We start from the raw sequence: 57,671 nt of genomic DNA, 5'->3' as shown, positions 1-57,671 counted from the left end.
CCTCAACCGCAACGAAGAGCTGGTGCTCGGCCCGTTCCAAGGGCAGATCGCTTGCGTGCGCATTCCGTTTGGTCGCGGTGTCTGCGGCGCGGCGGCAGCAACCTTGCAGACGCAGCGAGTCGAAGACGTTCACGCGTTTCCCGGCCATATCGCTTGCGACAGCGCGTCGAACAGTGAACTGGTCGTGCCGTTGGTCAAGGACGGTCGCCTGATTGGCGTGCTCGACCTCGACAGCCCGAAGCTGGCGCGTTTTGGCGCTGACGATCAGGCCGGCATCGAGCAACTGGCGGCGATTTTCCTGCGCCTGACCGACTGCTGATCATGCGCTGACGCCAGCCTTGCGGAGCAGGCTGGCGGGATCCACCGCATCGATCTGCTGCGGATCAAGGAAGCGCGTGGCGTACTGCAAATACACGCCTTCGTTGATAAACAGACCGAACAGCTCAGGATCAATGTGCGACTCGTGGCTCATTGTCGCCATGATATTCAGCGCCTCGCTCAAGGATTTGGCCTTTTTGTAAGGCCTATCTGCCGCCGTCAGTGCCTCGAAAATATCGGCAATCGCCATCATCCGTGCCGGCAGGCTCATTTCTTCGCGTTTCAGACGTTTCGGGTAACCGGTGCCGTCCATTTTTTCATGATGGCCGCCGGCGATTTCGGCGACGCTGTCCAGGTGCCCGGGGAAGGGCAGGTGGCTGAGCATCAGGATCGTCTGCACCATGTGATGGTTGATGATGTAGCGTTCTTCGCGGGTCAGCGTGCCGCGGGTGATGCTCAGGTTGTACAACTCGCCGCGGTTGTATTTGTAGCGTGGCACGTCGAGTTTGAACCCCCACGGATTGTCTTCCGGAATCAGCTCACTGTCGGCGCGTTCGAGCAAGTGTTCGGGCTTGTCCGCCAGCAGTTTTTCCCGCACTGGCAGAGTCGGCGCCGAGGTTCGCGACTGGCGACGGTTTTCTTCCCATGACACCCCCAAACGATCGTCGAGTGTGCGCATCCATGTGCGTTGGCCCAGCTCATTCAGTCGTTGCAGATCCGCTTCGGCCATCGCCTCACTGCCCAGATTACAGCGGGCGACGAAGGCGAAATCTTCATCGAGTGCCAACAACGTGGTGTCGCGCAAAACGCTGAGCTGTTCTTCGTTACCACCCATGGCCAGTGCTTGCCAGTAGCTGATCCAGGCATCGCGTTTGAGCACCTCAAAGCGCGTGCGAATCTCATGGATACGGTCGTTGATGGTCTCCAGTTTGGTGGCCTTGTCGACCACGTATTCGGGCGTGGTGACCTTGCCGCAATCGTGCAGCCACGCGGCAATGTGCAGCGCCTCCCATTCATCTTCGCTGGGTTGATAGGCCTTGAAGGCTGGGGCGTGACTGGCTGCCGCCGCATGAGCGAGCATCAGAGTCAGTTCCGGCACGCGCTGGCAATGGCCGCCGGTGTAGGGACTTTTTGCATCGATGGCGCCGGCCAGCAATTGAATGAAGGCGTCCAGCAGTTGTTTCTGTTTGGCCTGCAACCGTTGGCTTTCGATGCTCACCGCGGCGGCGCCGGACACGGCCTGGAGAAAGGCGATGCGATCCGGTCGCAGTTTTTCCAGGTCGGCGGACGTGCCGCTGTCGTTCACTAGCAAGATCAGCAGGCCGATGGTTTCGTTGTGGCGGTTGCGCAGGCGAATGCCGATCAGATGCACGCGCGGCGAAGCCATCGCGAGCAAGACTTTTTGCAGGTCGCCGGCCTGTTCGAAACCCAGGTTGCTCACCACGTTGTCGGCGTGTGCCAGCTCTTGAAACCATGCCGGACCTTGATGTGCTTGCAGGTCGTGGCCCTGAATATCGAAATCTTCGAGGGTTTGCGCGGTGCCGTCGATGACCATCCCGTAAGGTTCCATCCGGTTGCCGTCGCTTTCGCGCAGGTAGATCAGGCCGGCCTGAGCCTGAGCGATCTGCACGGTTTCGAACAGCACACGCTGTAACAGCGGCGCGAATCGGGTTTCGGCACAAAGGCTGTCTGTGATGCGGAAGAAACTCGCCAGCGTGTCTTTCATCCGTGCCATCGACACACTCAATTGATCAACTTCCAGCACTGGCGAGCGCCGGGTCAGGGGGAAATTGAAATCGAAACTGCGAATTGCGTCGGCCTCTTTCACCAGCGCGTGCAGGGGTTTGACCAGAATTCGTGAGATCAACCAGCCCAGCGGCAGGCACAGCAATAACGTCGCGAGGGTAATCAGCGCGCCTTGCCAGCGCATGCGGTACGCGTCGACCAGCAACTCGTCCTCTGGCACCAGCAAGGCCAATTGCAGACCGCGCGGCCCACCTTCCTGCATGCTGCTGCGGGCGACGATCCATTGGCGACCTTCGGATTCCAGGCGATTGCCTTTGTGCGCGCCGGACAGCAACGCATGCAATTGCGGACTGAGATCAGTCACCTTGGCCAGCCGTGCGGTGCGATCGTCGACGATCAGACGGCTGCTGTCGGGGTAGGCCACGGCATTGCCGTCGGCATCGAACAAGGCGATTTCGGTGGCCGGGGTGACCACGTGTTTGGTCAGGGTTGCGGACAGCGCTTCCAGCGTCAGGTCGGCGCCAATCACGGCGTTTTCGCCACTGCGCCGGGCGAGGGTGGTGCCGACATTGTGGGTGGAGAAAAATACGTAGGGTTCGGTGGTGATTTGCTCGGCCTGCTGTCGGGCGCTGGTAAACCAGGCGCGGGTACGCGGGTCATAAAGGTCTTCGGGGTTGTCCTGTCGGCTGATCGGCGTGAGCGATTGATCAAAGAACAGCGATTGCGACCGTGGCGGGCCATCGGCACCGTGCTCAATGCTCCAGACCTGAAACGCGGCGGCCTCCGGTGCTTTGAGCAGGGTTTTCAAAGCACCATTGCGCAACGGTCGCACCATGAAGAAATCACCGTTTGCATAACCCAGATACAGCGAGGCCAGATCCGGATTGTCCGTCAGTGACTGGCTGAATGGCCTGAGCAAAGGCAGTCGCTGTTCCAGCGCCAAAGCTTGCGTGGCCGGGTTTTCTGCCAGCAGGCTGAGCAGATGGCGAATCGGCTGATAGGTGGCGTGCAGGTCGACGCGTACATCCTGTTCGATGCGGTTGAACAGTTTTTCGCTGCTCGACAAGATGATCTGCGTGGTCTGTCGGTAATTGAACAGTCCCAGGATCACCCCGGTAAGCAGCAATAGAAACGTAAACATGACGCTGATGTGCACATGCAGAGGGAACCGGCGTTGTTCCGGGCGCAGTGGGCTGGGCATTTCTGGCTCTCCAAAAGGTTTAACTCACTGCTCAGCGCCCAAGCATAGTTAAGGCACAGTCATTTTGCCTTGGTCGGCCAATGCCAATTGTTGCTGCAACGCCTGCTCCAGTTCGAGCATCACCTGATTGCTCGCCGCACAGCGCCGCGCAATCTCGTCTGCCGACATTGACTGGTTGCAGGCTTGTTCCAGTGCGTCGCAGCATTCGATCACTCGCGAAGCCTGTGCAATGCGTGCCGCGCCTTTGATCTTGTGGGCGACCAGCGCCAATGCCTGGCAGTCGTTCTGCGGCGACAGCGCGAGTAATTCTTCACGGTCGAGGCGGCTGCTTTTGAGCAACTCGGCCAACAATCGTCGGCCCTGTGCAGGGTTGCCGCCGGTCAGCAAGTTCAGGCTTTGCAGGTTGAATGCCGGCGCTTGAGGGGCTGGGGTGATGCCGTCCACCCAGTGGCTCAGTTGGCTCAGGCTCAAGGGTTTGAACAGGCAGTCGTCCATCCCGGCCTGCTTACAGCGCAGGATTTCCTCGGGTTGAGCATTGGCGGTGAAACCCAGCACCGTGCACGGCGGGCTGTGGTTCTGCTGCTCATGCAGGCGTATCGCGCGGGTCAGGTCATAGCCGTTCATCAACGGCATGTTGCAGTCGGCGATCACCAGATCGAATTGACCTGCTTTCCACATGTCCAGTCCGCTGCTGCCGTTTTCGGCGAGGCTGCACTGGTGCCCCAGAAACTCCAGTTGCTGACACATCAGCAGACGATTGGCCGGGTGATCATCCACCACCAATACGTTGAGTGGGGCGAGTGATGCCTTGATCGGCGGCTCGGCTTTGCGGGTGATCACTTCGGCGGGAAATGTTTCCAATGGCAGGGAAATACACACCTGAGTGCCGATCCCGGGATGGCTGCTCAACTGCAGTTTTCCACCCATCATTTCGCACAGGCTGCGACTGATCACCAGACCCAGACCCGCGCCACTGCGGGCTTGCTGAGCGCTGTTCTCCGCTTGGGCAAAAGGCTCGAACAGACGCTGCTGATCTTCGGCGCTGATGCCCACGCCACTGTCTTGAACGGTCAGTTGCATCAATGAACGCGCCGGATCGTCGGTTTTCATCAGATCGAGAGTGATCCTGATTTGGCCATGCTCGGTGAACTTGATCGCGTTGCTGATCAGGTTGGACAGCACTTGCTTGAAGCGCAGCGGATCCAGTTGCACGTCGACCGCCAGTTGCGGCGGGTTGAACGTCATGTGCAGTGACAGGTTTTTTTGCCGCGCCAGACCATCGAAGATGCGCGTAACAGACGCCACCGTTTCGACCAGGTTGACCCGCTCCGGGCTCAGGCTCAGGCGCCCGGATTCGATTCGCGCGATATCCAGAATATCGCCGATCAGACCCAGCAGATCCTTGGCCGAATGGTAGGCGGTGTCGATCGATGAGCGATCGGGGTGCTGCTGATCCATGCGTTTGAGCGTCAGTTCGAGCATGCCGATGACCGCATTCATTGGCGTGCGGATCTCGTGGCTCATCGTCGCCAGAAAGGTACTTTTCGCACGATTCGCATCGTCGGCCTGCTCTTTGGCCGTGCGCAGTTCCTCGAACAGCTGGCGGCGTTCGCTGATGTCGATCCAGCCGCCGATGATGCCTTGCACGTCTGCGCTGGAGTCACGATAGGGCAGGATCCAGTGATAGATCGTCAGCCGCCGATTGCCGATGTGCAAGGGACGGTCGAGCACCAGCGGCTTGCCTTGGGCGATGACTCGCTGATAGTCCGCCTGGAATGCCTGGGCTTCGAAGGCGTTGCTCAGCGTGCCCTGCATGACGCTTTTGCCGATCACGTCTTCTCGTTTGGCGTTGAAGGCTTCGAGGTAGCTGTCATTGCAGCTTTGCAACAGTCCTTGCCGGTCACGCACGTAGATCGGGTGCGGCGTGCCATTGACCAGTGAACGCATGAATTCGAACTGGTCGTTGAGCGCCCGTTCCGCTGCTTTGCGCTGGTTGATCTGGCGGCGCATATAGGCGTTCCACGCCAGCAACAACAGCAGAACCACGCCGGCAGCCCCGATGACTTGATAGAACAGGCGTTGATAATTGCGCCAGGTGTTCTGCGAGGCCGAGGTGTAGCCGCGCCAGCGACCATTGATCACACCCAGTTCTTCGGGGGCGATGCTCAGCAGGGCTTTGTTGATGATCGAACTCAGCTCGGTATTGTCGCGCGCCGTGGCCAGAGAAAAGGCGGCCTGACCGGTGCCGATGGTGGTGGTGATCTGCAGCGCCCGCTCGAAAATCCGCGAAGAGATGAAGTAGTTGGCGATCACCAGAGAATTCACCGCGCCTTCAACATGACCTTCGGCCAGCAGCGAAACCGCGCTGAAGGTGTCCGGTGTCTCGATCAACTGGATGCGTGGAAATTCGCGGCGCAGGTACTCGACCATTGGATTGCCTTGCGCAATCGCGATCGGTTTGTCTTTGAGCTGGCCGAGATTGGTCGGGCTGCCCGCACTCTTGCGGGTCAGCAGGACGTAAGAGTTTTCCAGATAAGGACGACTGAAAGTCAGGGCCTCTTCGCGCTCGGCGGTCGGCAGCAGCGCTGCAATAAGGTCGGCCTGGTGGTTGTCGATCTGTTTGACCATTTCGGCATCGTTGCGGCTGCGGCGGATGTCGAAACGCAGGCCGGTACGCAGACGGATCAGCTCCAGCAGGTCGGCGCTGATGCCGCGAAAATTGCCATCGCCGTCGAAGAACGTCAGCGGCGCGTAAGCCTCGTTGACCAGTACGCTGACCACGGGATGCTGCTTGAGCCAGGCCTCTTCGCGGCGGGTCAGTTGCAGTTTCTGGTCAGTCAGCAACATGTCGCTGCCGGCGCTCCAGCGTTTGGCGATGTTCTCGCGCACACTGCGCGGTACCGCTTTGAGTACCGTGTTGATGACGTCCAGCAACTGCGGATTGTTGCGGCGCACGGCGAAGCTGAACCCTTGGGCTTCCTGTTTGCCGAAGTTGGCCATGCGCACGTTGTTGAGGTAACCCTTGTTGATCATGTAGTGCGTGGACAGGGTGTCGCCGAGAAAGACATCGGCCTGGTCGAATGCCACCGCGTTAATTGCGTTCTGGTACGACGGATAGCAGGTGATCAGCGCTTTGGGGTACAGCGCCTTGACCTCGGCCAGCGGCAAATAGTGATAAACCATGCTCAAACGCAGGCCGGCCAAGCCTTCGCTCAGGGAGCGGGTTTCGCCTTCGCGCGTCACCAGCACCGGCTGGTCGACCGCGTAGGGCTCGGACAGAGCCAGATTGGCGTTGCCGGCTTCGTAGCCGTTCGCCGTTCCGAGCAGATCGACCTGGCCATCCAGCAACGCGCGAATAGCGGCATCCCGCGAGGGGAATCGTTGAATGCGGATCGGCAGTCCGGTGGCTTCGCTGAGGAAACCGGCGTAGTCGGCAGTCAGACCTTCATAATCGCGGCCACTGACGGTCATGTCGAACGGCGGGTAATCCGGTGCCGAGGTGCCCAGCACCAGTTCGCTGCGGGTGTGCAACCACTGTCGTTGCGACGCCTCGAAGGTGACCGATAACGATTCGCCGGTCGTGCGACTGAATAAGGCATACACCGGTGATTCGCCAACCATGGCGAACACGTTTGAGCTCAGCAACAGGCTTGCACTCAACGCTATTAAATAGTCCTTTAAACGACTGGGCATGCGGGCTCTCACACGAGTGCGTTACGTTTGGCCATTTCGATTAGTTCAACAAGGGATTTGGCTTTGAGTTTTTGCATTAAGCGTTTTTTGTAAGTGCTCACGGTTTTATTGCTGAGAAACATGCCTTTGGCAATTTCCTTGTTAGTCCGTCCTTGGGCAAATAGTTGTAACACCATGAGTTCGCGGTCGTTGACCGATTTGAATAATTCAAGTTCAGCATAACGAATGTCATCGCTACGTACAGGATTCAATGCCTGACTCGGGAAATAGTTGTAACCGGAAAGTACTGCCTTGATTGCACTGACCAGTTCACTCAAGTCTTCCTGCTTGCACACGTAACCTGAAGCGCCGGACTGCATGCAGCGAATGCCGAACAAGGTCGGGCACTGGGCGGTGAGCACCAGGGTTTTCAGGCAGGAACCCATGGCGTTGAAGCGGGCCAGCACTTCGAGCCCATCGAGCTTGGGGATGCTGATGTCAAGGATGATCAGGTCAGGCATGCACTCGCGCACCATTTGCATGGCATCGACCCCATTATCGGTTTCGCCGACGACCTTATAGCCTTCATGTTCCAGCAGCATGCGAACGGCAAGACGGATGACCGGGTGATCGTCGACAATAAAAACGGAGTTCATAATCAAATCCCATACAAGCACGAATAAAGCGCGCACCTTAGCTCAGATGTATGAACGCTCGTATGAGCGGACATGGCTCTAGGTGCGTTATAGGATAATTCCTACAATTACTTGGGAATGGGACTACGGGTGATTAGGTTTGACGTAAGGAAGGGCTGTTTCAAATGTCGCGGGTTTGCGCAGAGTGTTTTGCAAGTGCGGGTCGCAACTGGGGTTTTATAGTGTGTTTAATATTTGTTTGAATTACGCCGCAAAAGAGGGTGCATCATAGCTAGCAGAGACCTTCGATAATGGTTACACCCGACCGGCGCCGGTCGGGTGCAAACGGATCAATGACTGGAGCGCCCGGTCATTTCCAGTGCCATGTCACTGGCGTAGCTGTCGGTCATGCCGGCGATGAAATCGATCATGCGCAGAAACGAGCTGTGTAACGACGCCTGTGGATCCGGCGCGTTATTGCCCAACAAGTCGAGGATGCGGCGGCTTTTGAACGACGGCGTGCGGCCATTGTGTTGTTCCAGCGCGGCGCCACAGAATGAGTTGAGGAGGATTTCCAGCGTGGTGTACGCGCCGATTTCATGCAGGGTTTTGCGCTTGTCCTGAAAGATCTTTTTGCGCGCAATGTCCTTGGCATTCAGTACGCAACGCTTGGCCGGACCGTGCATGTGTTCCACCAGATCGCCGTGCAAGGTGCCGGCAAGGAGGGCGTCTTGCTGTTCGACGAAGGCTCGCGCCGCCGCGTTTGTCAGGTGTTCGATGGCTTTGCCGCGCAGGATAGCCAGTTTGCGCCGACGTGAATCCTGCGGGCCGAGCTGGCGATAGGTTTCCGGCAGGTCGTCACCGACCAGACCGAGCAGCAGCGATTCGACCTCGGCGTACTCCAGCAGCTCCATCTCGAGGCCGTCTTCGAGGTCGATCAGCGCGTAGCAGATGTCGTCGGCGGCTTCCATCAGATACACCAATGGATGACGCGCCCAGCGCTGGTCTTCGATTTGCGGCAGACCTAGCTTATGAGCGATCTGCTCGAGCAGCAGCAATTCGCTCTGGTAGCAGCCGAACTTGTGCTTTTTGTAACCGAGGGAATCGGCGTGACGCGCAGTCCACGGGTATTTCAGGTAGGTGCCGAGGGTGGCGTAGGTCAGCCGCGTGCCACCGTCGAACTGGTGGTATTCCAGTTGCGTGAGCACGCGGAAACCCTGGGCGTTGCCTTCGAAATTGAGGAAGTCTCCGCGCTCGGCCTCGCTCATGCCATCGAGCCAGCCACGTCCGGCGGCCTGTTGGAACCAGTGGCGAATCGCATCTTCGCCGGAATGGCCGAACGGCGGATTACCGATGTCATGAGCCAGACACGCCGATTGCACGACCATACCGAGGTCAGCGGGGTCGCACCATTCCGGCAGAGCACTGCGCAGGGTTTCGCCGACGCGCATGCCCAGCGAGCGGCCGACACAACTGACTTCCAGCGAGTGGGTCAGGCGCGTGTGAATGTGATCGTTGCTGGTGACCGGGTGCACTTGCGTCTTGCGTCCCAGGCGACGAAAGGCGCCGGAGAAAATAATGCGGTCATGGTCTTTGTGAAAAGGGCTGCGGCCGAGTTCTTGCGGGCTGTGCAGCGGCTTTCCGAGGCGTTCGCGGTTGAGCAGGGTCTGCCAATCCAAGGCTGATTCTCTCCGTCTGGATAACTGATGCCCTAGCTTCCCGGTTCAGCCCCGTGCCTGCAAGCGGAACTACAGTCCCGCCGCATCAATGTCGATCAGCAGCAGTCGTTCACCATTGTCGAAAAACTGTCCGGCGGTGAGGCAGTACTGGTTGCTGGTGGCATCGCGGTAGGTGTTCGACAGGGTCAGACGGCGTTCTTCCCAGCCTTCGGCGAGCAGATGATAGAAGTACGGGCGCCACGACCAGTTGTGCCCCAGATAGCGGTTGTCGGCGAACCAGCCGTTCTGCCGCCATTCCAGATTGGGCGTCAGTTGCGTGCCGTGGCGGTCGCATTGGTAAAACCGCAGCAGCCACGGAAAGGCATCCAGTTGCGGCAATGCAGTCAAGGGCGCGCGGGCCTGAGCCCAGGTTTGCAGGATCGTCATCAGTTCGCTGAGTTGCTGGCGCATCTGCATCAATCGCCCGCGTTCGTTGAGTTTCTGCCGGACATAGCGTTGGCGAAGTTCAGCGAAGCGTTGCACAAATGCGTCGGCGGGGAAGAAATCTTGCTGGGCACGTGCGAACAGAAAACCCTGCACGTAGCGCGAGCCGCACTCCAAGGCAAAATTCAGCTGCGCTTCGGTCTCGACACCTTCGGCGATGATCCAGCAGCCGGTCTTTTCTGCCATCTGTGCCAGCGCTTTGACCACGTCACTGCTGGGCCCGCCCAACGCGGCGGCCTGGAACAGGCGCATGTCGAGTTTGAGGATGTCTGGCTGCAAGGCCAGCACTCGATCAAGCTGCGAATAGCCCGCGCCAAAGTCATCAATGGCGATTCGCGCTCCGGCCTGACGATAGCGCGCGACCACTTCGGCCAGGCGTTGGCTATTGCCGCCCAATTCGGTGATTTCGAAAACGATGCGCTGCGGATCGACGCCATGCCGGGCCAGTTGCTTGAGGCTGGGCAAGGCTTGGTCGGGGCGCAGACGACTGATCCAGCGTGGCGACATGTTCAGGCTGAGAAACCAGTCTGCCGGCGCTTCATGCAGACGGCTCAAGGCGTTGTCACGGATCTGCCGGTCGAGGCGGCGCAGGGCAATGGCTGGCACGCGCGGGTCGGCGAAAAGCGGCCCGACCGAATTCAGTTGTCCATCAGCCTGACGCAGGCGGCCCAATGCTTCAACGCCGGCAATGCGTCCGGTGGCAGTATCGATAAAAGGCTGAAAGCAGGCGAGCGGTTGCCCGTCGATCACGGGGCCTCCTTAGTCGTTCTTGTTCTGGTTGAACCCTGCCGACCGGGTAGGCATGCAGGATTGAACCTCTGGATAAGAGGTTCATCCCGCCGGTGTTGCAAGAATGTAGCCAGATGCGTCAGTTCAGCGTTTGCCAGAGCTTTGCATGACCAGTCTGATCAATGGCCCAAGGCTGGTGCCGAGACGGATCAGACGGGTCAGACCACCGACGCCGCCGCTTTTCGCGCCTTTGCCGGTGATGAAACCCAGCAGCGTTACCGCAGCCACACCCCACAACGGCGCGTGTTTGATGCCGAAGCCGCCTTGCAGGTTTTGCGTCATGCCGCGCATGCGCTGCAGGGGTTGCAGCACTTGCGCGGTTTCGTGGCGGATTTCCTGACGGTGCATTTCCATGCGCAGACGGATCAGTGCCTTGCGCATTTCCCGTCGTGAACCATTGTGCGGAAGTTGAGGCAGGCTCATGGCAGCAGGCGCTCCCGGTCGTTGGCCAGCTCTTCGAGCGTGCCGTGGAAGGGTGAGGACTCATCGAAGATCGCGGCTTTCAGGCGTAGCCCGCAGAAGATCGAGGCCAGGGTGTAAAAGACGCACAGGCCAATGATCGCGGCGAGACGATAGGTGTCCCAGAAGATGATCATCACCAGCGTCGATAAACCCACCAGCAACAACAGGGCAAAGACCAGCGCCAGGCCTGCGAACAGCAACAGGCTGACGGTACGTGATTTCTGCTCCTGCAATTCGATGCCGAACAATTCGACATGGCTGTGCAGCAGACCGAGAACGGCGGCGCCCAGACGCCGCGTGGAGGAGGCGGTGCCCGCTGTCGGGCCGGATTCACCGATCGACATGATCAGCGCCGAGTGGCCAGCAGGCCAATGAGGAAGCCGACGCCAGCGGCGATCCCCACCGATTGCCAAGGGTTGGCCGACACGTAGTCTTCGGTAGCGGAAACCGCAGCCTGACCGCGTTCGCGCAGGGTGTCTTCGGTCAGCTTCAGGGTCTCGCGGGCTCGCAACAGGCTGTCGTGGATCTGCTCACGCAGTTCATCTGCCTGATCGCCGGCCAGGGTGGCGGTGTGCTCGAGCAACCGTTCGGTGTCGGCGACCAGTGTCTGGAAGTCGTTCATCAGGATTTCTTGAGCAGTCTTTGCCTTGATGCTGGCCATGGGTGGATCTCCGTAGTTGGCTTTCTGATGCGTTCGAGTATGAGCCTTGCGCGAAGGTTCAGTACAAATGACTGGTACAACTTTTGCTATCTCGTGGTGCGTGGCCCGGTCGCTGTGCGCTGTTGCCGGGCGTGTGCGCTGGAAAACCTTAACTCAAATAATCCCGGTACGTGTCAGGACATCGACCGCGTGCGCCAAAGCAGTTCACTGGACATTCCCTTCAGTGACTGTGTGGTCGCAACTTGGTGCATGAAATGCCCGCATGAACCGCTTTGGTGCCTTTTTCGCCTTTAGGTCTGCCTGCTTATGGAAAATCTGCAAAGCGCTGTGGACACCCTGGTGCACAGCTCCAACACCTTGTTCATTCTGATCGGTGCAGTGATGGTGCTGGCGATGCACGCCGGTTTCGCCTTTCTGGAAGTCGGTACGGTTCGCCAGAAAAACCAGGTCAACGCCTTGGCGAAAATCCTCAGCGATTTCGCCGTCTCGACCCTGGCCTATTTCTTTATAGGCTATTGGCTCTCTTACGGCGTGACCTTCATGCAACCGGCGGCGGTACTCAACGCTGATCACGGTTATGGCTTGGTGAAGTTTTTCTTCCTGCTGACCTTCGCGGCGGCGATCCCGGCGATCATTTCCGGTGGCATTGCCGAGCGCGCGCGCTTCGTTCCGCAGTTGTGCGCGACGGCACTGATCGTGGCGTTCATCTATCCGTTTTTCGAAGGGATGATCTGGAACGGTAACTATGGCCTGCAAGCGTGGCTGACGGCGCAGTTCGGCGCGCCGTTCCATGACTTCGCCGGTTCCGTGGTGGTGCATGCGATGGGCGGCTGGCTGGCGCTGGCGGCGGTGTTGTTGCTCGGCCCGCGCAATGGACGTTATCGCGATGGACGCTTGGTGGCGTTTGCACCGTCGAGCATTCCGTTTCTCGCGCTGGGCTCGTGGATTCTGATTGTCGGCTGGTTCGGCTTCAACGTGATGAGCGCGCAGACGCTGCAAGGCGTCAGTGGGCTGGTGGCAGTCAACTCGTTGATGGCGATGGTCGGCGGCACCATGGCGGCGTTGATCGTCGGGCGCAATGACCCGGGCTTCCTGCACAACGGCCCCTTGGCCGGTTTGGTGGCGATCTGCGCCGGTTCCGACTTGATGCACCCGGTGGGCGCATTGGTCACCGGCGCGATTGCCGGTGCGCTGTTTGTCTGGTGCTTTACCGCTGCGCAGGTGAAATGGCGTATCGACGACGTGTTGGGTGTGTGGCCGTTGCATGGTTTGTGTGGCGTATGGGGCGGGATTGCCTGTGGCATCTTCGGCCAGACCGCACTCGGTGGACTCGGCGGTGTCAGCCTGATCAGCCAGTTGCTCGGCAGCGCGCTCGGCGTTGCGGTGGCGCTGATCGGTGGCTTTGTCGTGTACGGCGCGATCAAGGCCTTGCATGGGCTGCGCCTGAGTCAGGAACAAGAGTATTACGGCGCCGATCTGTCGCTGCACAAGATTGGCGCGGTGAGTCAGGACTAGGCTTCTTCATCGTCGGCACCGGGATAGAAACCGTGCAACAGGCGATAGCGGTCGATGCGCACTTGATCGACTTGTTCCTGCACCTGGTGTGCGGGCAGACCGAGCATGATCAACGCGTGTGAGGCAAGCATCAGGCTCGACTCCAACAGCTCCGGCACCACCTCGGTGGCGCCGGCGGCTTTCAGTTCGCTCCATTGGCTGTCGTCGCGGGTGCGCACCAGAATCGGTATGTGCATGTTTAGTCGGCGCGCTTCTTTAAGAATGCCCAGGGCGACATCGCTTTGATCGACGGCGATCACCAATAAGCGGGCGCGCAACAGGCCGACAGCGGTGAGCAGATCACCGCGCGCGGAATCGCCATAATGCACATCGCTCTCGCCAGAGGCCGCTTCCTGAACACGCACCGGGTCATTGTCCAAAGCAATGAACGGTTGTCCGGCGTTGCGCATGAAGCGGCCGATGGATTGGCCGACACGACCGTAGCCACAGATCACCACGTGCTTGTCGAGGTCAGCGTTGAGCGCGCTGATTTCTTCGATCTGCGCTTCCTGATTCGGTTTGCGGTGCAGGGCGGCGGCGATGCGTGGTGCGGCGCGTAACAGCAGCGGCGTCAGCACCATCGAGCAGAACGTCGCCGCCAGCAGCAAGGCGCCGAGCCTTTCCGGCAGCAGACTGCTTTGCTGCATCTGCGCCATCAGCGCGAAGCAGAACTCGCCACCCTGCGCCAAGGCGAGACCGCTGCGCCACGCGGTTTCGCTATCGCTACCGCGCCACTTCACCAGCAGCGCGACGACGATCCCCTTGATCACCATCAAACCGACCGTGAGCCCGAGAATCAGCAAGCCATCGCTGACAAACAGTTGCAGGTCGATCAGCATGCCGATGCTGACGAAAAACACCCCGAGCAAGATGTCGCGGAATGGCCGGATATCGGCTTCGATCTGATGCCGGTAATGACTCTCGCCGAGCAACATGCCGGCGAGAAACGCGCCGAGGGCAGGGGACAAGCCGAGCAAGTGCGTCAGCCACGCCGTCAGCAGCACGATCACCAGCGCCAACAGCACGAACAATTCCGCGGAGCGCGAAGCCGCCACCTCATGAAACAGCCTTGGCAGCAACCAGCGACTGGCGAGCAGCAGACCGACAAACAGCACCACGGTTTTCGCCAGCGTCAGCGGCAGGGCCCAGTACCAGGCCTGTGCGCTGCTGCCGGCGAACACCGGCACCAGCGTCAGCAGCAAAACCGCCACCACGTCCTGAAACAGCAAAACGCCGATCGCGTTCTGGCCGTGGCTGCTGAACACTTCGCCGAGACTGCCGAGTTCCTTGGTGACAATCGCCGTGGACGACAACGACAGCCCGGCGCCGAGCAACAAAGCGGGCGTCACCGGCATGCCCAGCAAAATCAGGATCAGCCCCAGAAGCGCTGTGCTGATCAGCACCTGCTGACTGCCCAGCCGGAATACCACTTGGCGCAACGCAATCATCTTCGACAGAGAAAATTCCAGCCCGAGCGAAAACAGCAGGAACACCACGCCCAATTCAGCCACGTCCGGCAGATGCTCACTCTCGTTGACCCAGTCGAACGCACTTGGCCCGACCAGCAAGCCCACGAATAGGTAACCCAGCACCGGTGGCAATCGCAGACGGCGGAACAGGGCAATCACCACGAGGGACGAGGCGAGGATGATCAACAGGTTGGCAAACACTAGACACTCCGATGTCAGGCTCTGGCTGTTCAAGCGTAGAGGCAAAAAGAGCGGGAGGATCACGTAATTGCGATTTCTGCGGACTGATTTGCATCAGGGTTTTGCGCGCAAGCGCTGTCGGAAAGGCTCAAGCCTTTGGGCGGCGGTGGGTCGACGGGTTTTGCGCTGCGGCCTAGAATAGGCGCACTCTTTTTGTGGTCGAGCCCATCATGCCTCCTGAATGTCAGCTGTTCGGCACCCTTGGATGCCATTTGTGCGAATTGGCCGAAGCCGAGCTGATGCCTTTTGTCGAGCACGGTTTGCTGGTTGAACTGGTGGACATTGCTGACGACGAGTCGTGGTTCGAGGCTTACAGCCTGCGCATTCCAGTGCTGCGCCGCGTCGACACCGGCGCGGAATTGGGCTGGCCGTTCAACGCTGATCAGGTTGTGGCGTTCCTCCAATAGTCGGTTTTCTGCATCCTCCCCGCCGGTCGCGACCGCGCATCCATTCCTTGGCAGTTTGCCAAATATTCGGTTACTGTATGTTCATACAGTAATTGGGTTGGCCTGCTGCATTCTGTGTCTTTTGCAGGGTGTGAGCAGGTGAGCCGGACGTCAGAGGGATGCACCGTGGTCAATGTCGAACAGTTGAAGAACAGCGTGAACCGGATGTCGGTTGACGTGGTGCGCGAGGCCGTCGCCGAATTGCGCCTCGACGGCTTGGTCACGGAAGGCAAGACGCCCTTCAATAAAGTCCATTTCAATACGTGCTTTGCCGAGATCGAGGCGCTGTTTCAGCGTGCCGGTTATCACAAGCAGCTCGACGTTGTCGGTTATCAGGGCTTGCTCTACGCCTTGTATGACCCGGGTCGCTGGGAGGCGGTCGAGGTGTTGCGCTGGCTCAAGGAGTTCACTGAGGCGGCGGCGCTCAAGTCGATTCCGGCGTGAGGATTCTGCGCTAGGTTCGTTTCCCTCAGTGTTGGATAATGCCGGCCTGCACTGAGGGGTAGAATTTTCGTATGTCCACATCTCCATTTTCCGCTGCACACAATCAGGCCAGCACCCTGTATCTGCCACCGGGTTCCTGGTCGACGGTGCTTGATTGTTTGTGCGAGCACTTTCGGGCCATCGGCCGTGAGCAGTGGCTGGATCGTATCGCCCGTGGCCGAGTGCTGGACGGTAATGGTCAACCGATCTCGGTGGATCTGCCGTACAAGGAAGGTCTGCGCATTCACTACTTCCGTGAAGTGCCGGACGAGAAACCGATCCCGGTGGTCGAGTCGATTCTTTACGCCGACGAACACTTGGTGGTGGCGGACAAACCGCATTTCCTGCCAGTGACCCCGGCTGGCGAGTACGTCGAACAGACGCTGCTGCGGCGCTTGATTCGGCGTCTGGACAATCCTCATCTGGTGCCGCTGCACCGCATCGACCGGCACACCGCCGGGCTGGTGATCTTCTCGGCTAATCCGCAAACGCGCTCGGCGTATCAGTCACTGTTCCCGACCCGGCAGATCGACAAGCGCTACGAAGCCATCGCGCCAGCGCTGCCTGAGCTGAATTTCCCGTTGGTGCACAAAAGTCGTCTGGTCGATGGCGAGCCGTTTTTCCGCATGCAGGAAGGGCCGGGCGTCAGCAACACGGAAACGGCGGTCGAAGTTCGCGAGAAGAACGGCGATCTGTGGCGCTATGGCCTGTACCCGGTCACCGGCAAAAAACATCAACTGCGTGTGCACATGAGCGCATTGGGCGCGAGCATCTGCAACGATCCGTTTTACCCGGATGTGTTGAAAGACGTTGAAGATGACTACGCCAATCCGCTGAAACTGTTGGCGCAGGGCCTGCGCTTCATCGACCCGGTCACTGGCGAGGAGCGCGAATTCGAAAGCCGCATCACCTTGCAGTGGTGATGTCGCTTATAGCTGCTGATTCTTGACACTGTACGGTCACGTTATCTAGCATGTGTTTATGCGCCGATTTAAACAGCTACTTGCGGGGCGCCAGGTGACTTCAACAGTTGCCGTCAGAAGCCGGAACAGGGCTTCGAAATACCGCTAAAGCGCTGGTTCGGTGTTGCCTCTCACCTGCCATGCAGACTTTTGAGGCAGAGACACGACCAATGAATGCACTACGCCCTCCTGCACGTCCCGCGCCGATCACCGCGCATATCACTCAACGCAACCCGAAAATCCTGCTTGGCGGCAAACATCAGCCGACGCTGTTGCGTTATCTCGATGGTTGGCCACGCCGCAGCGGCGGCCCTGCCGCATTCCTGATCCAGTTTGTCGAAGACGGCGAGTCGCTGGCGCGGTTTGCCAGTGACAGTTTTGATCTGGCAGTGATTCAGGCGCCAAGCGCGGAAGACGCGCCGGAAATGATCAAGCAACTGACCCGCGTTGCGCGGCAAGGCCTGATCACCCGCCGCTGATTTTTCAGAGATATTCGATCGCCACGATGTAGACGAACTGTTCTCCGGTCGGCGTTTGCACGCGCACCTCTGCGTCCAGCGCCTTGCCGATCAAGGCGCGGGCCAGTGGCGAATCGATGCTGATCAAACCGAGTTTCAGATCCAGTTCATCGGGGCCGACGATGCGGTAACGCGATTGCTTGCCGTCTTCGTCCTCGATCGTGACCCACGCACCGAAGTAAACCTTGTTCGGGTCGCTGGGTTTTTCGCTGACCACCTTGAGTGCTTCCAGACGTTTGGTCAGAAAGCGCACGCGGCTGTCGATCTCGCGCAGCATCTTCTTGCCGTAGGTGTATTATAACCCCATCATAAAACATACTATTCAGTACGTGTTCTGTCTGATTTTCTCATCCAGTGGCCTCAAAAAATCTTTGTCGTATCAGAGGATTATGCCATAGTACCCCATACTTAATACTAGATAGTACAGAGAAAATGGCTTACGCGCTCAAGGTGAAGGTGAGGTATCGACACGACAATACTGGGCGTGTGCTCTTGCTTCCTGCCTTATTGACTGAGAAGGGGTTGCTGCTTTCCCATCTTCGCTACCTTGCGAAGAACACTCGTAATGGGGCGTCGTGGAGGGAGCGGTCGACATTCGCGATCATGATTTTGATCAACTACATCAACGCGAATGAAGGGTTGTTCGACCAAGCGACAGAGCTATTGGAAAGTTTTGATGGTGCATTGCGTTCTGGGACAATCAACCCCAATGACCTGAGTGACCCGTCTGGCCTCTTTTGGCGACCACGAAGGGCGGAGGATGCGGACTATCTTATTTATCTCATTACGGACTACACCGACTGGCTTGCGCGGCAGCCGGAGTACGATACCGGTCGTGCGAATCCATTTCGACGCGCCACTAACGCTGAGCAGCGTTTGAACTGGTGTGCTTACTACCAAAAAAACGATAACGTTTTCCTAAATCATCTTCAGAAGGATGAAGATGCAATCAGGCGTAATAGCTTCGTTCGGGAGGTTGGAAGGCGGGGGCGTGAGCCAATTGTTTTAGAGGAAGTGAAGAAGTTTCCTGAAGCCAGCATCAGCTTATTGCTCGATGAAGGTTTCATCCGTGCCGATCGTAAAGACCATCCCGACCCCAACATGCGAATTGATTACAAGGGACGAGCTCTGACACTGCTGATGCATTACGGTGGTATCCGTAAAAGTGAGGCTTTTCACCTTTACCTAACCGACGTTCACATTGATAAGAAACGACACGAAGCGGTGGTACGAATCTATCACCCTTCCCAAGGCGCGTCCCCTGACAAAGCATATAGGTCGCGCGAAGAATATCTCGCCCAGCGCTTCCTTCGGACTCCGCGTACTCAGTATCCGCTTACCGAGCGCTTACATGCCGGGTGGAAAACCCCCGTACTTAGCTCCACGGAGAAGTTCTTCAAAGTCGAATTTTTTCCACCGCATAAAGCGACGGAGTTTTTGCATGCGTATCAGCATTATCTGATGTATCAGCGTGTGGAGCCCCAGAGCCATGACCACCCATATGCCTTTACCAATAGTACGGGGCAGCCTGAGACCATCAAGAACTTCCAGCGTCTTCATAAGGCTGCGGTCAACCGAATTGGTTTGGATCATAGGAAGTATCTGGGAACCACAGAACACGGCCATCGTCACGCGTATGGTTACAGGTTGGCTGACCACGGCTTCAATGGCGCTGATATCCAGAAAATGATGCGTCATCGTTCGCCTCACTCGCACCTTGTATACATCCAATCCACAAGTGAAGAATTTCGCGCGAAAATGATTGATCAAGTTGAAAAACGTAATGGGGTCTAAATTTTACAGCACGCTGGCTCTGGCTTCGGAGGCTACTCAAGCCCTAGGCATCCAGTCGATCCCAGATTACAAGGCGCGACGTCATGAAGACCCGAAGTTGCCCTCAAAGCCGGACGCCACTTACCCGAGCGAGTGGCGGGGATACCCCGATTTTTTCGGACGTGCAAAGTTAGGCAGGCCAACGAGTGGCCGTTTCTACGACACGCTCGATCAAGCTTCTAAAGCATGCCAAGCTCTCGGCATTGAGTCTGCGGTGGAGTACGCGAGTCGCTACCGGGAGGATCCTCGGCTGCCGGCCAAGCCTTCCGATACCTACAAAGATGAGTGGAAGGGGTTCGCGGATTATTTCGGCCGACCAAGCCCTGCCGGCGCAGGTTTTTACGGCACATTTGTTCAGGCTGCCAGCGCGGCTAGGGCACTAGGAATTCGAGGGGCGTCAGATTACCACGCGCGATTTCGTGAAGATCCCCTACTGCCCTCGAACCCAAACACAACTTACAAAGATGAGTGGAAGGGGTTCCCTGATTTCCTCGGTCGTCCAAAGGGTGTAAGGGGTAGGAGCTCCAGTTTCTACAGTAGCCTTGCGCAAGCTGCCAGCGCAGTTCAGCGCTTAGGAATTACTTCCAATCGGGAGTACGTGCAGCGTTGGCGCGAAGACCCTCAACTACCTTCTAAGCCAGAACGCACCTACAAAGATGAATGGACGAACTATTCCGATTTCTTCGGACTAGCGCCTGCCAACTCTAGGTACTCGCTTGAAGAGGCTTCCCGTGTTGTTCAGGGGATGGGCATCAACACTGTCGCTGTTTATCTCGTCCGTCACCACGAAGACCCCAGCCTACCCTCCAACCCAAGCCAATTTTACAGGGACGAGTGGAAGGGGTTTCCGGCCTTCTTCGGCCGTGACACGCTGATCGCCCCACGCAATTTGTATGGTTTTGAAGAGGCGCGTAGTGCGGCTCAGGCTCTTGGTATTACGACAGTCTTAGATTACAGAGTCCGGTATCGCGAAGACCCATTGCTGCCTTCCCACCCTAGCGCAGCTTACCGAAAAGAATGGAACGGATTCCCACATTTTCTGGGCACTGCGGACAAATACTACCTGACGATTGCGGATGCTAAGCGTGCTGTCAAAAGGCTCGGGGTTAGCAGTCGGAATGAATATTTCAACGAGTACATGCGAGACACTCGTTTGCCGTCTCATCCCGAGAGAGCATATGCGGCAGACTGGAAAGACTGGACTGACTTCCTTCCCGACCTGTCTAGCAGGAATGGTAAATATAAGAATTTAGCAGAGGCTTCGGCCGCCGTCCGAAGGCTTGGCATAAGCACCCAGCGTGAATACAGTGAGCGTCGCCTTTCGGATGAGAAACTTCCGTACAGTCCTGCTACCTTTTACAAGGACGAGTGGAGCGGGTGGGGAGATTTTACTGGTGTAGTGTATCGAGCTAAGCAAGAGGAATACTTCACCACATTTGAATCGGCGCGCAAAGCTGCCCAAAAACTGAATGCTGTTAGTCGTCGTGATTATCGTGAGAAATGCGTCACCGATGCTCGGCTCCCACCATTTCCGGACAAGACATTCCCTTCGGCATGGAAGGGATGGAACGACTATCTGGGAACGGTAAGCTCGTCTGAAAAATACGCCACATATTTCGATGCTCGCGAAGCGTGTCGTAAGCTGTCCTTTGGCAACAACACCAATTATGTGAAGAACTATAAGGCGCTAGATCCTCGGCTTCCTGGTGCACCAGCAACGTTCTACGGGGAGGATTGGCAGGGCTGGGCGGATTATCTCGGTTCGAAACGAACTAAAGATGTTTACTCATTCGATGAGGCAAGTAAACGAGTTGCGGAGCTTGGTATCAAAACCGGGAAGCAATATAGGACTGCCTACCGGGCAGACCCTATGCTCCCTTCACAGCCTGAACGTATCTATAAGGACTCATGGATAGGTTGGAAGGGCTTCCTATCGGGAACTCCTGATAGTTTTTACCCCACTCCGGCACTGGTTATTAACGGCGCAGGGCGGCTGGGTATTAACTCATCGAAAGATTACGCTAAGCGCCGCCACCTAGACCCTCGTCTACCTGCAAACCCTGACATCGTCTACGATGCTTCGGGGCAGCTTCCTGTACGTTCGTCTGTGTGTGTCGACGATGCAAAATATCTGACAGTCACGGAGGCTAGCGAGGCGTCGATACGCCAGGGCTTTTTAACTAAAGAAGACTATCTCAAAGGTCACAAGATCGACCCTAAACTCCCAGCTATGCCCCACCGTACTTACTCCAAAAATTGGAAAGTCTGGGGTTGGCAGCGATACCTCGGCACAGAGATATATAGCATTGCAGACGCAGGTCGAGCAGCTCGCGTTTTGGGTATCACTGGAGTCAGTGATTATACCTTGTTGTATCGGCAGGATCCTGGCTTGCCCGGCGATCCGCTGATTTTCTTTGAGTCCGAATGGCAGGGCTGGAATGAATTTCTTTTACCCGAACGTTGCGACACGCTAGCAGACGTCAAGTTCGCTGTGAAATGCTTAAAGATCAAGAATAGCCAGGAGTACCGGGAACAGTACAAAAGCTATTCCTGCCTACCTGCTCATCCTGAGCGTGTCTTTAGTGCAGAATGGGTCGATTGGTACGACTTATGTGACATCCCCGTGCCTTACTCATACGAAGAGATCCGTCGGCTCGTCCTAGATGAAGGAGTGAAGGGGAGCTCAGACTATAAACGATTTCTTGCAAGTCAGAGTGATCCGCGAATTCCCCGTGACCCGGCAACGGTCTATAAAGATGTATGGGATGGCTGGTTTTCGTTTCTCAATAAACCGGAACCCTTCAAGTCTCAATATATCCGTGCGCCTTATCTGGCCTGGAAAGACCTAATTGATCAGTTCATCAAGGGGGCTCGTGCTGGAGAAACCAAAGAATACAACCTGTGCCGCTTCGTAAGGGATTACATTCAAAAACACGAACTCGGGTTCGCTCCAGAAGTTTTTTTTACCGCTCCCAGGGTGGATCTCAATCTCTTTGAGGAATTTCTATACGGCTTACCTCCTAGCCCAGGGCGCACTTTATTGTCGTCAGTTAAGGAGTTTGCAGACTACGTACTTCGGAAGAAGCTGACTTTTGAAGATGAAGAAACTAGCGAGCGAGTGCTCGCTTCAAATGCTCGTAACCCCTTTGCGGCTCTTGTTTATGAAGGCGACGATCCTATTGGAAATGCTGGCGAGACCAACAAGCCTGCGCTTGCCTACCAGTATGTACAAAACATGTGCAACTGGATTATCCCTGAGACGGCTCAAAATTTTGGGGATCTGGCTCATCTCCATATTTTCGATCCTGACTGGGTCGAAGTTGACCCATCAATCATTGATCTGACAGATCCGGATTGTGTTTTCAAGGAGGAGTTTGGAAAAACGAAGTTGTGGTTTCCTGCCCACTGGATGAACGCATACGCGCTTGCATCGGTGCCTGCCAGGGGAAAGCAGTTGGCGTACAACGATTCAGGAGAAGCTGACGAAAATATTCCTCAGGTAGTTGATGGGAAGATTGTGTGGGTTCGTAACGAATCTTCTCTTGCGGGTATGACTGATAATCAGGGATTCGTCAAAGCTTACCCTGACGGCAACATAGGGATGCACTTCACATCTAACAAAACTTCGATTCGTGGCGCGTCATATAGTGTTCCTTGGATGCCTGAAAAACTTGCAATCTGGATGGTACGCCTCCGTAATTGGCAATCCAAATATAACCCGATCACTCGGGTAATGCCTTGGTTAGATTGCGTAAGAACGGAGCTCAACGAAAAGCAGCGTCGCGCAAAGGGAGCAAATTGCTTTTTGTTCCGTAACTTTGGTGAGGAGGAAAGCACAAATTACGCTTATCGACTGAAAGATCGATTGGCCGCTGCGCTGTTTCACAGCCAGACCGGCGATCTCGTCCTCGCAGAGTGCACGGGTAATGTTTCGAAGATAACTTCATACAGCACTCCGTACAGTCCTCACAGTATGCGCGTTAGTCTGATTACTGCATATGTCATGGAGTTTGGATTATCCATTGACATCGTTATGAAGCTTGCTGGGCACAGCAATATTATCATGAGTCTCTATTATGTGAAGCTTAATGCTGAGGGGCTGAGGGTCAAATTTGCAGAGGGCGAAAAGAGGGCTCTGGCGAATAAGGTCTATGCCGCCATTCATATGATTGAGCAAAACAGGATTGATGAGATCAGGCACGAGCTGATTCACAATAATGAGGACGCTATAAAGCGCTATTCGGGGAATGGTCATCCAGGTAGTTTTCTGTTCAGGGACTATGGGTTTTGTCCATTTGCAGGTACACGTTGTGGGGATGGGGGGCCGTTAATCGGTTCCACTAAGGTTCGAGAGCCTATCGCGGGCGGCTATCTTGGCATGCAGAATTGTCCGCGCTGCCGGCATTTTGTAACGGGGCCAGTGTTCATCGGCGGCTTGCTGTCCTTAGCAAATGAAATTTCTTTGCAGGCGAACTTTCAGTTTGAACACATTGCAGAGCTTGAGGCGAAAAGCGCCGAAGCGTCAGTTAAAATCGACCTCTTGGACGACGAGGAATATGAGGCTAAGAAAGCAGGGAAAGAATTCAACACAGCAGACCGAACCTTCTTGGAAATGAAAGTTCGAAAATTGCAGTCTGATCTGGAAAGTGCTTCGAAGAAGGCCGACCTTTTTCTCTGCGACATCCAGGCTGTTTCCCGGTTGATCAATCAGAGTCAGGCGCTGCTGAATGAGCAAGTGGCGGTAAAAGACGATACCAATCTCCCACAGTTGATTATACAAGGTGGGCACGAGCTCAGTGTCGCAATAGAGGAGTCTTCTAGGTACCACCTGCTGAGTGAGGTATGTGAAAACGCTGAGATTTACGAATCTGCCTCAGCAGACCTTGCCTTGCCTATTCGTTCTCAGATGATTGATAAAATGATCGCGTTCAACAACATGATGCCCACGATGTATGCGCTTGATAAGCAACAGCAGCTGGTGATCGGCAACCAGTTGACGAGCTTCCTGCTCACGCGCGTTAAATCATGGGCGAAGGTCGATAGTTTGGTGACTGGGAAGCTACTGTTAAAAGACCTCGGCGAGCAGGAATATATCGCTGCCACCGACATTCAGGCGATCTTGAAAGGACGTAAGCCGGCAATAGCAAGTAATGTGCCCCTAACGCTCGAAATGGAGGAGGGATGATGGATCCTAAGGCAATGCTGGAGCATCTGAAGACGGTCGCTTCACCTCGCACTCACGGTACGCTAGAAGCCATTTACGAAGTCTGCAATGAGCAGGTTGAGCGTGGAATTTCAGATTTCAGCTTTACGACTATTGCTCGGCTAGGTGAGAAGCGGGGCGTCCCTAAGGCCCAAAGTATTCGCAATGCAACCGGCGTTCACTACCGCACACTCATTGAGTCCTTCGTAGCGGCTGCACCAGCCAAGAAGGTTGGGTACAAGCAAGCCACGGCGGACGCATGGATTGATGAGCTGCCCACTGCACGGCATAGGCTCCTCGTCCAAATACTGCTCTCAGAGCTGGCAGAGGCCCGCCGTCTGGTGAAAGAGATCGTACCGCCAGGCCTAGAAATCTATGTCGATGACCGTAGGGCGCCAGCGGGTGCGTTTAAGCTGGACGATATCGAACGGCGTGCATTGGAGTACATCCTTTCAGAAGATTTCATCAAGAAGTGGAATTTTCGTAAAGGGGATAAAGGAGACGTACTTGACCAAGCTGGGGTGCGCGTATTGAAGCCTGGGACGGTTGACGCCATTGAGAAGGCGCTTCGATATTTGTAGCTTTTTCGCGGTTTCGTCAGATGGGCACTGAAACCCTCGCCCCGGATGAGATCTCATCGTTACTCAGATGCTTCGCGTTAAATGCGCACGTCGCAGATTCTGGAAGAGTGAGAATTAGACGGCCGTGACCGCTCGGATCTTGAGTCTGAATCCTTCCTTCCGTTACGAGTAAGCATGATCAAGGGCCTAGAGAAATCTAGGCCTTTTTCGTTGTCCGCCAAGAACATGGGTTGGCTCGACAGGTGTACTCGGCCTGCGGCGTCCAGCAGAGTTGACTTTACGAATGCCAGTATCTATGGACAGTCGATTTTGCCAATCCAAGCCTCACTGCAGCCTCTGCCTGACTTAAACCAGAAGCTTTGAGCTCCTTGACTGCATCAGCAGCCCTTGCGTTGCCTGGCTTCCCCCTAGAGCGCTTCACCAGCGTCTTACCAGCGAACTGACTTTGAAGCAGCTCCTCTCCACCTTCGTTTCGGAACTCATCCAGCTGTGCAGTTGCTCGTTTAATGGTCACCTCGAACGGTTCGTCTTTTTGCACTGCGATACACAATGCGAGCAGAGCAACCGCATCAAAGTCCAGAGCCTCAGAGAGCTCGCTTAGCTTGTTAAGGGTGATATTGCTCCCACCTTGTTCAAGCTTGGCTATGTTCGCTTTGACGCTCACCTTTGCGAGGTCACCGTAATCTAAACCGCGTGCTGTCCGGACTGCCCTGACCACGCCAGCGATCTCTTTCTTGAGAGACATTATCTGCCCTAAAAAACGAGGATAGAGCCATAAGTCGGCAGTTCCGATAAACATCGTTTGGTGCTATTATCGGAACCGTTGAGGCTTTACTCGCGTTCGAACAGGGCTTCATGCTGGCGATCGAGTCGTTTGGGTACGTCGCGTCGTGAACATATCAGATGAATTGACGGGGATTATTTTTTGAGCTCAGACGTCATTGAGGATCCCGCAGAGCTATTCGGTAGTCCTGGCTTTCTATTGTCTGGATCACTCGACAGCCAAGAAGGGCTGGTACGAGAAGCCCGCACTCGGTTTCCTCAAAAGCCTTTCTGCCTCGTGGAGGAGTGGACAATCTTCCGCGTTGACCTTACCCCTGAAGAAATTGCAAAGGTTCACGCTGGCAATCATCTCCCGCTCTTCCTGTTTGCCCACAAGGTGGTCGAGGACAGCCGGGGCCGCTTCCAGCCAGGTGACTGGGTTCGCTCCAGCATGTGCGTCACATTAAAGGACGGCGTTATGTTCGAGACCAAGAATTCGGTTTACGTCCTGATGGGGGAGGGACATGAGCAAACTGCCAGTCTCAAGACCATTTTTTCCTTCTTCTAATTTCCGTTCTATATGAGCTCTGCAAAGCAAAGGACATTCCATGTTCAGAACACAAGACTCAGATCTTATCGGCGTCCCGGGGATCTTTGGTGAAGGCCTTGCGCATTGGCATAGCGTGTCACGGATTCTCAGAACTCACTGGTACCACCTCACTGTCCGCATGAGCGAGCAGGGGCGAAGCACTGAACTTGCTCACATGATTGAGGGTGAGCACAGGTTGCAGAACATGCTTGTGACCCAGAGCGATGAACAAGAGCTAGTTGACGTCCAGGTTATGACTCCGGCATGGATGAACAAAAGCGTCGGATGGGACATGGAACGTGTAACGAAAGTAACTATCGGCAACGACAGTGATTTTGAGGTTTGCCTGATTGAGGTCGAGGGAGGCGCTGTCTACCACAACTCGCACCGTCCAGACTTTCAAATCGATTCGCTGACAGACCTTCGCCCGATCTTTCTCTCGAGCATGATTCGATCAGGCTGAAAATAACCAAAGATCTTGCACGATACCAACGCGTCTGGTTCCGTGCGGAATTCCTGATAACTCCTTGCGGAATAGCACCGGAGCGCAAAAAATGCTGGACACTCTTGACGTTAATTTCCACGGAAAACGCCACACGGATTTCGATCTTGCGCGGATCATAAAAGCCCAAGATCAGGGTTTTGACATACCGGTCACTGCTTACCTTTGCGGAGTGTCCATTAGGGCGCGCGCAGGCATCGGTGTAGTGTTTGGCCACAAGCGGAAAGACCGGTATGGGCGGTTTGGCGATGGCCATCTGATCCGGACTTCTGATGTGTTGAAAGTCGAGCGCGAAGGGCGCTTCTGGGTGATGACGACCGAGAATTCGCGCTATGTGCTGGCCACGTTTCAGCGGGGCAATGGTCGTTCAAGCTTACGTGAGTTCTTACGCCTCTCCCGAACGCTCCACCCAACACCTCGGCTTCTGCAGTGATTTTTCGTCGGGCTATCGACGATACATCTCCCTGTCCAACCTGATCCTGAGGGCAGGTCATGATCGTCAAGAAGGGAGACGTTATTACTTTGGCCTCAGGGATCTTTGAGTCGTACAACCGTGAGGGGCCATTTATTGCCGTCCATGGTTTCGATCTTGATGCGTTTGTTTCGGAGAGGACTCGTGGGGGCATGACGAGGTTAGAAGTGGATGATCTACTTGAAGGCATTCCCGCAATGCTCATTGAGCGAGGGCTTCTTACAGAGTTGCCATGTCGCAGGATCTATCTCGGAGCGATGGGGGAGATCGATATCAAAGCCGAAAAGTGTGGCCATTAGGGCACGTTTTTGTAGGCCCCTTCGCCCGGGAATCAGGGTATCTCGGTCGTCTAATGCCAGCATTTAGTGGCGTGCCCTGCGGGCTGGCTGTCGTGAACCGAGCCTCGTGCCGAGTCTCGACCCTTCGGGCGTCCATCCTCACGCCTCCGGCCTTAGGCCTGCGCGCTCCGCTTGCCAAAAAAGCAGCTACGCGATCCCAGCGATACGGATGACGTTTCCACCAGAAAAATACGTGGACACCATCGCTGGAGATGCTGCTGCTCTGAAAACGCATGGGCGCGGCACGTAGGTTGTTGTGACGTCTACTTCGCCGGTTTGGAGCTTGGCTTCTACCTAGCTTTCAAGCGCGCCGCGTATCAGCCGCCTCTCTAAAAGGGCTGAGCATTCCTCAGACACTGTGAATGTCATGCCCTCAGGGTCACCGGCTGATCACTCTAAATGTTGTCGAAGATCTGCCATCCGTCCTCGAGAGGGAAGATCGGGCTATGTTGAAATTTTCCAAACGGTGACTGTGCATCGTGTGGAAGGAGCGGAAACGAATTCCGCCCATCCAATAACTCTGGGTAGATCTTGAAGATCTTCAGATGGTGCAAGGGGAGCGTCTGAATGTACGCAAGGAGATTGCCTAGGTTGATGCCCACTTTAGGGTTACCTGGAGCTTGAAGTTCAGCAGTCATTGCTTGCGAGATGTTCCACTCGACCGCGTTGATCTCGATGCTGGGGCGGGCGTCAGGCCAGGACGACGACAGTTCTTTGGCGTGATGGTAGCTTTTATAGCCAAGACCTTTGGCGAGAATTCTTAGTGCTTGGGAGTGACTGATGGGCTTCAAGCCGGGCCAGGTTTTGAAGAGAACGCGAGCGGCTTTCTTCAGACCTGTGTGACGTTCAAGATCAACAGGGAAAACGGGAAGGATCATCGCAAACTCCGGTCGTTAGCGGTGTCGGCTGCCCGCGAATGACGACTGTCGAATGCGTGGAAATGGAGGGTGTATCACCTGTGACAAAGCCTTTGCGTGCCGACCGCGCGATTCAGGTAATCGCTTAGCCGGATGCTACTGATGCCAGGCTTACGGGTCAATAAGAGAGTGAACTGTTGTTGACGTACGCCCTGAGTCGCCACTTGTTCTTGATTGCGCCTGTTGCCCCAGCCCATTTAGCTCGATGCGTTAGCCATGACCAGGCAGCGCATAGCCGTATGTGATCATTGACTCATATAAGCGTTGAGGGGGGCGAATTTCGGGCCTCGAAAAACCTTTCAAAAGCTCGACAATCGGTTTAACAGATTTCCGAGTTGCGTCCCAGCATACCGGGCTTTTAGCTCTTCAAATTTCGCAGTTTTGCGATCCCCGGTGAGCAGGCTAACTCCGTGCAGCGCATTAACAAATTTCTGGGACTCGCCTATTTCGGCCATGAGTGGCAGCCAGGTTGACTGTGCTTGCTTGATCAAGGTCTCGGCCTCAACACTTAACCCTTGGGACTCAATGAGCTTGTTCTCGTGAACTGTTTTGCTGAGGTCGGCCAAGGCTTGCTCGAGCTTCTGCAACTGATCTGTTACGAGTTCAACTGCATCAAATGATGTCGGGCGCCCGTCAACATAAACCTTGTCTTCTTGAACGCAGTAAATCGCCAGCGGGCCATCACCGCCACCGGTGCAATCTAGCGCCAGTACATTGCCAAGGCGTAGAGGGGAGGGTATCCAAGTGTGCCCGAGGCATATCCTCCAAACGCCTTTAACACCCTCGCGATAATGCTTGATGATGCGCTCACGCCCCCACAGTGCGATCTCTGCAATTTGAGGGTTATCCAGGCTCCCGACAAAATCACTCCACGCCATGCCAGTGGGAACATCTGCATGCACGACCCCCACAAGTCCTTTCACGGTTTCGATCTCGATCGCCAGAGGAAGGCTCTCAAGCCTTTCAATAATCATCGGCTTTGATTCATCAGCGATCGTAGACCACCACCCAGCTCCATGCGAGGCATACCGTGCATGAGGATCTTGTCGAAACGCACCTATCAGCATCCATTCATGATTACCCTGGACTGTGTAAAACCAAGGTTCACCGAGAAGCTTCAGACCATCCAGAACGCCGGGGCCGCGATCAATCAGATCTCCCACGGCTATCACCCGATCAACCTCCTTGTCGAAGTCGAGTGCATAAAGACCTTTGTGAAGATCAATCGTCTTAAAATGGATATCACCGACCACAAAATCTCTGCCGTGGTCGTTCTTCGCAAGCCTCAAAACATTGGTCATGACGTCACGAATTTCCTACGCTGATTGCTGCGGAGAGGGCGATTTCATGAGACATGCTGGGTCTCAAATTCGTAGCCGTAAGATCTGTGAATTATACCCTACGGAGCCTTTCTACAGGGCTCGTTTGCCAGCAATGTCAGAGACTGAGAATTATCCCGCGAGGTATTTTCTCAGCCATATAGCGAGCATCTAAATTGTTCGGCGCCGGCGCTCGTTGCCGTTGATTACATGGCACGGTTTGCACAACGCTTGGAGAGTTGCGGTCTGGTGAGCATCATGGAGAAGCTGTAAAGCAGAGTGTCCTGTCGGCAAAGAGAACGGCTCTTTGTCCAGCCAGTCAAAGCGGGAAAATATTTCCTCAATCTGGGAAGTGGTGAGCGTCTGAATGATCTGGGCGACCATAACCTTGAACTCGGGGGACACATGGTCAACTTCGGTAGACGGATTGTTCTTGCATCGTTCACATACAGGATGCATCGCTCTGTAGCGAGAAATCATAGGATGCGCAGCATCCCGGAGTGCGCGATCCAACCAATCCATTTCGTCTCGAGGGTTGATGCACTGCGTCCATGAAACTCCGTGCCAGCCATGACCCGGAAAGTAGCCTTGGAAATCGTAAACCGCTCCTGGGCGGAGTAGCTTTCGAAAGCGGGTAGGGCGCAGATCTTGCGCTGCACAGTGGTAATGTTTCTGATGAATTAGGTCGGCGATGATGGAGGACTCAAACTCTTGTCCGAAATCGACCTCTGCGATCTTCCCCTGAATCATCTCTTTCAGCTGCGTCTTCGTCATTCCCCGGAAGAACTCTTTGCCTCGGCTCATTTTAATTCCTTGAGTACGATGTGTTCGAGCAGTGCAGCGAGTAGCCAGTCACGGGATAAGTGGCTTGCAATGGTGGTCGGCTCAGAGAGCGAACGGTAGGTGTGAGGCTCGTTGGCCACCCGCCAAGGCAAGGATCGATCAACCACCTGCGTGAGCAGGGCACAATTGGTCTGATAGCGAGTCATCGTCTCTACACGCAAGCCTCACTGCCTCGGCGACACTGAGAGCGCGGGTAGGTATCCAAAGGTTATCCATGACCAGATACCTCTGTTGTGTGACTTGATTGCGCAGCTTGAGAGCTTTCAAAATGTCATCAATGACTTTCAACGTAGCGTTTGCAGGCTCTGTCTCGAACGTGATGTCGAACACCGCCGCATCCAACTGCAGGTAATTTTTGCTATTCGTCGGAGGCATGATAAACGGGGTGACTTTATCAGCAGGTAAAATCCTTCCATCCAGTTCGTCGAACTCAGTCACTGGAATCCAGCTGCTGTTGCCACCTGGTAGCTCGTACCCCCCTGCGCCGGAAGCTTTTGCGACAATCGTGCGAGTGGCGTGGGCAATAGGCGTTTGCGGTGGGTAATCTACTTTGAAACGCTTAACGATTTGATCTGCTGGACTATCGTTTCTTAGGTCGAAGTCGTAATAGCGGCCATGTGGTTTAACGAACGATAGCGTTACGTCTCCTACCAAAAAATTGTAGGCTGTGGTCATCAGCAAACTGAAAAGTCCAAGCGATGCCAGAGCAGCGAAAGCTTTGGTAAACCATCGTTTTGGGCGACCATAAAGGGCTGGTCGTTTGAACGATTTTGGTGTTTTTGCCGTGCGTCGATTTGCCAAGATTTCGAATCCATTACTGGGTGAGTTTCATCCCTGTTGCCTCAAGAGCGAGGCGCGCTCGCGGTATTGAGATGAAAGTCTATCAGCTGGGTCGCGAGAAGCTAGGTTGCCGGCTTTCACGGCACGTGGAGTCAACGAGCTGCTTTCCTTTTCGTCATGAAATCTATCAGATCTTTCACAACGACATTAGCGGCGTTGTCACTTGATAGCTCGGAGGCTCGTATCCTTCTGACCTCTACGCCTTCCCACGTCAAAGGAACCAAGCGCTTATCAGCATCGGCAGGTGATTCGCGATGATAGGTATCTCCGTCGACCTCAATAATGAAAGTCAGACCTTTGAACACAACTACGAAATCGGGCTCGAGACGATTGTAGGCTTTGCCTATCCGTACGAAGACTGGAAGCGGAGCGACTGCGAGCTGTGCACGTGTCATTGCCGTGAACAGAGTGACCTCAGCCTGAGAGCGAAATAGAAGCCCCTGATGTTCCCTCGAGGCAATATTGTCGCTTCGTACTCGTCCCTGGTTGGTGACACCTTCACCTTTCACATATCGGATAGCTTCTTCTCGCCAATTTTCGGAGGCTTCCCCAATACGTGGGGCAATGGTCACCCCGTTTAGGGCCTCGTCATGAAGGGTTGAGTAGAACGGGGTCACTACGTCATAAATCGCTTTACTGGTAGCTTCGCGTTCTACATCTGTCATGGCGTAGTACAGGGGGATAGGAAGTGCCACCATGAGCTGCCAATAATTGACGCCGAAATCGGTGTTGATCAACTCAGCTGTGCATTCGCCTGATACCAAAACGGCAATTGCACGAGCATCTCCCAGCAGTTTGAATGCCTCGACCGCCCCTGCTGCCAGATCTTCCATGTTGAACGGTGAAAACATCAAGTGCCTCCTAGCCTATGACGATAAGGTGAGCATCTCGCCTGCAGAACTTTAGGTTTATTCATTACGGTATAGCTCCCCCAAGGGTTTTAGCCTTTCCACGCATGCAGCGAGCAGGTCTGATGCCTCGCAACGTGGCTAACGAACTCGCCGTGCTGAGTCCTTCGCTCGTCCCATCGCTTCTTTGAACTCTTGGGTCGAGGGCGTAGCTCAGAAGTAGTCAGCACGAGCCTCTGCTTTGCCCTAGAAACGCCTACGAAAAAAACGCATCGCTCTTCTGCAAGCTTGCCCCAGAACGCCTGTGTTTCAACTCCAAGGAGAATCACAGAGTGGAACTCTAATCCTTTGCTCTTGTGCATTGTCAGGAGTCTGACGGAGTCGCTATCGGACAATCCCGCCAATACCTTGAGTAGATTCGGCTCTTCGGCAATCTGGGCTCGGATACGGTCTCGGACGTCGTGTACGACCTCAGTTAGACGTTGGCGCGATTGGTAGTCGGGCGAGAAGGCCGCTAGGTCAGATGCGCTCAATCCCTTTAGCAGTGCCAAAACGAGCTTCCACCAGGAAGCATACGGAGTGGGGGTTTTGCTGTCGGCGGCGACTTGTCTTTTGTGAGACCGAAACAATTCTTCGAATATCTGGGGTGCGCTGCTTTTACTGTCGTCGTCTTCAAACGGAGCAAGTTGCGACATCAGCCTCGACCATGCCTCGGACTGCCCGGGCTCGTATAGGCAGGTTAGGTAGTCAACCACTAGACCTACTGCAGGTTCCTTAAGCAAATCCTGTAGCTCGTGATCATTGCGAAACGGTATGCTTTTTCGCGCAAGTTGCTCCATCAACGCTTCAGCATATTCCTCTATCTGGCGAGGCATCAGGATCGCGATTTCGTTAGGTGGAATGCGCTCCTCAACTATCCAGTGCTGAATGATTTCTGCGAGAGCCTCAGCCTCTTCAGCGGAGTTTCGGAAGTGACCGGTGAGTATGTCCCCGCCGTCACCATCCACGAGATCGTCAGGCATCACAGCGGCAGCTTCAATCTCTCGGATCACATCGTTCTGCATGCGCAGCAAACGAGGTAGAGAGCGGAAGTTCAGGAATAGTCGAAGAGGGCGGGCAGCGAAATCGTCAGCGTAGGTTTTGAATATTCCATCCAATGCTCCCGCCCAACCCATGATCGTCTGCTTGGTATCACCAACGGCGGTTAGAATTGTCGAGGTATCGTGGAATAGGAGCTTGATGAGTTCGTATTGGTCGCCAGTGCAGTCTTGAAACTCATCGAGAAACACATGGGAATAGGTCGTGCGTATCGCATTGCGGGCGACCTCACTGTCCTTCAAGATTTTCAAGGCGAAAGGTAAGAGCTGCTTGAAGGTTATTTGTTTTCCCGCGACGTACTCGGGCCCGATTACGTAATCTTGGTCTAGTGCTTCTTCCACCAATACAGGCCGAAATTTATCGATGACTCGCTTTGCAAAACCGTGAAAAGTCACGCTATCGAAGCGTGATGCATGTTCTACGCCGCAACGCATTTGTATCCGTTGCTTGAGGTTACGACTCGCGTCTGTTTTGAACGATACAGCGAGAATTCTTTTAGGGTATCGGCAGTTGTTGGTGCGCAGTAGGAAGTCAGCACGCTGAGCGAGAACTTCAGTTTTTCCTGCTCCAGGCCCGGCTGTTAGCACGACTGACCTTCCGCACTCCCGTATCACCTCCCAAGCATTTTGCTCCAAGCGAATCCCGGGGGAAGGAGCCCACCGATCTGGATTGATCATTCAGGCGCCTCTTCCAGCTTTGCTATCACCCTGTCGGCTAGTCGGTCGAGAGATTCCGGAAGAGAGGCAAGGAGTTGCTCATCAGTAAGTCTTCCAAGCGCGTCCAGGTGTGCAGCTGGTTTGCTGCTCAGTTTGAATAGTTTGTGGTAAGCAGCGAACCAAGCCTGCTCTACGTCATCGTATTGCCCGGGGTTGAAATGGTTTTCGCCGAGCACTGATGTAAGGTTTTTTGCAGTAGCTGGAAACGCTTCTGCTCTATATGCCTGAGGAAAGGCAGCTAGCATCGCAAAATCTAAATCCAAGGGTGCGGAGTAAAATACATCGCGCTTTTCGAGTTCTGCGAACAAACTAACTGTGCAGTTGTTGAAAAAGTGATGGGACTTTATAGGTCGCTCGGGATCGTCCCAGGCATGCCGAATCCAATCTTGTGGAAGGTTGAGGTGAGGTGCATGCGCATCGAATTGATCTCGAATGTAACCTATACGACCCCAGCCACCCTGATGGCGCCCAGTATCCAGATCTAGAAGGGTGATGTAGGGAGTACCGATTGCCGATAAGAGTTTCCAGAAGTGGTTCACGTGCCGACCCCCTAGGGGGGCGATGGTTACTGCAAATTCGTCAACAGGAGCCCCCTTAGCCTGAAGGATCCTGGGCAGGACGATTTCCTCGCTGTCGCCCTCACCCAAAACGACCAGTCTTGCGAAATACACCTCCGGAAACGCCTGAACAGCCTCTCTCACAAATTTGTAAGCATCACTGCGTTTGGGCGGCAGCAAGATCTTCGTAACTCGGGTTTGTCGATTGCTGTTAAGTCGAAGGTAACGGATGTGCTCCGGCTCTACTCGACGCAGCATCGACGGCGCTTGGGTTGCAATCAACGCTTGAGCATCAACACCTACAGAGGATTTCAGGGAGTTAACGATACGACCCAGGTAATGAGGTGAGAGGCTATTCTCAGGCTCTTCTACCGCAAGGATCGTGAACGCTGGTGGCTTGAGTTTATGGGGGTCAAATGAGGTGTTTTTGCCAGATCTGACTTCCCTCCCAATCGCTAGTGCTGAGAACACAAGAGACAGATACAGCATGGACTTTTGTCCATCGCTCAGGCGTACAAAATCCACCTGGTTTTCACCATGACCTGGGCTGAACGAAACAGATAAATGCCTGAGCAAAGCCTCTATTTCGGAATTTTGAAACGTCAATCGCGGGGAAGCAAAGAAGTCGCCCCTGTGCAATTTTTGCCAAGCTGTGCTCAGGCTATCACTCAACGCTTGCACAGACTTATTGCCTGTAAGGCACTCGGTAATTTGCTCCGTCAGTTCTGCTACAGTTTCGCGATCGTCATTCCAGTTGGCTGCCCGCAGTAACCGACCAAGAAGGGCAGTGGCGCCATATGCCACGTGGTCAGATGGATCACGGCGTGCGGGAAGGTAATGAAGGTGGATTTTGTCTCGATGTCTCTTCGGAACTGATGCGGTGGATGTAGGGTTGCCTGCATCGTCTGTCTTTGTCACAAACAGAAAACGCTCTTCGATTTCACCGTCCTCGTACATCGTCGCTTCTAAACGAAAGCGTACTCGTGGCACATCGTCGAAGGTGCGTAGGGCCATCTGATTGAAAAACTCTGGAACGGTATCTGCGTCCTCATCGTCCTGCGTTTCTTCAAAGCTGAAATCGGCCTCCAGCCAAAGCTCCCTTTGCTCAGGTGGATTTTCCTCAGATGCCGGGACGTGGAAGTCAGAACGGCGGATACGTCGCAGATTCGGTTCAAATGCGAACATCCGACAGAGGCCTTGAAGCGTTGCTGTTTTGCCTGCCCCGTTAGGGCCTAGTAAATAGGTCACGTCCTCAAAAGTAACCTCTTCCCCTTCAGGCCCAAAGGATTGGAAATTATTCACCCGCAGACTGCACAGCTTCATCGATAGCTTCCCTACTGAATGTTTGGGGTACACGCTTTCCCAAGATCACTGCATCCGGCCTTTGGTGCGGATGTACCGTTTCAGAGCCGACCGAGAATAAATTTACACAAATTTCAAAAGGCCACCATTGAAATCATTTTTCAAAAACGGAGATCTATTATTTGAGAACAAAAAAAAGCTGCGGCGCCCCAGCCTTCCTAGGCTCGAACGCTAGCGTGTTTTGGCTTTGTTTTCAGGCGTTTTGCTTTACCTGCTCCTGCCGTGGCTGTCTTGGTGTCACGATTCGGGATCGAAACTGGGAAAAAATATGTGTGCTTGCGGCTTTGTTTAATAGCTCGTCCATTGGGGCCGCTAGGCCCTCTGCTACTATTTGTGTGTTGGTGCTGACGCCGAATTGACCCAGTGGCCGAGATGTCACTGACCCAGTCTTATTCCTCGCGAGCCATTGCCTATGCTGGATTTCTGCCTACTTGGGGTAGGGCAGTCTTGCGTCAGCACGTGGGTCGATTCGGCGTCAGCGTCTACATTCAATGAGCTGAATGAGCTCAAACTGCTCTCTAGTGCCCTTAACCAGATGCTTGCACGCCTTGAGGACGGATTCGCCCAGCTTTCACGCTTCTCGGAAGACCTCGCCCATGAGATGCGAACCCCGCTCGGTAACCTGATGGGTCATACCCAGCAAGCCCTGAGGCGCAGTCGCTCGATCGAGGACTATCAGAACCTGCTGGTTTCCAATCAGGAAGAGTATGAAAGGCTGGCCCGAATGATCGACAGCATGCTGTTTCTTGCTCGCACCGAGCAGCCAAACGCTTGCGTAACAGTCGAGCAAATCAACCTGCACGATCTGATTGAGCAACTCTGTGAGTATTTCGACGGAGTGGCACAGGAGCGAGATGTGCAACTGATAAACCAGACTCAGGGTCAGTTGCTGGGGGATCCAGGCTTGATCCGTCGCGCATTGGCTAACTTGCTGGCCAACGCGCTGCGCTACGCGACTCCCGCGTCTGCAGTGACCGTCAGCAGCGAGATTTCAGGTGACAGGTTCCAAATCACGGTGCACAACCACGGCGAGCGGATTGCTGCAGAACATCTACCGCGCTTGTTTGAGCGCTTTTACCGGTGTGACCCATCACGCAATCAACCCGACGATTCCGGTGGTTTGGGATTGGCCATTGTTCGCTCAATCATGCAACTGCATGGCGGTCACGTTTCCGTTGACAGCACTGAAGCAGGTACGAGCTTTCACTTGGAATTCCCTCTTAAAAACGCCTGAACTCGAACCAAAAGAATTGCACCTGACACAGCGCATGATGGCAAATTGCCCTAGAATGAATTTCGTTGCAGTGGTGACCACGTAGCAAGCATGCAAATGTAGCTCGAAAAGTGGTCTTTCGGGCACATGCGAAAGGGGCAGAGGCAGTGCTGAGCATGAATCCGAAAGCCTGCTACGCCATTTTTAGGGAGATGTAACCGTGCCCAGCATCATTTTTGAATCGCAAATATGCGCATCAGATCTGATCCCTTGGGAATTGTTTTCAATACTCAATGACCTTCAAATCGGCATCATATCGGTCGCTCAGCCCCCATCTCCCTCTGTGCCTTGGAATCCCTAAAGTGATGTTTACTAAGCGGCGCAGCTCCTTGGCAGGGTTCATTATCCTCGCTGTCGGATTGGTTGGCTTTTCAGCCCTGTTACTGCTGAAGTCCGAGACTCAACGTACAGAAAAGCGTTTCTCGGAGTACGTGCAGAATATTTCCGGCATTGTGCGTAAACAGCTTGATACCAATGAGGCAGTGTTGGCCGGTTTCTCTGCATTTCTCCAGGCTGTCGATCAAAGCGATACGGATGCGACGGCCCGCTACGCAGCAGCCGTTTTATCCGCTTACCCTCATATTTACATGCTCGAGGCGGCGAGGGCGGTACCCATCGGCGAACAGGCTGCGTTCGAAGATCTATTGCGGCGTACCTGGCGGCCAGACTTTGAACTCAAGGACTTCCCCAGCCTCACTCATCAACCTGCACAACCTCAGGTGTATCTCAGCGAGACTTGGCCTGTATTGTTCATGTACCCGTTACTCCCTGAATCCAGCTCGATCTATGGTGTCAGGCTGGAAACCGTCGCCTATCTCTCCTATGCGCTGGCTCGAACCCACAGTAGCCAGAAACCTGTGGTATCACCGGTTTTCTCAATGTACGAGGGCGGTAGCGCTTACATTCTGATGCAGTCCGTCAGTCGGCCTGAACAGGCGCGAGAGAATACCCGCCCCAATTTCTTTGGCAGCACGATGGTGTCTTTGCTTTTGATCAAGACGAGTGCGCTACAGGATGCGGTGAATTATGCGAACGTAGATCCCCTGGTTAGCGTCAGTGCTGTCCTGAAAACCGCTGCAGGATCTGAAAGCAATGTCTTTACAACAGAGATCAAGCAAGCCGGTATCCTGGATCGCCTCCTCTTGCCGGCTCTGGCTGACCGAGTAGAGATCACAAGTTCTTCACAACCTATGACCTTGTTGTTTGAGCGTCAGTTGCGATTAGGGGATATTCTCACTGCGGAAACGTTGATAATCCTCGCGGTTCTCGCGGGGGCATTTGTACTGATGCCGGTGGTGTTGATTCGGCATTTCAAAGCGATCGAAAGAGCCGAGATTGAACTCGAACGCTCGGCTTATCTCGCCACCCATGATGTTCTAACCCAACTGCCGAATCGCTACCTCTTCGCCGATCGTTTTGATCAGGCCCTCTCAAACTGGACATTGAGTGGGACTGCGTTTGCCGTACTGTTGATCGATCTGGATCATTTCAAGGACATTAACGATAAGCATGGCCATGAGGTCGGTGACCAGGTTCTCAAGGCAGTCGCGAATCGCATGCTTCAGGTCACTCGTTCTTGTGACACCGTCGCACGCTACGGCGGAGATGAATTCGTGATTCTGATCACGGATCTTATCAACCCAGAGAGTGCTGAGCAGTACGCTGAGAGGGTACTGGAAACCATTGCGCAGACAGTAGCGACAAGCGCAGGAGAGCTAACACTGTCGTGCAGTATCGGAGTCTCTCTGTGTCCCAATCATGGCCAAAGTCTGAGTTCGTTGCTGAAAGCGGCGGATCAGGCAATGTACGGCGTTAAACAACTGGGGCGCAAAGGAGTGGCGATGACCGAGTCCCCTGAAACTTGAGATGGTTACCCATACTATGTTGCTTGCGAACACCGCAGTCGTATGGTCAAGGCCAATGAAGCCAAGGAAACCAGCGCATGTGAATATCCTTGAGGGCACCGTTGGCCTTGATGCGTCGATAGCCCTCGTCATACATCTCCAGCGCTCGCAATCCGTCTGGATGGGTCAAGCTAAAGCCAATCGTGGAGTCCAGCATTCCGCAATTGAAGGCGAAGCGCACTAAATCCTCAGTGCCCGACTGTATGGCTTTTTGATTTCTGGTCTCAAGGTCATTGCTCATCACCAATACCGCCTGAAAACGCCGAGCAGCGAGTTTTTGCAAGCTTGTTAAATCGGAGATTGAGTTCTCGAGCACCACCCCTGAGGTCTGGAGCGCCGTCACCTGGGCAGAGTATTCATAGTCTCTGGTGATGCCAACGACAGTGCCGGGCGGCAAAACACATTTTCCATCTGGAGGCTTCGGCAAGGGAGTATTGATATGTTCGAATACGTCGTTACTTACTTTGAAAATCGGCTGTGCAGCCAGCTTGATCTTGCCCTCGAATTCGGGTTGCCAGCTCATGTTGAAGCAGGCGGCGACTTGGCCACTGAGAACCATGTACTTACAGCGTGAATACGGCACTACTCTTAGTCGAACCTCTATCCCCATCTCTTTGAAGGCGGCTACAACCACGTCATTGGCGTAACCTGTGCCATCACTCTTTGACCATGGTGCGGCGGCATCTTCGACCATGATTGTGAGCGTCTCGCGCGTCTCTTGTGCGATGCAGGCGCTCGCTGTCAGGAGCTGTAGTGTGCAAGTCAGAAGGATCGGAGCTATATTTGGCCACATTCTTTGACGACTCTTTGTTTTATACATGGGAGGCTTTCTTGAATCGGTGAAGCTTTGCTGGGAGTTGAAGCATGGCCAAGGATATCGAAAACCCCCTGTATTTCCGTTTGCTAACTGAATAGTGAACTGTGCCTGAGCTGTGGTCGTACCAAGGAGGACATCAAAAAATGGAAGCGCATGAAATGCCCAGAAAAGATGGCTGCGGTGCAGCGAGCTGCTCAGCGTCTGAAAAGCCTGCAAAAAAAGAACGCTTAAACCTCGTTGGTTATGGTTAGGCGAGCTGATGCCGCGAGTTAAGCGGTGGTATTCGCTGACCAATTACGGTGACAGTGATACAAAAAAGCAAAGCCCCGAAGGTTCGCGACTTCGGGGCTTCTATTTTCGCCTTCATCCCTTAATGATTGGCGAACGTGGCGGCGAGAATACCAGTGTTGAATCGGTGATTCACTACGATAAGGAGGAGAGTGTCTTCGCTCGGAAGGGTGTCGTAAGAGTGAATGAAGCTAGTACCAATTTTTCACCGGTGACTTAGTAATAAATGCGCAAATTGAGCCTTCAAAAGGCAGGAAGCGCCCGGCATCCGAGTTGGTCTAGGTCGCGACAAACGTCATTGGCGGGTTGACTAGGGGCGCAGAGTTCAACTACATCGTCCCTGCCACTATAATGCCGAGTGGCCCAAGGCTGGCCATACCTGTTTGCAGTTGCTGAATTTGTGGGCCAAGGTAAGCACCGTCCAGCTGTCGCGCTCTCGCGATATCCCCGTTGTAGATCTTATCGAGAACCATTCCAAGGCCGCTTGTGCTTGTCATCGGAAACTGATGGCGAAGACTTGCTGTAGTGGCTCATAGCCGTTAATAGTGAGGAAGTGCTTGGAGAGGGCGTGAAGATGATTTCGAGATTTGTTGTTGTCCCTGCAATACCAACAGAAACGGGATCAATGCGTAATGGAGTGCGCTTCTACTGCGAGACTGCACCCATAGGTTTCAACATCTATGACAACGAAGAGAAGCTACGCTTGGCGACTACCTACCAGGCCCGAGAAGAAGCCGAGACTGAGTGCCAGCGACTGAACTTGGAGCGCCTTCAAAACGTACTCACGGATCGAGAACCCATGACTGCGCGATAGGGCATTTTCATCCTCAAGAAGGTATCAAGTGTTTGACGTTTCGAGGCAAGTGGATCAGAAGCTCATGGACGTACGACCTACCCCATTTTGATGTGGATGCTCAGCATTCAGGAGCGAGCAGACAGCCTCTGCCTCTTTCCTGACCTTGAAGACTCCATGCTTGCTGTCTGAGCCTCCTTCTACAAGATCGACGACTCGGTATCGCGTGCTGCCATCGTCGAGTGTGGTGGTTTCAATCACTCTGAATCTTGGGTGCATGGTTGCTTCCGTGCATGAGATTGGTGCCCTACAAGTACCGGTAAAAGGAGGCGACTTCAAGATCGGGACGGGCTTAAGCTGAGACAATTTATAACGGTACACCATGCCTCTTATCGCATGAAGCACGGTTCGGCAGTAGGTGCCATGTTGAGCCATTTTTCCTATAGTCGATGCTTCGGGCCAGCAGGGCCCGGCTATTGCATCTTCGGGTAGAGCCTTGCTGAAGCGGAGTGTTCGAGATGGTCTTTTCCTTCACCCTCAATTACGAACTGACGTCTGACGAGAGCGATATGGACACGCTTGTGGAACGATTGGCGGAAGAAGGTTGTGATGATGCGTTGGAGTTTGTCCGTGAAGCACCCTCTGCACACTACGCTGTTAAGTGTCCAACTGTTCGACGGTCAGATCAATCCAAAGTGGATACCTGAAATGCCCATGCCGGCAATTTCGGCTAAGACCAGTTATCCCGCCATGCTCTCGATACGTATTTGCCTGCGATAAAAAGCGCGTATAGCCCACACCACGCCTACGAATAGCAACCCTGTCCCAAGCGCTTCCATAGGAGAGGGCCCGCCCTGGTTGATGGTCAGGCCCATCGCAGTCGCGTAAAGGGTTTCGCTGGCGATCAATTGCCCGCTTAGAGCCAGAGGTAGGCGTCGAGTTGCGATACACCATGCCCAGGCACATGCAAGCGTGGCCCCTACCCCCTGAATTAACCCACAAACTATTAACGCCTGGGTACCTGCTAACCCGCTCGGCTGGCTAGCGAAGTGGGACAGTTTCAAGTACAGCCCAACTGGGATGAAGGCCAGCATTTCGACGCTACAAATGAAGATCAGCATGGCCGACCAAAGCATGGGGGACATGCTTGGGCGTTGAGCCAAAGCACTTTCATTTAATAGGCCAAAACCAGTCCAAAATCCGATCGCCAACAACGTTGCGAGCAGCCCAAATAGTATTGAAGTTGTAGGGCGCACCACCGTCGCGCTGCTAAAGTCAAACACGCTCAGGTTGACCAAACTTATGCCCAATGCCGCTACCAACAGTGGCCCGGCAATAGCGCGCCAGGGCACGCTGGAGCTTCGCAAGTTGCCGGCAATCGCGAGCACGATCGGTACTGACCCCATCATCACCGGAGGGATCACCGGCCCAGCAGCCAAGACCGCAGTGGTGATCAGGAAGAAGTAGCCGATGTATCCTAAGAAGCCCAGTAGCGCGGCGAATGCCCAATCGCTCAACCGCAATTGCCGCAATTCGCTCCGGTAAACAAACAGCACTAGCATCCTGCGGACAAGGCTGCTAACTGGCTCCGGCGCGGGAGCGCCTCGCCTTCTTCTTGGCGCTGGCTAGCAGGACGGCAGGTCTTGCTTACTGAGTGAATCTGCATGGTTAAACTCATATGCCAAGGCAGAGGGTTTGCCGGTTCAGTTGACTAACTCCTAAGTATGTGGCCGATGATTATGGTGATTATATGGCCAAGAGGATGCCGCAGTATCTGCCGATGTACTGGGTGATGGGGCGGCCAGTTCCTCCAGGTGGGTAATGATGTCGTCCGGTTTGAGCACCAGTACGTCGCTGTCCAGGGTGTGCAGAATCATCTCAGCGGTGTTGCCGATCAATGCGCCGGATAGTCCGGTGCGAGCCACGCTACCGATCACCGTGAGCACGGCTTCGAGCTTGTGCGCGATGTACGGAATCAGCACATCGGCAGGGCCTTCCTCGATGTGCAGACGTTCGTCGCTGACGTCGAATTCGGCCTGGAACGTCTTGCACCGTTCGCGATAGAGCGCCTGAATGCTTTCTTTGAGTTGGAAGACGGAATCGGCCGCCGACAGCATGGGGTAGGGGTGGGCGCTCAACATGTGCAGAGTGCCGCCGGCCAGTGTGGCGATGTCATAACCGTGGCTGACGATGCCGGAATGCAGGACGCGATGTTCCATGTCACTGCTGCCAGCATCGATGGCTGCGAGAATGGTGCCACCGTTCCAAGGCGTTGCGCTTTTTACTATGAGCACGGGGCTGGGGCAGTATCGCAATAGCTTCCAGTCCTCGGGGGTGAGCAGGGCCTTCATCAGCGGGTTGTCGGGCAGGTGTTGCTTGATCACCAGGCCGCATCCCTGCGCTTGTTGGGCGGCGATGATGGTCTTGTGTGAACTCCCATGCCAGGCCTGCTGGGCGCTGACGCTATAACCCTCCTGTTCCAAGCCGTTTTGCATGTCGCTCAGGTAGGAGCAGTGGTGGCGTTCCTTGTCGCAAGCCAGCAGATGCAGGTGCGACTGAGTGGCCCTGGCAATCATTTTGGCTCTATTCAGGATCAGATCCTTAGGCTGCTTCGAATCCACCACCACCAAGGTGTTGCGAATGGTGTGCATGAGTGTCTTCCTGTGCATAAGTACAGTTTTTAGGTGCACCGCCGCACGCGACAGCGAATATCGAATTCTGCCCGCTAAGTCCGATTGTTGACGCTTGAATCGCGCTGGCGTAAATAACCGGAGCGGCTGCTGATCGCTCATGCAACTGTGCAAGTTGACTCCGTATCACTGGCGCTGTTCTTCCATGGCATCTATATTAAGTTGTAACGCGCTCGATACACATGGTGCCAGATGAACTGTGTACATCCTGTTGGTTGCGTTGCTGGGAAAGAAGCTCTTGAGCATCTGCTGCGTTCAATGCAATGCTTGCCTGCGCCTATCCGCCCGCGCCAATATTGCGCGATTGCGCGCAGCGGATTACCTACCGACTTGGTGAAACAAATCGAGTTGCTTTGTAGCGCTTTTTCTGTGCGCTCAACTCGGTTGTTAAGTATGACGGCAATTTTGCTTAAAACTTAGGTAGTTGGTCGGCTGAGTTAGTTGATTTTCACCTAAGGAAACTCTGAAAAAAAACCATTCGATCTGATGAAAAAAGCACCGCTCTAGCTGGCTGAGACGCCTGAAGCAGATTATCTTTTTCGATGCAAAGTACGCCAAAACGCAAGAAAATTTGTCGCGAGCGCTTTTCTGATTGTGATGGATCAAGTGGTGAGTTCTACTGGGATGGTTGCTTTGTTCAAGCCCAGTTACCCGGATAGATGTCACCGTCCGGCCAAGTCATCTACTCAGCCCTGCAAGGCCAAGAGATAGTGTGCACTTAAATCTAAGTGACCACGACAACACGTCATGTCCTCATGCACCTAGGCCTTCGTTTCGGGTATTTGATAGCGTGCATTCTGCAGGTCGGCCGACAGGTCATTTCTCAGATTATCGGCGTATCCCCGGCATCATGGGGGCGTTAAGCATACAAAGGACGTTTCAGTGCAGTCGAAAGCGACCCCTTGAGCATTGATTGCTGTCTTTAAGTAAGCATTGACCCTGTTCGAGGACAACATCGCCGCTGCAACGGAGTGGATGAGCTTGCCGGTTTGAGGGCTGGATTCTAAGCGCCCACTGGACATGTTGAGGACGAGGGTGGAAACGAGAGCTGTGTTCGGCTTATCAGTCGACTGGAGAGGGGAGCGCCTGCAGAGGTTCATCAAACGGTCTGTCGAATTGGGTGTTTAAGCCACATTCGCTATCGCTGCTTCGGGCCGAAGCCCAAATCGACCTCACGTCTTAACGTTGTGTGGCCTAGGCGACTCACTCCGCAATTGTGCCTGCCATGAATTCGCTGCCTCATTTAAAGCATAGGGACTTCACTCTCAACTTTCATAGAATGCGTCAGCATTAGACGCTCAAACTCGATCAGCGGCATTGGTCGGCCGAAGAGGTAGCCCTGGAAGCTCCGGCAGCCGAGCTCCAGTAGAGCGATGTGTTGCTCTTGACTCTCCACCCCTTCGGCAATTATCTCGAGCTGCAGACTATTGGCCAAGGCAAAGATGGCTCGGACGATTGCAAGACTGTTTGAGTCCCCCGGCAACTCGCGAACAAAAGACTGGTCGATCTTCAATTGATCCAGTGATAGTTGCTGCAAGTAGGCCAGCGACGAGTAACCAGTGCCAAAGTCGTCGATTGAGAAGCGAATTCCATGGGCCTTTAGTTCACATATGCGAGCAATGGCACCTGGTAAGTCGTCAAGGAGTAGCGTTTCGGTAAGCTCAAGTTTCAGTCTGTGTGGGTCTGCGCCACTTTGCTTCAAAATTTGAAGCACTCGCTCAACAAAGTTTGTCTGATAGAGGAGCCGTGCACTAAGGTTGACGGACAAACTGAGTGATGCCGTGGCCGACTGTTGCTGCCACAACGCTAGCTGATGGCAAGCATTCTGCAGCATTTGCAAATCCAGCGTCTCAATCAAGCCGGCGTGCTCGGCCACCTCAACAAAGGCAGCTGGACTAAGCAGGCCACGTTGAGGATGTTGCCAGCGTGCCAAGACTTCAGCTCCAACCAGACAACCTGTGTCATCTAGCTGCGGCTGCAGGTAGGGGATGAACTCTTCGGACAGTAGCCCCCGACGAATTTCCTGTTCCAGGTTTAGGCGCTTGCTAACAGCCTCCTGCATGCGCGGATCGAAGAACCGCACCGTGTGCTTACCCGCTGCTTTGGCTTCGTACATCGACAGGTCAGCACGTTGCATGAGTTCATCTATTGAGTATGATCCGTCGTTGAACAAAGTTACGCCGATACTCGCACTGCTGCGCAACTCTAGTCCGTCGATTTGGTAAGGTGCGGCGAGTGTCGCTAGCAGTGATGTAGTGATTTGCTCGACCTGCATGGCAGCCTGTTGTGGTTGCTTGTTGAGGTGCTCAAGCAGCACCACGAACTCATCGCCGCCAAGGCGTGCCACTGTGTCGCTCACCCGTACTGCGCCGTTGAGCCGCGCAGCGGCTAGGCACAAGACCTTGTCACCAATATGGTGCCCATGCATATCGTTGATGTTCTTAAATCCATCTAGGTCGAGAAACATCAGTGCTGCACACTCGCCATTACGCACGCAACCATCCCGCGCGTGCTGCAAGCGATCGAGGAGAAGGCTCCGATTGGGCAGGTCGGTTAGTCCATCAAAAAAGGCAAGGCGCTGGATACGCTCCTCGGCCGCCTTACGCTCGGATGTATCGTCAATGGATGCAACGTAGTTGATAACCTGGCCCTGGGTATTTCGCACCGCGCTGATTGACAGCCACTCGGGGAAAATTTCTCCGTTTTTACGCCGATTCCAGATTTCACCCTGCCAGCGATCTACCGCCTTGAGCTGTTGCCACATGCTCTGATAAAACGCCAAGCTTTGGCGTCCAGAGCTGAGCAGGCTGGTTCGCTGTCCAACAGCTTCCTCGCGGCTGTAGCCGGTGATGGTGCTGAAGGCCTGATTGACTCGCAGAATGCGGTTGAACTCGTCGGTGATGATCATGCCCTGCTGCGTTTCAAACGCGGCGGCTGCGATGCGCAATTCATGTTCGTCATCGACCCGCTGGGTTACATCGCGGGCGAGTACCACCACCGCCTGCTTGCCATTGAGTTGAATATCCAGACGCTGGGCATGACCCTCAAGTATCTTTACGCCATCTGCGCTCTGCCGAGTGTATTCGATGAGTTGCGGACTATCGCTGGCCAAGGTCTGTCGTATGAAGTCCATGAAACGCTCAGCTTCGCTTTGGGGCAATACATCGTGCACGCTTTGGCCAATACGTGCGGTCAGGACATCGTTGTGCGCCTCTTTCTTGGAAGGGGTCACCTCAAGGTAGAGTCCATCTTCATCCAGCACCAATAGGGTGTCAGGGATCGCCTCGGTGATTGCGCGTAGGCGCGACTCTCTGAGTTGCAGGGCGAGCTCGGTTCGTTGGCGTTGCTCGATCTCTTTGAGCATTAAACCCAGTACAACTGTCGCAACTGGCATGACCAGCAGCAAGGGAACAGCTGTCTGTTCCAAGCTGGATGCTGCTTGTGCTGCGGGCAACAACAGCATATCCAAAACCTGCATTAACAGGCCTAAAAACCAAAGCTGCCAAGCGCCGATAGCGAGCTTGCCGCTTAAGGAACAATGCCGGTACAACAGGCCAAACAGTATGGATAGGCAGATCTCCGCTAGACCAAAAGCCATACCGCTGCCACCCATCCATATTCGGTAAATACCCGCGATCAGGCCGGCAACGCCGGCTACGAGTGGCCCGTTAAATAGTGCGGCCATGCTCAGAACTACGCTGCGGCCATCGAAGAATATTCCGGGCTCTGGCGAGATGGGATTTAGCATGCCAATCACGCAAATAGCGCCGAATAGCATTCCTAAAACCAATTGTATTGCTGTGCTGTGCTTGTCCCAGCGGCGCGTAATAAACGCGTGCAGCCAGCACAAAGCCAAAAGCAATGCCGCTCCATTAATTAGGCTGATAATCAAGACGACCCTCTCCCTTAGGTCTGGTTACCTGTTGAAGCGTTCAACCAGAGCCCGTAAACCACGGGAGGTAGTTTCAAGCTCACTGCTACGAGCGACCGCTGCGTTAGCATTTTTAGCTGTTCTATCAACAGTTCCTGCGACGTTGTTGATCTGCCGAGCTATATCTTCGGCGACATGCGCCTGTTCTTCTGAAGCGGCGGCCATTTGCTGACTCATGCCACTGATGCGTTCGACCGCTTCGCGAATACCTTGAAGGGCACCCTGCGCCTCTATGACCTGTTGCACGCCTTGATCTGCCTCGCGGATACCAAGTCTGGCAATGCTCACCGCCTCATCGGCACCTTTTTTAAGGGTTTCAATAACACTCTGAATTTGTTGGGTAGACACACGGGTTTTACTGGCCAAAGCGCGTACTTCATCAGCGACCACAGCAAAACCTCGACCCTGTTCACCAGCCCTGGCCGCTTCAATTGCCGCATTGAGGGCCAGCAAGTTGGTTTGATCCGCAATAGATTGGATCACCCCGGCAGCAGTCATAATTTGCTGTGTTTCATTGGCGAGGTTATCCACCGCAGTGCTGATGTTAATTACCGTGCTAGCCAGAAGCTGAATCGCCTCTCTGGTGGTACCGGCGACTTTGTCGCCTTGTTCGGCCAATTCATTCGCTGTTTGCGCCTCAGTCGCGGTTTGCTGAACATGCCCAGCCACCTCACTGATTGAAGCCGCCATTTCAGTCATAGCGGCTGCGGTCATGTCCGTTTCGGCGCGCTGCTCGAGCAAGGCATGTTCAGTTTGGTTAGAGAGCAAGGAGGAGTGCGCAGCGGCCTCAGCCACCTGGTTAGCCAGATCGCTCAGTCGAGTCAAGGCGGTTTTAAGTCGCGCATCCTCACTGATCAATATCATTTCCAGCTGCGCCGAGGGGCCGTATATGTCGCTGTAGGTAAGGGCGCTAATCGAATCACTAAAAGCATCAGGAGCGCCTTTGATTATTCGATTGAGTTGATTTTCCTCTCGCGTATATGACCACCATCCCATGGCTAGGAAGAGGATGGCGATTATCGTTTGGGCCGGCAGGTTCGGCAGCGTGTTGACCACACCGATAGCGATCAGCGCTGCAATTGCGGGTAGGGCCAGCCTGCCAATAACAGCGGCACAGTGGCGCCTTTTCGGAACGGCTTGTTTGCCGGCCCGCAACCGCTCATACAGTGTTTGTGCACGCTCAATCTGCTCGCGAGTCGGCTTGACCCTGACGGACTCGTAGCCTAGCAGCTGGCCATTTTCGAAAATGGGAGTGACGTACGCATTCACCCAGTAAAAGTCGCCATTTTTGCAGCGATTTTTTACGATTCCCATCCAGCTTTTACCGGCCTTCAGATAACTCCACATCAACCCAAAAACAGCAGGTGGCATGTCGGGATGGCGAACCAAATTGTGTGGGCTACCGACCAACTCCTCACGCGTATAGCCGCTTATTTTCGTGAATTCGTCATTGCAGTAGGTGATGTTGCCGCTGACATCAGTAGCTGAGATTAAGCGCTGCTGAGCGGGAAAAATTTGCTCGACAGTCGTAATCGTTTGAGTTGCACGCAAGGTTAATTCTCTACTAAAAAGGCACACATGATGGGCATTATGCCATAGCTGCAGCTATTCTCGTATTTTTTATATGGTTATTCAGCTGAATTGAAGGTTGTCGGTTTCATTGCGTGGTTTCCGGCAGGCTGCTATTAATCTGGAGTACACCTCTGCTGTAGACCTTGGGCGTCTCGCAAGTCAGCATCAGTGATGCTAATGCGCTGGAGCTGACGAGCCGGATTGTTAGGCTTTACGATGATCTGGATCGACTCAAGGCGTATGCGGATGAGTTGAGGTCTGGGTGGATTGTTGGCAGGCCAGGCGGGGGTCAGGGCCTTGTTGCGCTACGCTGATCTTGCGCATCAAACCACGCACGAGGAAGGGCGATGGATCAGCAATTTATTTGGATGGGAATGCTACTGATCGTTTGCTGGATCGTAGCCGTGTCGCTGATCTTTTACGTAGTCGCCAAGTAGAAAGACAAAGCCCCGGAGGTTCGCGGCTCCAGGGCTTCTATTTTCGCCTCCATCCCTTAATGTTTGGCGAACGTGACGACGACATTACCAGCTTTTTTGGTTATTTCACTACGACTATAGATGATAGTGTTCGGTCAGCGGAGCATAAGGATATGTGTGGAATTCGTACACCATTTTAGTAACCTTCCTTTTCAGCCGCCGACGGCATTGTGAAACACGTACCTTTATAAGTCTGGTTAATCGTCGAACTCAAGGCTCGATTTACTTTGGTTCATCAAGTGGTGCGTCGGTTTATGTTCCGCACCGGCTGCAGCATCCGCGCGCATTTGATCGAGCTCTTTTTCTAAGACCTTGTCTTGAACTTTTGGCTTGCTTGTGTAGGCCTTTCGTTCCGATTCGATCTTTGCGGCATAGATGATTAGGAATCCGGAGCTCCCACCAGACGCACATGGCTGGCGGTGGAAAGGCCAGTGGCCAGCGATGGTGATACCTCGGCCAATGTGCTGGTCACGCGTGCCCGTACCGCCGCTGTGGCAGCGAGCGATGCCCAGCGCGAGATCGTTCGCCTCGCTGCTGGTGCCGGTACGGGTCAAGGTCATGTTATCGAACTGCGAGGGAAATTCGCTGAGCAGTTCTTCGGCGTAATCCACAACCGAGGGATATAGATAGCGCGTGTGTGTATTAGCCGGGCATTTTTCTCAGCAATGGCCGCCACCACGGCGGTGTGGTAGTGAAGGGAGCAGGTCTGAAATTGGCACTGTGATTCCTCGAGGAAGAGGTCAGCGTAGCAGTAGAATAATTTTTAGGGCTTGATGATCTCCAGCTGTGTCGTGAACCTCACATCAGTTTTTTGCGAAGCTGCGAACCATTCTTAGGCAGTTTGTACTTGTCATCGGAAACTGATGAAGATCACTTGCTGTAGTGGCTTATAGCCGCTAATAGTAATGAGGTTCGAGGAGAGGGGTTGAAGATGATTTCGAGATTTGTTGTTGTCCCTGCAATTCCAAAAGAAACGGGATCGATGCGTAACGGAACGAGTTTTTGCAAGACTGCGCCCACAGGGTTCGACATCTATGACAACGAAGAAAAACTACGTCTGACGACTACCTACCAGACCCGAGAAGAAGCCGACGCTGAGTGTCAGCGACTGAGTCTGGAGCAGCCTAACGTGCTTTCGGAACGGAGATCCCTGACTTCGCTGTAAGTATTTCGCCAACATGGGGCACGCGCTTAGCTGTCCGAAACGAGTGAATTAAATGCTCAGAAACGCATGACTCACACCAGTCTGGCGTGGATGCTCAGCATTTAAGAGCGAACAAACAGCTTCTGCCTCCGTCCTCACTTTGAACACGCCATGCTTGCTGGCTCAGCCTCCCTCTACAAGATCAACAACCATGTACCGCTTGCTGGCATCGTCCAGTTTGGTGGTTTCAATCACTCTGAATCTTGCGTGCATGTTGCTTTCCGTGCATGGCGTTGGTGATCTCTCCATAAACATTGAAAGGTAGCCCGCCGCATGTGCAGGATCTGTCATTAAATCTGCTACTCCTCATGTCCTACAAATTTCAGAATCTGCACGGCCAAGGATCTGGCCTGGCTGCCAGTGAGATCTAATGTTATATCGCCCACGGATATCAATGTCTTGAGATCGCTCTTTACGCTCAAAAAGACAAAGTTGTAGTCCTGTGGACGCCTCATATTCACGAACTCCCTCTCTCGTAAATGCGGCTTAGTGAAAAATGATATTCCAAACTGAAAGTCCGATTCAGCAGGCGACGTTAAGAATTTGCTTGGCGGTATTTTCTGAGTCATACGTGTTGGCTCCTCGCGAAATTGCATGGTTACCTGATTAAGCGGTGCAAATACTGGAAACTTGAGGGGGGTGTGAAATTTTTTGTCAGCCGTCGAAAGTTTCGGAAAAAATACGCCCGGAGCTAAAGTTTCTAAAAAACGCACCGTTTATAATTACAGGTACAAATTTTTTGTGAGGATTTTATGAGTTTCCCCCTTGGAAATACTGTTGCAGAATTGAAATTCGAACGCGATTTCACTTGCTGGCGCGGCCGAGAGTTCGATGAGTTCTATCAGTGCAGCGTGACGGGTATTGATGGAGGAGCAGTCAGGATCGAACTCGACTCCATGGGGTTTGAAATCAGCGCCGATGTGGCTGAGGCAATCGCTTTTTCGCTGTCAGAAGCAGCGACAGTTGTTAAGAACACTGACATTGAGGCAATGACGGGAGCGCGCCGCGAAGAGTGCCTACTTCCCAGAAAGTACCGCTTAGCGCATGGGCGCTGGTTGTTCAGTGCGACCGGAGTGGTTCATGTTAGTAACGCGAGTGATGGGCTTCTGGATGAAGGCAGTTGCGGAGACACACGGGTCACGGTTCGAACGATTGAGGAGGGTGGTTTTGAACTTGAGTTTGAATGGATGGGCTACTCGTTCTCACCAGTTGATGCCGCATGGCTCCATGAAAAACTGCTGGAGGCCAGCCAGCAGGATTCTGTCTCGTACCCTAGAGCACGTCTGCTCGAAACAGGGTGCCCGATTTTAAACCTGCGGAGAGCTTAGTTGGGCGGAAATGGTATGGGCCGCCGCCCCTGACATTGGCCATTGACTGTGGCCGCCGATGCGGAATTGCCCCACCTGCTGACGCCACTGGCCCATTGTTCATCCTAAAAAGCCTTTTTGGTGAAGATTTGAGATACAGCAGCCTGTGAAACCTCGGCCGATGGGTCAAATCACCATCGGCGGTGACTGTCATGGGTAAGCTTCGCTCCACACATCAGCTTTGTTAGGCCAGGCGTTGCGAGCTGTGGCAGGTTGTTGAGGTTGGAGGAATTCAACATGTACTCTCTGCAGCCGAGCTCGTATTGACTGTCCAAGGAAACAGCATGACCAATGCAAGCGGAGCGCGCAGGCGTGAAGGATGGACGCCCGGCAGGGCCGATACACGACGTGGCTCGGTGCACGACAGCCGCTCCCGGTGGGGCACGCCCAAGAACGCCCTGTCCGACTAGAGAGCCTTCAACATTCGATGAAGGTTCTGATGCTCCCATGTCGATAACAGCGCAATGGGATCTGTCCCGTATCTATCACCTGAATCGAACGACCAGTTTCTCCCATCTGGACTCATGCACTCCTCCCAGTAGTCGAGCTCATTGCAGTCGTTGTAGATCGATATCAGCCAACCCTCGATATCTATTACGAAGTGTCCGGCATAAGTCTCATCCCATGACGCCTCGCCCACCTTGGTCATGCTTCGTCGCCCGAAAATGACCTCTCGCAGTAGCTGGCATACCTCTCTGGCCGAAAGCCCAGATTGGGTTTTTCCGTTTGCGCGGCCTACCTCGGATGACTGCCTAGCTTCTCTGGCAGCTAGTAGTCTTTGTTCTGCGTACATCGCGGAATCGTCATCAGGCAGCGGATAACCAGCTTCATATAGGGCGTTTGCTCTCTCTTCAATGAGCAGGCGCTCAGGATCACGTGCGGCTTGGTAGGCTCTGCCTGGTACGCGTCGAACTACGTCCATTCGCGGCTCCTCAGGGGCTGACGGGCTTACTCTCCAAGCTGAATCGTCTGAATGCATCGATAACATGTAGCCGCAACAGTTAGGCACGTGGTTGGTAATTTCATACTCACGCCAGTCCGCCATGGCTCGCCCATCAATGACCAGCGGCTTACGGTCGATCAGCCAAACTACGGCGTTGATGAACTGCCCGTGCGAAAATACTGCGATGTCTTGGGCGGGATGCTTTGCAAGCTGATCTAGGAGGGACTGAGCTCTGCATATGAAGTCCAAGAACGACTCGGCGCCAGCACCATCCGTAAACGCGGGATCTGACTTGGCCCAATATGCCTCCACCCAATCTCGCCTCTGGGCAACTGTAGTGTTGGCACAGCGCGCTGGTTCAAGGTAGGTGAATTCGTGGATGGGCCAGATCTCAAACGGGGTAGTAGGGAAGGCAGCGACGGTCGACATCGCGGCTGCCTGCGCTCGAGAGAACGGGGAGGTGACTATGAGAGCAGGAGCATGGTTGAACGACTGAGCCACCAGGTGCGCTTGTTCAACACCCTTCATCGTGAGAGGAATGCTTGCGTGATCCCGACTGGCTTCGCCTGCGTTGGCGGCACTTTCGCCATGACGGATTAGTCGGACATGCTTCATTAATCAGATACCTGCCCAGTGGCTATCACACGTAAAGCGAGTATACCTTCGCGCTCTGGTCGAATGCGTCAGAATGATTCCTGTGATCGTCGACCGCGTCTCGTCGGACGACACTACATCAGTTACGGTGTTGGCAGGCCTTCCAGAGCTGGATTCGGACACATACCTGCGCTAGGTTAGTGGAAACGACTACGTCCACTGGAGAGAGCATATGTGTCACTTACGTGAAGAAGACTGGATCTAACCCCTCAGGTTGTAGCAAAAGTGGGTTTCCTGCGAGCTGAGTGCAACGCTTGCCTCGCCCGCTGGAAAGCGCAGCCAGAATTCAGGTTCGCTGCGCCAGACTACCTTTTCCAGGCGAGCACCAAGCAAGCGGAGCGCGCAGGCGTGCGGGATGAAAGCCCGTAGGGCCGAAACGTGGCTTGCCACGGTTCGGTTCACGACAGCCCTCCGCCAGCGGCGGCACGCCACTACCGCAGCCCAGCTTCAACCGACCTGAAAGAGACTGAAATGACCCACGATGAACTCCGAAAGCTTGAGCGCACTAGGCGGAGAGCGCTATGGGAGATTGCCAGATTCCTTCCAGGTGACCCCGAGGCAGCTGACGCCTTAGCCATCCTTGATGACCTCGACGACCAGGAGCGAAGCGGCACGCCCTCAATGGGTGAGTCACTCGAGCTCATTGAAGTTCGTACCTCTGTCCCGGTGCAGCATCACAACTGCGGCATCGATATCGTCTTGGAAATGACCATTCCACAGCCATGGAGAGAGCGTTTCCTGCAGGCGAGCATCGGATCAACCAGGATAGTTGACGGGCCTTACGCAACGGACTGGGATAAATTCCTGGCTAGGTGGGAAGCAGAGATGCGGCATCTGGAGCAGCATAGGGCCGCTAGATACAAATCGAATGACTAAGTGAGTCCTGCGTGGGTAGATCATGCGGTTGAGTCGGCATGGCAAGCGGAGCGCGCGGCGTGCAGGATGGAAGCCCGAAGGGCCGAGACGCTGGCTTTGTCAAGGCTCGGTTTACGACAGCCTTTCCCGTAGGGGCACGCACAACATCGCTGCAGTGGAATGCAGAACCGACTAGGTTGAATGGAGAAATCCGATGGGCATGACAGACGATGACGACACAGTCTATTGCGACGTTCAAATGCCCTTGGCTCAAGGCCGGGAGCTGCTGCAGCTTGTGAGCACACTGAGAGAGTCAAATGCCCACCCGGCTCTCAACAGAGTCTTTGAGCGCATGCAGGATGAGCTCAGCACATCAATTGATATCATTGAAAACCCACCGACATGGGGCCCGTGGTGCCAGTAAGTCGAGCTTCGTAGGACACCTTTATTTTGTAGTTCTGAAAGGATGCTAAAGGGCTGGGGCTGCAAGCAGGTTGGGTGCTCGCTACCGTTATTTTTGAACCAGGTCTTTGTATAACTCTCGGGCTTCAAGGATCTGATCCCTGATCTCCTCGGGATCAATCCGCATGCCGCCTCGTGGTGTCACTTGCAGTGTCTTCAGGCGGTTCGCAGCTTTGATGAACGCTCGCTCTTCCGCCTGAACCCATTCAGGACGTTTGTCCTTCCAAAATGACCATGCCATTTGCTGAGCCTCGTTCCTAAATGGATGAGGCTAGTATGTGGTAGCTGCAAGGAATGTCCAAGCTAGGAATGCGCCCGGTCAAGATGCAAGCGGAGCGCGCAGACCAGGAAGGTCGAAGGCATGAGGATGGAAGCCCGCAGGGCCAAGACCCGTCGATAGACGGGGCTTGGTTTACGACAGCCATCCCCAGAGGGGCATGCCCCAAAAATAGGATCTAACGGTTATCGAACCGCGCGCTGATCGTTCGTACGAGAAGCTACACCCATGGCGTAAATATCATAAGTTTTTCGCAACAACACTTCGTCATCAGACGATACATGTGTGTGCGTGAAGACTGTCGACAAGAACCGCTTGCGTTCCCTATTGCCAACTTCAGACCAAACCCGTGGTTGCCCTTGAGCATCTGGGACTGCCAAGCGATCAAGAAGGTACTCCTCTAGGCTATGCAGCCGCTGCAAGCCATCGATCAAAATATCGCTGTTTTCCGCCGTTGCTCGCCCCCCACCCGAATCGCACCACCCATTCGTCATATAGCTCCCGAGATCCGCCCCCGACCACACCGCAACAATGAACCGAGTCTTTTGACCCACATTCCAGACCACTGGGCGATGCCAAGACGGCACAGGTATTCCCATCACCAACCCTGCAGCCCAAGGATACTTCTCGTGAGCAGCAGATGGTTCTACCAAGTGTTTTTCCCAGCGAGAAACCACGATATCAATCGAATATTGGTTGGTGCTGGTTGCCAAAATTTGACGAGGCATTCGGATGCTTGGATCTGTAATTTCGTCATCTGCGTAGCGCTGAAATTTTGAAGTCATGAATGTCCTTGGGGAAGGGGTGTGTAGCAGGTAGGCGAGAAATTGGAGCGGATGAAATGCCAACGCCACTCGTCAACGATCGAGATGATTAATAAGTCACGCTCTGTTGAGATTTCTATCTGCTCACCGTCGACGAGCGCTTGCGCATAGCCCTCAGCGAAAGCCGCATTCCTGTCAAAGCCCGAAAGGGAGTCAGAGGACTCCATGTAGCTGACTAAACGCTCCCACGCCCTGCGTTGACGATGACCCTGGATGGTCTCGGCAAACGACACGGCGCCTTTCAGGCAGCGTGCAAATGCGATGGTTGGTAGGTTCAAAACTGGTTCTCAAGATGTCATAGGTATGACAAACGGTTCGTTTTGAGAAACCTTGAGCTCGATCGGAAATTTTTTTTCAGAAGCTCACCTGCCTGGGATGAAGATCTGTTGCCTCACGGCGCCATTCCCGCCAAGAGAAAGCGGAATTCATCCTTCATCTCTTGATAGCTCGGTGAGTATTGATGCCAGCGCCGTCGCCTGCTGAGGCGTGAACCTAAAACGCGACTCATCGATTTTGATTGAAATTACGCCGCTGGATTCTGTATCCAAGAGAACTGCGTAACTGTTGTCATCGTCTATGACCGCCCCCTCTGAAGTGCCTGGGCTAGTGAAGACGGCAAGCCTGAACTCGTGCGAGTCACCCTTCAGGGAACCATACTTGAAAGTGAAGAACCTGTTCGCAGGCAGTTTTGTGCTCATGGTTTCCATTTACCTCAAAAAATAAGTTGCATGAGTAATTAAACGGAGGCGAAATTCAAAACTTGAGCAGTAGTAAAAATATTAGTCTGTATGGGTAGCTGAGGATGGCCTGGTCAAGTTTGAGAAGCCACCAGACCATGCATGGCATGGCATGGCATGGCATGGAGTGGTGTAGCCACGACTGCAGGCTAAGCGCGAGACAGAAGATTCAGCTTCCAACTCGGAAACACTTCGGACATGGGGCAAGCGGAGCGCGCAGGCGTGAGGATGAAAGCCCGGTAGGGCCAGGACGACGGCGAGTATCGCCGGGCCTGGTTCACGACAGCCGGCCCGCTAGGGCACGCAAAGGACAGCCCTCAATACGGCCTAGGCATCTTGTAATTCAGGCTCGTGGGATGGGGCATTTACGTTGATGGGCTAGTGCTATAAATCGGGGGTCGACTCTCGCCACGAATCCAAGTCATCGTCAAATAGATCTGGCCCATCTCGCAGCTGTTTCGTCATGGCTTCCGCTTCCTCACGAAAGTCTGGCCCGAAGACCTTCT

At 54.4% G+C, this 57,671-nt stretch carries 45 protein-coding genes and 6 pseudogenes (2 of these 51 only partly in view); 19 read left to right on the top strand and 32 right to left on the bottom strand.

The window, feature by feature from the left end; genetic code table 11:
• Positions 1 to 319, top strand: partial view of a GAF domain-containing protein gene (locus KFS80_RS00770; protein ID WP_159811571.1) — the 3' portion only. It extends 164 nt beyond the left edge of the window; 319 of the gene's 483 nt are visible here — the last part of the coding sequence; its start codon lies off the left edge, out of view; it ends in the stop codon at positions 317 to 319.
• On the opposite strand, the gene KFS80_RS00765 is transcribed toward KFS80_RS00770, so the two are convergent.
• The 8 genes from KFS80_RS00765 to KFS80_RS00730 all read right to left on the bottom strand — a co-directional run bounded on the left by KFS80_RS00765 (position 320) and on the right by KFS80_RS00730 (position 11,646).
• Entirely contained in the window at positions 320 to 3,265 is a 2,946-nt protein-coding gene (locus KFS80_RS00765) for an HD domain-containing phosphohydrolase (protein ID WP_212543715.1), read from the bottom strand.
• 48 nt (positions 3,266 to 3,313) lie between these two features.
• Entirely contained in the window at positions 3,314 to 6,958 is a 3,645-nt protein-coding gene (locus KFS80_RS00760; RefSeq protein ID WP_212543714.1) for a transporter substrate-binding domain-containing protein, read from the bottom strand.
• An 8-nt stretch (positions 6,959 to 6,966) separates the two neighbouring features.
• Positions 6,967 to 7,593, bottom strand: a complete 627-nt coding sequence (locus KFS80_RS00755) for a response regulator transcription factor (RefSeq protein WP_053122385.1) — start codon at positions 7,591 to 7,593, stop codon at positions 6,967 to 6,969.
• A 329-nt stretch (positions 7,594 to 7,922) separates the two neighbouring features.
• Positions 7,923 to 9,251, bottom strand: coding sequence for a deoxyguanosinetriphosphate triphosphohydrolase (locus tag KFS80_RS00750; protein WP_212543713.1), 1,329 nt, complete (start codon positions 9,249 to 9,251; stop codon positions 7,923 to 7,925).
• 69 nt (positions 9,252 to 9,320) lie between these two features.
• Entirely contained in the window at positions 9,321 to 10,484 is a 1,164-nt protein-coding gene (locus KFS80_RS00745) for an EAL domain-containing protein (protein ID WP_212543712.1), read from the bottom strand.
• 123 nt (positions 10,485 to 10,607) lie between these two features.
• Positions 10,608 to 10,946, bottom strand: a complete 339-nt coding sequence (locus tag KFS80_RS00740) for a hypothetical protein (RefSeq protein ID WP_053122317.1) — start codon at positions 10,944 to 10,946, stop codon at positions 10,608 to 10,610.
• Positions 10,943 to 11,329: a phage holin family protein gene (locus KFS80_RS00735; RefSeq protein ID WP_008079909.1), complete on the bottom strand. Its 387-nt coding sequence runs from the start codon at positions 11,327 to 11,329 to the stop codon at positions 10,943 to 10,945. Before KFS80_RS00735 ends, KFS80_RS00740 begins: the two co-directional genes overlap by 4 nt.
• Positions 11,330 to 11,331: 2 nt before the next feature.
• Positions 11,332 to 11,646 (bottom strand): ElaB/YgaM/YqjD family protein, encoded by a 315-nt coding sequence (locus tag KFS80_RS00730; RefSeq protein WP_053122315.1) that lies wholly within the window; start codon positions 11,644 to 11,646, stop codon positions 11,332 to 11,334.
• Between the two features lie 306 nt (positions 11,647 to 11,952).
• Here KFS80_RS00730 and KFS80_RS00725 point away from each other — a divergent pair, with 306 nt between their 5' ends.
• Entirely contained in the window at positions 11,953 to 13,161 is a 1,209-nt protein-coding gene (locus KFS80_RS00725; RefSeq protein WP_053122313.1) for an ammonium transporter, read from the top strand.
• On the opposite strand, the gene KFS80_RS00720 is transcribed toward KFS80_RS00725, so the two are convergent.
• Positions 13,158 to 14,870 carry a cation:proton antiporter gene (locus KFS80_RS00720; protein ID WP_212543711.1) on the bottom strand — a complete coding sequence of 571 codons (1,713 nt, stop codon included), beginning with the start codon at positions 14,868 to 14,870 and terminating at the stop codon, positions 13,158 to 13,160. The genes KFS80_RS00725 and KFS80_RS00720 overlap by 4 nt on opposite strands.
• 209 nt (positions 14,871 to 15,079) lie before the next feature.
• On the opposite strand from KFS80_RS00720, the gene KFS80_RS00715 reads away from it, so the two are divergent.
• From KFS80_RS00715 to KFS80_RS00700, 4 genes are all read left to right on the top strand, one after another.
• Positions 15,080 to 15,316 carry a glutaredoxin family protein gene (locus KFS80_RS00715; RefSeq protein ID WP_053122310.1) on the top strand — a complete coding sequence of 79 codons (237 nt, stop codon included), beginning with the start codon at positions 15,080 to 15,082 and terminating at the stop codon, positions 15,314 to 15,316.
• A gap of 165 nt (positions 15,317 to 15,481) precedes the next feature.
• Entirely contained in the window at positions 15,482 to 15,799 is a 318-nt protein-coding gene (locus KFS80_RS00710; protein ID WP_053122309.1) for a transcriptional regulator, read from the top strand.
• 71 nt (positions 15,800 to 15,870) lie between these two features.
• Positions 15,871 to 16,761 carry a pseudouridine synthase gene (locus KFS80_RS00705; protein WP_212543710.1) on the top strand — a complete coding sequence of 297 codons (891 nt, stop codon included), beginning with the start codon at positions 15,871 to 15,873 and terminating at the stop codon, positions 16,759 to 16,761.
• Positions 16,762 to 16,970: 209 nt separating this feature from the next.
• Positions 16,971 to 17,279, top strand: coding sequence for a hypothetical protein (locus KFS80_RS00700; protein WP_003226820.1), 309 nt, complete (start codon positions 16,971 to 16,973; stop codon positions 17,277 to 17,279).
• Positions 17,280 to 17,283: 4 nt separating this feature from the next.
• Here KFS80_RS00700 and KFS80_RS00695 read toward each other — a convergent pair.
• Positions 17,284 to 17,613: pseudogene (locus tag KFS80_RS00695) on the bottom strand (GreA/GreB family elongation factor); the annotation flags it as partial.
• Positions 17,614 to 17,750: 137 nt separating this feature from the next.
• Here KFS80_RS00695 and gmtY point away from each other — a divergent pair.
• From gmtY to gmtX, 3 genes are read left to right on the top strand one after another with little or no spacing between them, the layout of a single operon-like run.
• Positions 17,751 to 19,112: a gamma-mobile-trio recombinase GmtY gene (gene gmtY, locus KFS80_RS00690; RefSeq protein WP_042560317.1), complete on the top strand. Its 1,362-nt coding sequence runs from the start codon at positions 17,751 to 17,753 to the stop codon at positions 19,110 to 19,112.
• Complete coding sequence (gene gmtZ / locus KFS80_RS00685) at positions 19,081 to 24,336, top strand: gamma-mobile-trio integrase GmtZ (protein ID WP_155401148.1); 5,256 nt, start codon at positions 19,081 to 19,083, stop codon at positions 24,334 to 24,336. Before gmtY ends, gmtZ begins: the two co-directional genes overlap by 32 nt.
• On the top strand, positions 24,333 to 24,935 hold the full coding sequence (gene gmtX / locus KFS80_RS00680; protein ID WP_235378416.1) for a gamma-mobile-trio protein GmtX: 603 nt from the start codon (positions 24,333 to 24,335) through the stop codon (positions 24,933 to 24,935). The genes gmtZ and gmtX overlap by 4 nt, the downstream gene beginning before the upstream one ends.
• A 277-nt stretch (positions 24,936 to 25,212) precedes the next feature.
• Here gmtX and KFS80_RS00675 read toward each other — a convergent pair whose 3' ends face one another.
• Positions 25,213 to 25,680: a helix-turn-helix transcriptional regulator gene (locus KFS80_RS00675; RefSeq protein WP_042562161.1), complete on the bottom strand. Its 468-nt coding sequence runs from the start codon at positions 25,678 to 25,680 to the stop codon at positions 25,213 to 25,215.
• A gap of 180 nt (positions 25,681 to 25,860) precedes the next feature.
• Between KFS80_RS00675 and KFS80_RS00670 the strand changes: the two genes are divergently transcribed.
• The 4 genes from KFS80_RS00670 to KFS80_RS00655 all read left to right on the top strand — a co-directional run bounded on the left by KFS80_RS00670 (position 25,861) and on the right by KFS80_RS00655 (position 27,559).
• Complete coding sequence (locus KFS80_RS00670) at positions 25,861 to 26,265, top strand: DUF6957 family protein (protein ID WP_235378415.1); 405 nt, start codon at positions 25,861 to 25,863, stop codon at positions 26,263 to 26,265.
• A 40-nt stretch (positions 26,266 to 26,305) separates the two neighbouring features.
• Entirely contained in the window at positions 26,306 to 26,749 is a 444-nt protein-coding gene (locus KFS80_RS00665) for a hypothetical protein (protein WP_042560316.1), read from the top strand.
• A 91-nt stretch (positions 26,750 to 26,840) separates the two neighbouring features.
• Positions 26,841 to 27,221, top strand: coding sequence for a hypothetical protein (locus tag KFS80_RS00660; RefSeq protein ID WP_042560315.1), 381 nt, complete (start codon positions 26,841 to 26,843; stop codon positions 27,219 to 27,221).
• Positions 27,222 to 27,280: 59 nt separating this feature from the next.
• Complete coding sequence (locus KFS80_RS00655) at positions 27,281 to 27,559, top strand: hypothetical protein (RefSeq protein ID WP_042560314.1); 279 nt, start codon at positions 27,281 to 27,283, stop codon at positions 27,557 to 27,559.
• Between the two features lie 434 nt (positions 27,560 to 27,993).
• On the opposite strand, the gene KFS80_RS00650 is transcribed toward KFS80_RS00655, so the two are convergent.
• From KFS80_RS00650 to KFS80_RS00620, 7 genes are all read right to left on the bottom strand, one after another.
• Positions 27,994 to 28,476: a hypothetical protein gene (locus tag KFS80_RS00650; protein WP_042560313.1), complete on the bottom strand. Its 483-nt coding sequence runs from the start codon at positions 28,474 to 28,476 to the stop codon at positions 27,994 to 27,996.
• A 338-nt stretch (positions 28,477 to 28,814) separates the two neighbouring features.
• Positions 28,815 to 29,816 carry a metallophosphoesterase gene (locus KFS80_RS00645; protein ID WP_042560312.1) on the bottom strand — a complete coding sequence of 334 codons (1,002 nt, stop codon included), beginning with the start codon at positions 29,814 to 29,816 and terminating at the stop codon, positions 28,815 to 28,817.
• Between the two features lie 189 nt (positions 29,817 to 30,005).
• Entirely contained in the window at positions 30,006 to 30,638 is a 633-nt protein-coding gene (locus tag KFS80_RS00640) for a hypothetical protein (protein ID WP_042560311.1), read from the bottom strand.
• 138 nt (positions 30,639 to 30,776) lie between these two features.
• Positions 30,777 to 31,478 carry a hypothetical protein gene (locus KFS80_RS00635; protein ID WP_155401147.1) on the bottom strand — a complete coding sequence of 234 codons (702 nt, stop codon included), beginning with the start codon at positions 31,476 to 31,478 and terminating at the stop codon, positions 30,777 to 30,779.
• Positions 31,479 to 31,609: 131 nt separating this feature from the next.
• Positions 31,610 to 32,368, bottom strand: coding sequence for a hypothetical protein (locus tag KFS80_RS00630; RefSeq protein ID WP_042560309.1), 759 nt, complete (start codon positions 32,366 to 32,368; stop codon positions 31,610 to 31,612).
• Positions 32,369 to 32,457: 89 nt separating this feature from the next.
• Complete coding sequence (locus KFS80_RS00625; RefSeq protein ID WP_042560308.1) at positions 32,458 to 34,140, bottom strand: ATP-dependent helicase; 1,683 nt, start codon at positions 34,138 to 34,140, stop codon at positions 32,458 to 32,460.
• Entirely contained in the window at positions 34,137 to 36,059 is a 1,923-nt protein-coding gene (locus tag KFS80_RS00620) for an ATP-dependent nuclease (RefSeq protein ID WP_042560307.1), read from the bottom strand. Before KFS80_RS00620 ends, KFS80_RS00625 begins: the two co-directional genes overlap by 4 nt.
• Positions 36,060 to 36,597: 538 nt before the next feature.
• On the opposite strand from KFS80_RS00620, the pseudogene KFS80_RS00615 reads away from it, so the two are divergent.
• Positions 36,598 to 37,332, top strand: a pseudogene (locus KFS80_RS00615) (heavy metal sensor histidine kinase); the annotation flags it as partial.
• Between the two features lie 344 nt (positions 37,333 to 37,676).
• The gene (locus KFS80_RS00610) at positions 37,677 to 39,236 is read left to right on the top strand and encodes a sensor domain-containing diguanylate cyclase (protein ID WP_042560306.1); all 1,560 of its coding nucleotides are present in this window, start codon (positions 37,677 to 37,679) and stop codon (positions 39,234 to 39,236) included.
• Positions 39,237 to 39,282: 46 nt separating this feature from the next.
• Here KFS80_RS00610 and KFS80_RS00605 read toward each other — a convergent pair whose 3' ends face one another.
• Complete coding sequence (locus KFS80_RS00605) at positions 39,283 to 39,969, bottom strand: substrate-binding periplasmic protein (protein ID WP_212543709.1); 687 nt, start codon at positions 39,967 to 39,969, stop codon at positions 39,283 to 39,285.
• A gap of 170 nt (positions 39,970 to 40,139) precedes the next feature.
• Here KFS80_RS00605 and KFS80_RS00600 point away from each other — a divergent pair.
• A pseudogene (locus KFS80_RS00600) lies at positions 40,140 to 40,323 on the top strand (DUF1289 domain-containing protein).
• 1,590 nt (positions 40,324 to 41,913) lie between these two features.
• Here the strand turns inward: KFS80_RS00600 and KFS80_RS00595 are convergent.
• From KFS80_RS00595 to KFS80_RS26810, 6 genes and pseudogenes are all read right to left on the bottom strand, one after another.
• Complete coding sequence (locus KFS80_RS00595; RefSeq protein WP_246541534.1) at positions 41,914 to 42,729, bottom strand: EamA/RhaT family transporter; 816 nt, start codon at positions 42,727 to 42,729, stop codon at positions 41,914 to 41,916.
• A gap of 162 nt (positions 42,730 to 42,891) precedes the next feature.
• Complete coding sequence (locus tag KFS80_RS00590; protein ID WP_042560303.1) at positions 42,892 to 43,824, bottom strand: universal stress protein; 933 nt, start codon at positions 43,822 to 43,824, stop codon at positions 42,892 to 42,894.
• Between the two features lie 1,282 nt (positions 43,825 to 45,106).
• Positions 45,107 to 47,755 carry an EAL domain-containing protein gene (locus KFS80_RS00585; RefSeq protein ID WP_042560302.1) on the bottom strand — a complete coding sequence of 883 codons (2,649 nt, stop codon included), beginning with the start codon at positions 47,753 to 47,755 and terminating at the stop codon, positions 45,107 to 45,109.
• Between the two features lie 24 nt (positions 47,756 to 47,779).
• Positions 47,780 to 48,721: pseudogene (locus KFS80_RS27200) on the bottom strand (methyl-accepting chemotaxis protein); the annotation flags it as partial.
• Positions 48,722 to 49,063: 342 nt separating this feature from the next.
• Positions 49,064 to 49,372 (bottom strand): annotated as a pseudogene (locus KFS80_RS27195) (PAS domain-containing protein); the annotation flags it as partial.
• A 667-nt stretch (positions 49,373 to 50,039) separates the two neighbouring features.
• Complete coding sequence (locus KFS80_RS26810; protein WP_235378413.1) at positions 50,040 to 50,453, bottom strand: hypothetical protein; 414 nt, start codon at positions 50,451 to 50,453, stop codon at positions 50,040 to 50,042.
• Between the two features lie 1,345 nt (positions 50,454 to 51,798).
• Here KFS80_RS26810 and KFS80_RS00565 point away from each other — a divergent pair.
• The gene (locus KFS80_RS00565; RefSeq protein ID WP_042560299.1) at positions 51,799 to 52,374 is read left to right on the top strand and encodes a hypothetical protein; all 576 of its coding nucleotides are present in this window, start codon (positions 51,799 to 51,801) and stop codon (positions 52,372 to 52,374) included.
• Positions 52,375 to 52,819: 445 nt separating this feature from the next.
• On the opposite strand, the gene KFS80_RS27190 is transcribed toward KFS80_RS00565, so the two are convergent.
• Both KFS80_RS27190 and KFS80_RS26800 read right to left on the bottom strand, forming a co-directional pair.
• Positions 52,820 to 53,206: a DUF7693 family protein gene (locus KFS80_RS27190; RefSeq protein WP_419177685.1), complete on the bottom strand. Its 387-nt coding sequence runs from the start codon at positions 53,204 to 53,206 to the stop codon at positions 52,820 to 52,822.
• Positions 53,207 to 53,362: 156 nt separating this feature from the next.
• A pseudogene (locus KFS80_RS26800) lies at positions 53,363 to 53,971 on the bottom strand (histidine phosphatase family protein); the annotation flags it as partial.
• A gap of 510 nt (positions 53,972 to 54,481) precedes the next feature.
• On the opposite strand from KFS80_RS26800, the gene KFS80_RS00555 reads away from it, so the two are divergent.
• Both KFS80_RS00555 and KFS80_RS26795 read left to right on the top strand, forming a co-directional pair.
• A complete protein-coding gene (locus tag KFS80_RS00555; protein WP_042560297.1) occupies positions 54,482 to 54,886 on the top strand; it encodes a hypothetical protein in 405 nt (134 codons plus the stop codon).
• Between the two features lie 193 nt (positions 54,887 to 55,079).
• On the top strand, positions 55,080 to 55,289 hold the full coding sequence (locus KFS80_RS26795; protein ID WP_042560296.1) for a hypothetical protein: 210 nt from the start codon (positions 55,080 to 55,082) through the stop codon (positions 55,287 to 55,289).
• 87 nt (positions 55,290 to 55,376) lie between these two features.
• On the opposite strand, the gene KFS80_RS00550 is transcribed toward KFS80_RS26795, so the two are convergent.
• From KFS80_RS00550 to KFS80_RS00530, 5 genes are all read right to left on the bottom strand, one after another.
• Complete coding sequence (locus tag KFS80_RS00550; protein ID WP_042560295.1) at positions 55,377 to 55,568, bottom strand: hypothetical protein; 192 nt, start codon at positions 55,566 to 55,568, stop codon at positions 55,377 to 55,379.
• A gap of 221 nt (positions 55,569 to 55,789) precedes the next feature.
• On the bottom strand, positions 55,790 to 56,389 hold the full coding sequence (locus tag KFS80_RS00545) for a hypothetical protein (RefSeq protein WP_042560294.1): 600 nt from the start codon (positions 56,387 to 56,389) through the stop codon (positions 55,790 to 55,792).
• Complete coding sequence (locus KFS80_RS00540; RefSeq protein WP_052491557.1) at positions 56,386 to 56,706, bottom strand: hypothetical protein; 321 nt, start codon at positions 56,704 to 56,706, stop codon at positions 56,386 to 56,388. The genes KFS80_RS00545 and KFS80_RS00540 overlap by 4 nt, the downstream gene beginning before the upstream one ends.
• 147 nt (positions 56,707 to 56,853) lie before the next feature.
• Positions 56,854 to 57,126, bottom strand: a complete 273-nt coding sequence (locus tag KFS80_RS00535) for a hypothetical protein (protein ID WP_042560293.1) — start codon at positions 57,124 to 57,126, stop codon at positions 56,854 to 56,856.
• Positions 57,127 to 57,549: 423 nt separating this feature from the next.
• Positions 57,550 to 57,671, bottom strand: the end of a protein-coding gene (locus tag KFS80_RS00530; protein ID WP_042560292.1) for a hypothetical protein. 505 nt of this gene lie beyond the right edge of the window; only the last 122 of its 627 coding nucleotides appear in the window; its start codon lies beyond the right edge, outside the window; its stop codon occupies positions 57,550 to 57,552.

The organism is Pseudomonas rustica (assembly GCF_018336155.1).
GTDB classification, from domain to species: Bacteria; Pseudomonadota; Gammaproteobacteria; order Pseudomonadales; family Pseudomonadaceae; genus Aquipseudomonas; species Aquipseudomonas rustica.
Note: the sequence above shows the minus strand (reverse complement) of the source record. Positions and strands in the feature narration are given on the sequence as shown.

Excerpts from the sequence above, each read along its gene's own strand:
- KFS80_RS00765 (WP_212543715.1), bottom strand. The coding sequence starts at position 3,265 with ATGCCCAGCCCACTGCGCCCGGAACAACGCCGGTTCCCTCTGCATGTG.
- KFS80_RS00760 (WP_212543714.1), bottom strand. The coding sequence starts at position 6,958 with ATGCCCAGTCGTTTAAAGGACTATTTAATAGCGTTGAGTGCAAGCCTG.
- KFS80_RS00755 (WP_053122385.1), bottom strand. The coding sequence starts at position 7,593 with ATGAACTCCGTTTTTATTGTCGACGATCACCCGGTCATCCGTCTTGCC.
- KFS80_RS00740 (WP_053122317.1), bottom strand. The coding sequence starts at position 10,946 with ATGAGCCTGCCTCAACTTCCGCACAATGGTTCACGACGGGAAATGCGC.
- KFS80_RS00735 (WP_008079909.1), bottom strand. The coding sequence starts at position 11,329 with ATGTCGATCGGTGAATCCGGCCCGACAGCGGGCACCGCCTCCTCCACG.
- KFS80_RS00730 (WP_053122315.1), bottom strand. The coding sequence starts at position 11,646 with ATGGCCAGCATCAAGGCAAAGACTGCTCAAGAAATCCTGATGAACGAC.
- KFS80_RS00725 (WP_053122313.1), top strand. The coding sequence starts at position 11,953 with ATGGAAAATCTGCAAAGCGCTGTGGACACCCTGGTGCACAGCTCCAAC.
- KFS80_RS00715 (WP_053122310.1), top strand. The coding sequence starts at position 15,080 with ATGCCTCCTGAATGTCAGCTGTTCGGCACCCTTGGATGCCATTTGTGC.
- KFS80_RS00705 (WP_212543710.1), top strand. The coding sequence starts at position 15,871 with ATGTCCACATCTCCATTTTCCGCTGCACACAATCAGGCCAGCACCCTG.
- KFS80_RS00700 (WP_003226820.1), top strand. The coding sequence starts at position 16,971 with ATGAATGCACTACGCCCTCCTGCACGTCCCGCGCCGATCACCGCGCAT.
- gmtY (WP_042560317.1), top strand. The coding sequence starts at position 17,751 with ATGGCTTACGCGCTCAAGGTGAAGGTGAGGTATCGACACGACAATACT.
- gmtX (WP_235378416.1), top strand. The coding sequence starts at position 24,333 with ATGATGGATCCTAAGGCAATGCTGGAGCATCTGAAGACGGTCGCTTCA.
- KFS80_RS00675 (WP_042562161.1), bottom strand. The coding sequence starts at position 25,680 with ATGTCTCTCAAGAAAGAGATCGCTGGCGTGGTCAGGGCAGTCCGGACA.
- KFS80_RS00665 (WP_042560316.1), top strand. The coding sequence starts at position 26,306 with ATGTTCAGAACACAAGACTCAGATCTTATCGGCGTCCCGGGGATCTTT.
- KFS80_RS00660 (WP_042560315.1), top strand. The coding sequence starts at position 26,841 with ATGCTGGACACTCTTGACGTTAATTTCCACGGAAAACGCCACACGGAT.
- KFS80_RS00655 (WP_042560314.1), top strand. The coding sequence starts at position 27,281 with ATGATCGTCAAGAAGGGAGACGTTATTACTTTGGCCTCAGGGATCTTT.
- KFS80_RS00650 (WP_042560313.1), bottom strand. The coding sequence starts at position 28,476 with ATGATCCTTCCCGTTTTCCCTGTTGATCTTGAACGTCACACAGGTCTG.
- KFS80_RS00645 (WP_042560312.1), bottom strand. The coding sequence starts at position 29,816 with ATGACCAATGTTTTGAGGCTTGCGAAGAACGACCACGGCAGAGATTTT.
- KFS80_RS00640 (WP_042560311.1), bottom strand. The coding sequence starts at position 30,638 with ATGAGCCGAGGCAAAGAGTTCTTCCGGGGAATGACGAAGACGCAGCTG.
- KFS80_RS00630 (WP_042560309.1), bottom strand. The coding sequence starts at position 32,368 with ATGTTTTCACCGTTCAACATGGAAGATCTGGCAGCAGGGGCGGTCGAG.
- KFS80_RS00625 (WP_042560308.1), bottom strand. The coding sequence starts at position 34,140 with ATGATCAATCCAGATCGGTGGGCTCCTTCCCCCGGGATTCGCTTGGAG.
- KFS80_RS00620 (WP_042560307.1), bottom strand. The coding sequence starts at position 36,059 with ATGAAGCTGTGCAGTCTGCGGGTGAATAATTTCCAATCCTTTGGGCCT.
- KFS80_RS00610 (WP_042560306.1), top strand. The coding sequence starts at position 37,677 with ATGTTTACTAAGCGGCGCAGCTCCTTGGCAGGGTTCATTATCCTCGCT.
- KFS80_RS00605 (WP_212543709.1), bottom strand. The coding sequence starts at position 39,969 with ATGGTCGAAGATGCCGCCGCACCATGGTCAAAGAGTGATGGCACAGGT.
- KFS80_RS00590 (WP_042560303.1), bottom strand. The coding sequence starts at position 43,824 with ATGCACACCATTCGCAACACCTTGGTGGTGGTGGATTCGAAGCAGCCT.
- KFS80_RS00565 (WP_042560299.1), top strand. The coding sequence starts at position 51,799 with ATGAGTTTCCCCCTTGGAAATACTGTTGCAGAATTGAAATTCGAACGC.
- KFS80_RS27190 (WP_419177685.1), bottom strand. The coding sequence starts at position 53,206 with ATGTACGCAGAACAAAGACTACTAGCTGCCAGAGAAGCTAGGCAGTCA.
- KFS80_RS00555 (WP_042560297.1), top strand. The coding sequence starts at position 54,482 with ATGACCCACGATGAACTCCGAAAGCTTGAGCGCACTAGGCGGAGAGCG.
- KFS80_RS26795 (WP_042560296.1), top strand. The coding sequence starts at position 55,080 with ATGGGCATGACAGACGATGACGACACAGTCTATTGCGACGTTCAAATG.
- KFS80_RS00550 (WP_042560295.1), bottom strand. The coding sequence starts at position 55,568 with ATGGCATGGTCATTTTGGAAGGACAAACGTCCTGAATGGGTTCAGGCG.
- KFS80_RS00545 (WP_042560294.1), bottom strand. The coding sequence starts at position 56,389 with ATGACTTCAAAATTTCAGCGCTACGCAGATGACGAAATTACAGATCCA.
- KFS80_RS00535 (WP_042560293.1), bottom strand. The coding sequence starts at position 57,126 with ATGAGCACAAAACTGCCTGCGAACAGGTTCTTCACTTTCAAGTATGGT.